Source organism: Psychrobacter sp. TB55-MNA-CIBAN-0194, assembly GCF_040309505.1.
Classification (GTDB): domain Bacteria; phylum Pseudomonadota; class Gammaproteobacteria; order Pseudomonadales; family Moraxellaceae; genus Psychrobacter; species Psychrobacter fozii.
The window spans coordinates 1-57,671 of sequence record NZ_JBEOOW010000003.1; the positions used below are offsets into that span (position 1 = coordinate 1).

Here is a 57,671-nt window from a genome sequence, read left to right on the forward strand (position 1 = left end):
GTATAGCCAAGTTGGTAAGGCATCAGGTTTTGATCCTGACATCCGTTGGTTCGAGTCCAGCTACCCCTGCCATTTTTTACTGTAATAGTAGTCATCAAAACTTTTCACCACTCTTTTCTGAATTTGAGCAGTTTGACACTGCTTAGCGGTCTCTGCTTGAGTCAATCAATAGGACTTCTGTCATGCCTTATTTGGCGATTTTTACGGGCAATGCCCACCCAGAATTAGCAAAAACCGTAGCCGATCATCTTCACATACCTCTTGGTAAAGCTGACATCACGCGTTTTTCTGATGGCGAAATTGCCGTGGAAATCAAAGAGCACGTGCGCGGTAAAGACGTGTTTATCATGCAGCCTACTTGTGCACCGACCAATGACAACTTGATGGAAATCATGATGATGGCTGACGCCTTGCGTCGCTCTAGTGCTGGTCGCATCACAGCTGTCATGCCTTATTTCGGTTATGCGCGTCAAGATCGTCGTCCACGCTCAGCTCGTGTACCTATCTCTGCTAAAGTCGTCGCTGATATGCTAAACATCGTCAGTATTGACCGCGTAATGACTGTTGATTTGCACTCAGATCAAATTCAAGGCTTCTTCGATATTCCTGTAGACAACATCTACGGCACGCCTGTGCTATTGAATGACCTACAAAAACAAGATTATGACAACATTATGGTTGTTTCACCTGATGTTGGTGGTGTTGTGCGTGCACGCGCCATGGCCAAGCAGTTGGGTGATACCGACATGGCAATTATTGATAAGCGCCGTGCTCGTGCCAACGAATCACAAGTAATGCACATCATCGGCGACGTTCGCGACCGTGATTGCGTGATTGTTGATGATATGGTTGATACTGCAGGTACACTATGTAAAGCCGCTGAAGCATTGAAAGCAAACGGTGCACGTCGCGTGTTAGCTTACATTACTCACCCTGTTCTATCTGGTAATGCATTGAAAAACATCAGCGAATCTGCGTTAGATGAGCTGGTTGTGACTGATACGATTCCATTGTCTGATGCGGCAAAAGCATGTAGCAAAATTCGCCAAGTAAGCATCGCGCCAATGCTGGCTGAAAGTCTACGCCGTATCAATAACGAAGAATCTATTAGTGCAATGTTTGATGGCTAACACTTAACAGTGGTGCTCGTCATAAAAATAGCGTCAAGTTTCATTACTTGGCGCTATTTTTTGCTTAATAATTTTACACAGCCCTTTTTCGTAGGTCTTTATTATTACTACAAAATCACGTATAATGCGCGCCTGTGCCGCCCGTTTGTTTTATTCAATCAGGTTGGTATTATCGAAAGTGCTGATCATGCTGTGAAGTAACGACAACCGTGATAATAATTATCATAAAAATCGTTATGACAAGCAAATGGCTAAGCGTAGAGTTTTTGGTAGTAACTATCACTGACAATGCTTAGCTATCATCACGTATTAGTGGATTGGTCGCAAATCCACTTTTTTATGACCAGACACTTCATCATTCTTTTTATAGGATTATATCCATGAGCATTAACCATTTTGAGCTAAACGCAGTTGATCGTTCTGCTGAACAACAAGGTAAAGGTGCGAGCCGCCGCCTACGTAAGCAGAATCTAGTTCCTGCTATTATCTATGGTGGCAACGAAGAGCCTACCTCTATCTCTATCAAAATCAACGAGTTGGTAAAATCGCTTGAATTTGAAGCGTTCTTCTCACACATCTTGACTATCAATGTTGACGGCGTAGAGCATCAAGCAGTTATCAAAGACTTGCAACGTCATCCAGCTAAAGGCTTTCCAATGCATGCTGATTTCCAGCGCGTTGTGAAAGGTCAAAAAATCACTATGAACGTTCCTGTTCATTTTGCTGGTAAAGAAGAAGCGCCAGGCACAGCAAAAGCTGGTGTTTTGTCAACGCTAGTATCTGATATCGAAATCTCTTGCATTCCATCACTACTACCTGAGTATCTAGAAATAGACGTATCTGGTATGGAAATCGGTGATTTGCTTCGTTTATCAGACATCAAACTTCCTGAAGGCGTTGTTATCAACGAGCTTGAGCTAGAAGACGGCCATGACCGTACTATCGCTAACATGCTACCACCGACAGTTGAAGAAGTTGATGCAGATGCTGAAGAAGTTGACGCAGCTGAAGTACCTGCTACTGAACAGTCTGAAGACAAGAAAGACGGCGAGTAATAACCAAACTCTATATAGCGACCTATCGTTTGTTATATAGTTACTGGTGCGCTTAGTCAAAAAAACAGCAGGTGATGAATATCTCCTGCTGTTTTTGTAAGTACGGTTTGGGTATAAAAGTAATATTCTTTATTCGATACGTCTATAATTCGATACTTTGATACGCAAGCCTTACCACTCATTTATTAAACTCAAGCAGGATGTTTTTATGGCCATAAAGCTTATTGTCGGTCTTGGTAATCCTGGTCAGCAGTATATGTTTACGCGTCATAATGCAGGATTTTGGTTCGTCCATCATTTGGCCCAGCAGTTCAATATTGACCTGAGCCCTGACAAAAAATTCCATGGTGTCACAGGACGCGGGCAAATTCATGGGCATGATGTGCGCTTATTGATGCCTCTCACCTTTATGAATAAGTCTGGTGAGTCGGTTGTGCCGATGGTGAATTTTTATGGCATTGATAATGATCAGTTGCTCATTGCTCATGACGAGCTCGATATTCCTGCTGGCAGCATTAAACTAAAAACAGGTGGTGGCCACGGTGGTCACAATGGCTTGCGTGATATTACGCCGCATATTGGTAGCGATTTTCATCGTCTACGCGTGGGTATTGGTCATCCTGGTCATAAATCTAAAGTTAGTGGACATGTCCTTTCAAAAGCCTCTCCTGATGAGCAAATTGGTATCGATAGCGCCTTAACGGCTGCTTTCGAAGCACTACCATTACTGCTAGATGGCGATATTGAACGCGCGCGTTCTCAGATAAACGGTTTCAAACTACCCGAATAACACGGTATGATACCGCCTATTCTGGCAGATGTATTTTGATCCCAATTCTGTCCAGTTAATCAACAACTTACCCACAACTGTTCATTCAGCTACGGGTTTGGGTAATACTACCTTTTTTTTGGGTAGATTTGCCCCCATTAACTTATTACTTTCATCACGCTAAGGAAGCAATCCATGCTACTTAATATGCTTAAATGCAAATTGCACCGTGCCCGCGTCACACATGCAGAGCTTCATTATGAAGGCTCTTGCGGTATTGATGGCGATTTATTAGACCTTGCAGGTCTGCGCGAAAATGAATCTATCGATATCTATAACGTTACCAATGGCAAACGGTTTCGCACTTATGCGATTCGTGCTGAAGCAGGTTCAGGCATCATCTCATTGAATGGCGCTGCTGCTCATATGGCCGATTTGGGCGATATCGTGATTATTTGTGCCTATGCTCATTTTGATGAGGTTGAAGCCGAAACTTATCAGCCAAAACTGGTCTACTGTAATGAAGACAACACCGTAAAAGACACAGCAAACATCATTCCTGTACAAGTGGCTTAAGAACATTGCTTAAGGAAATTACTTAAAAGCTTGTTACATAAAGTATGAGTAAATACCTAATCATACAGTTGCTGTAGTTGTCAAAATCCCATTAAAATACTTGTACTTATATCGAAGCTGAATCCAGATTGTGATTCAGCTTTTTTTTATGCCATTTTTATATGATGTAAGCTTATTCAAAACCCAATATCTATTTTTATCCCTAACGAAGGAGTTATCTAAATGTGGTTGGCAGTCATTGCAATTTTGATTGGTCTAGCAATTTTGGTTTGGAGCGCTGATGTTTTTATTGATGGCGCAACAGCCTTGGCACAAAAATTTCGAGTACCCAGTTTTTTAATTGGTGTGCTTATTTTGGGTATTGGTACATCAGCACCTGAGATGGTGGTATCGGTACTAGCAGCGTTAGAAGGCAGCCCTGAGTTGGCACTTGGTAATGCTTATGGCTCTAATATTATTAATATTGCGTTGGTACTGGGTGCAACCGTAATAATAAGCCCCATTATCATCCGTAAGGCCATCGTCAAGCGTGACTTGCCTATATTGCTGATGATTACGGCTGTTGCAGCATGGCAGCTGCGTGACGGCTCACTCAGCCAAGCGGATGGTATCGTACTATTGGTATTATTGGTATTAGTATTGGCCACTCAAATCGTATTGAGCGTTCGAGAAGGCAATCATGAACATGATGACGATGTCATAACAGAAGATGATGCGAGTACAAACCATGAAGAACCGAGTGTAATAAGAGGCTTGGGCAGTTTATTTTTGGGCATGTTGATGTTGGTTGCCAGTTCAAGAGCCATTGTTTGGGGCGCAGTTGAGGTCGCAACATTTTGGGGACTGAGTGAGTTGGTCATTGGATTGACGATTGTTGCAGTCGGCACCTCATTACCTGAGCTGGTATCGAGCTTGTCTGCCGCTCGTAAAGGTGAACATGACATGGCACTGGGCAATATTATTGGTTCTAATATTTTTAATACCCTTGCCGTGGTTGGCTTGGCAACCGTCATTGCCCCTATCACCGTGAACCCAGTGATTTTTTCACGTGACGTGATGGCCATGGGCCTGATTACGGTATTACTAGTGGTACTTTGTGGATTTGCTTTTGTCACCAATCGACCATTTGGACGAACCTCTGGTGCCATGTTAATGCTATTTTTTGTGGGCTATACCGGATGGCTGATTCAAACCGTCAATTTATAAAGTGTTGACGTGATTGCTCGCACATATCCATACATAATAAGTCATACGTAGCTATATATATCATGGTTATATATTAAGGTTTATTTTGTGACTGCTTGCGGTTTCTAAAACCACGCCATAACCCTTCGTGTGCGACTTTTGGCATTTTTAGGGTTATGGTATTAGATAACATATCTTGCACTGCTAAGCCGCGACGATTAAACAAACAAAAGGCGTAATTAAAAACCCAGCCTAATAAGGCGCTGGTCAATAATATCGCACGTGACCCACCGATTAAGCTACCAATAATACCAAACAGTAATGGCATCAAACATGCCGCCAAAATACGCTTAAATGACTGTCCCCATGTCAATAAATGACCTGAGTTATTCACGGTTTTTAATCGCCAAGTTTGCATACCTAATGTCTGCCCACCACGACGCCAAAACAACCCATAGAACGCCACTAGTGTCAGTACAAATGACGGCGTCATAATGACGTTCTGATACCAAGTGGGCAACGACTGTGCCTGAGAAGAGTCTGTACCTGTATTCATGGTCAGCAATGTGCCAATCACGGTCAACATCGTTCCCACTAGAAACAACAATGCCAAAATCAACATGCCGTCGTAGAGTACCGCCACGACACGTGTGGTAGGCTTAGCGATCGTTGGCTCTTCATCAGGTATTTTCTGCATAGGAGCATTACGTTGAGGCTTTGATTTTGTGGTTGCTTTAGATGTGCGTTTAGATAAACTTTTTGACATGGTACAAGCTCATAGCAAGCAGTGAATAATGGCTCCATTGTACCGTAATTCACGGTTGTATCGTACATTATCCTCAGATGCTATCTGGTCAAGCATGTAATCACGGCAGGAAGTATTAAGACAAAAGTAATAGACATAAAAAAATCGCCAAATTGTCATAAGACAGGCGATTGATTTAATTTTTTAGCTTAAAATAAGCTAGTATGCAAATGGTGCGCCTGGAGAGATTCGAACTCCCGACCCCTTAGTTCGTAGCCAAGTGCTCTATCCAACTGAGCTACAGGCGCGTATTTTGCACATCATCCACTGCGTTGTTAATAACAATTACAGTAAATTAGGTTGGTCATTATATAGATAATATCGCTTGTGTCAACATCTTTATTCATTAAAATAAAATTAATTTTTAACTTATAAAGACTAACAACTAACTTTTGCGATGCTACTCTAAAAACAACACTATAAATGGAGGTGAAGGAGGGATTCGAACCCTCGATACGCGCAAACGTATGGTTCCTTAGCAGGGAACTGGTTTCAGCCACTCACCCACTTCACCAAACGACGTAAGACTTTTTAAGTTCTAAAAAATAGTATTATTGCTGATAATACGTCTTATCCCGTGGGCGATGATTATAGCAAAACCAAAAATAATTGCAAGCATTGTCTAGCTATTTAATGCAATTTTTATGATATTTATTTGTTTATATTGCCTTATACCCTTTTTAACGACTAAAGCATCTCTAAAATCAGCAAAAACGAGGTCTGAGCCAATCAATATGTGCTCATTTACTATTTATCGATACATTTGATCGATGTATTAATTTTCAATATATAGTCCAATCCATATCAATCCGCTACATCTTCATCCTCTCTAACCATACTAATGTATAACTTGCACTCGGTTTCATTGTATCGAAATTATTTGAACTCAACTATGCAATCTTTCACTTACTATGGCTTTTTCAGCAGTGGATGGCTATAGTATTTGTTATTCATATTTTAAATACATCAAAGGAAGTGTTATGCGACCAGTGGTTCTTTGCTTTTCAGGATTGGATCCCTCCGGTGGTGCTGGATTACAAGCCGATATTGAAGCCGTTGGCCAAGCAGGTGCTCATGCCGCCATTGCCTGTACTGCAATCACCGTACAAAATTCGCAACAGGTATTTAGCTTTGAGGCTTGTGCCGCTAGCTTGGTGAAGAACCAAGCCACAGCGGTGCTCGATGATCTGCCTGTTAGCGTCATCAAATCAGGTATGCTTGGTACGACTGATAATATCGCGATGTTGACCCAATTGTTTGCTGAGCAGGTTATCGCTGCTGAGACACCTTTTGTATTGGACCCAGTATTGGTCGCCAATAGCGGTGGCAGCCTAGGTGATGAGCAAACCTTGGTGGCTGCATTTAAAGCACTTATCCCCTACGCAACCTTAATCACGCCAAATACGCATGAGCTACGTGCATTAAGCGGTGAGCAGGACTTGCACATCAGCGCACAAAAACTGTGTGCGCAAGGTACCCATGCCGTATTGGTAAAAACGTCACATGACTTTGATAGCGGTGATATTGAGCAGTATCTATATATAAAAGGTGAAATGGTACACCAAAGCATTTTGCCGCGTCTAGAAGGCGAATTTCACGGCTCAGGCTGCTCACTAGCCAGCTTTATCGCTGGACGCTTAGCAATGGGAGATTTACTTGTTGATGCAGTCAAGGCAGCCGATAGCTGGATTACCCAAACACTGCGTGCTGCTGATACGCCGCACCCTGACAATGCTCGCGCCCAACTGATACCCAATCGTTTCATCTGATTGCAACTGATTAATGTCTTTATATACTGATGACTTTTATCAGTGACAAAAAAAGGCGATCTATGTCTTATAGAGCGCCTTTTTTTATGTATTGTATTTTCGACAATGTAGCTTTTAGCTTAAGAAACTTGGCTTAGCCTAACATCGGCAAGAAGCTCGCTGCCAAACCGCCAATAAACATCTCTAGCAGAATAAAAGCAACAAAGGCTATCATCGGTGATAAGTCAAGCATACCCATGTTTGGCGTGATACGGCGAAACGGCTCCAAGATTGGCTCCGCAAGATTCATAATAATACCGATAACTGGGTGCTGAGATTGCGTAAACACGACAATCCAGCTGACGATAATTGAACCAATAACCAAGTAGCGACACATACGCAAAAAATCTAAAACCAAACTGACAGTACCAGTGAAAAATAACGGTACGGGTGCAATGCCTTTATGGGTCAGTGCTGCCTTTCCAGAGATATCAATCAGACGAATCAAAAACATCAGTACAATTGCTGCAATACTGATACGACCTTGACCAACCGTTGGAAAAATACGTCCAAAAACATCGACAATATGGGTCGCTTTATAAGCAGGGGCTATCATTGGATTGCTCGCATCCATACCTGCAAACTGTAGCATAAAGCGAATAAACACCAACATCATTGCAAAGGTGGTGACCAAATCAAAGATTTGAAATAACATGTTGTTCATGAAGTGCTACTCAATGTGACGTTATTAACAGGTTAGAGGATGACGAATGTCATTATCAGATGCTTAGTATAGTCAACCCTCTATAAATTGGATACGGTGTGAGTACGACAATTTGTAGATTACAATAATCTGGACACCAGCAATCGTATTGTTGGGTGTTGTCTAACTATTTACTCATCTCTTCACTAAGCGCTTGGCTGCGATCAGAGCAGGCTTTCATGGCTTCGCTGATTTGACGACCAATTTCATTGGCTTGCATTGACTCAACCGCAGCTTGGGTCGTGCCATTCGGTGAGGTAACCTTGCGGCGTAGTTCAGCAGGCGTGTCATCACTGTTCATCGCCATTTTCGCAGCACCTATCATGGTTTGCATAGCAAGTGCTGAAGCTTGTTCTTTGTCTAACCCTAACGCCACTGCACCATCAATCATCGATTCGAGGAAGTAAAACATGTAAGCTGGCGCTGAACCTGATACCGCTGTTACAGCATGCATCTGCTCTTCGTTTTCGACCCACATGACCAAACCTGAGGCTTCCATAACAGCAGTTGCCAATTCTTTTTGTTCTGCTGAGATATTAGCTGTACCATAAAGGCCAGTAGCACCCATTTGAATCATAGAAGGCGTGTTTGGCATCGCACGAACGATATTGCTATAGCCGCCTAGCATATTTGACAAAAGATCAGTCGACAAGCCTGCCGCTACTGAAATGACTAATTGAGTGTCTAATACATCTGCAAAGGCACTCACGACCACTTTCATCATCTGTGGTTTTACTGCTAGTACCACGATATCAGCATCGATCACAGCAGATTTAGGATCAGCCATTGGATCAACAGTGTTTAGACCTTTGGCAGATAATTGCTCACGTGCATCGCTGCTAGGATCAGCGACTGTGACTAGGTTTGGTTTGATGCCGCAGCCCACAAGCCCGCTAATAAGCGCTTGTGCCATGTTTCCGCCGCCGATAAAACTGATTTTTTTATTATCTAATACTGACATATGTGTCTCCTGCTCAAAAATTCAAAGATACTCAAACTAACATAAGCTTATGCAAAATGACATTCAGTTTACCATACTGCCACTAGGGCTGTTTGATAAATTGAACAAGTCAGTATAGGAAGCAGACTCTAAAAAACTCAATAAATTGAAAGACCTTCATCCCATATTTAGAACAATTTTTGTCGCATTCCTACAGCATCTCTTTTATATTCACACTGCTTTTCACAAGTTTAGACAACTGGATAACTTTATCTGCAATACTCGAATACTTATTGCTTAGATTGTCACTGCTCAATGCCCAGCTATCAAAAGGAGAGACTAGTAACAAGGGTAATTCTATAGGCAGCTCATCTTTTTCATTTGGCCAAATAATACTAACCACGATCAAACTTTCACGCAGCCATAATGGGATGCCCAGTGTTTGATAAAGCTTCTTGCCAGATTGTGGACGCGATGCCAGCGCTGTCTTCAGGCGTTGATTGCGGTGCAATGGGGCGATTTGTAAGATAGGAGATACTGTATCGTGTACTGCTTCACCTTCCTCATCGTCTAGTAAAAATCGCACCAACGCATCCGTCGGAATCTGCAACTGCCAGATAGCACGTTGACTACTACGCAAAGTAATGAAGTCGTGTGGCTCAACAGCGATATCAGGAGAAGGTCTTTGAGTTAGTATTCGCCTCTGTTCAATAAGTGGCAATTTCAGCCAAGTCAGCCACTCATTGCTTAGACGATAAAGCTGCTGCCGATAACGACGGATAGTATAAGACTGCTGACGACCTTGCCAAAAAAGTTCCGTTTGATGATCATGATCATCACGTTGACTTAGAAGTAATGCATCATCTACGAGCTGCTTAGCCGGCGGTAATGGCTCATCTTGACCTAGCCAATAATGTAATAATTGGCGTTGGCGATACAGTGGTAGTTTGTGCAATTCATCAATATTTAAGACTTGCTGAGCTGATCGCAACTGTAATGAAGCAACCGCTGTCTGCTGCAAATCTGCAGCTGCTTGTGCCCTGACACTTGCCTGAGCTTCACTCAGTAGCTGTGCGCTACGAGCAATATTATCAACGACATTGGGGTTATATCTCGCCAATACTGGCATGATGTCACGGCGTAACCCACTACGCACGTTATCGCCTGTGTCATTGGTTGGATCATCAATATAAGGCAGTTGTAGACGCTGAGCATAGGCGCTAATACGGGCACGCTGAATAGTTAGCCAAGGCCGCCATAGTATATTGTGCTGCCCGCCTTGCCTTTGTACGCGCCACGGCTGCATGCCCGATAGACCATTCACGCCAGCGCCTTGAATCAATCGCATCAATACGGTCTCTGCTTGGTCGTCAGCATGATGGCCCAGTAGCAAAACATCACCTTGATTGATATGTGCGCGCATGACGTCATAGCGAGCTTGCCGTGCCGCCTGCTCGTCATGACCGTTCACTTGCGCACGTAATATATGACACGGTATCGTTTGAGCCGCTGCCCAATCAGCGACATGTAATGCCCAAGCGTTACTATCCGCTTGCAGACCGTGATTTACATGTAAGAGCTGCGGTAAAAATGGCAATTTCTCTTGTTGATAGAGCTGCACACATAATGCTGCTAATGCCAGTGAGTCACGCCCACCACTACATGCTAGCCAAAGTCGTCGACCGTGCAGCTGTTCACCATACTCAGCCAAACTGCTCAATAACGCTTCGGCTAGCTTATCATCAGCGGGTAATTCAGCGATTGGCTCAATAGAGTAAGAAAGGATTGCACTGCTGGTCATAGTCAGCCTTATTTATTGAGTGGTTATATATTGATACGTTAACAGTCATACTAATAAATTAGCACCTACGTTAATTTCTAGACTACGTTAGGTACTTTATATACTAAGGCGTGTCTTCATTTTAAAAATGGTGATAAAAATGAGATAAATTGTCGTCAAACAAGAAAAATAGTACAGATAATATCGGGATATTAACCAACTATTTGCCGATGTTTGGCAAGATTTAGCCATTTTTAGCCCATTTAGATGACTATCGAGTGAATTGAAGACACGCCCTAACAGCCACAAAAAAACGCGCCATTAAATGACACGTTTTTATTTTAGCACTAAGACTCAGACTCTAATATGAAAAGCCACGTATTCGTGACGTTTAATATTAGGTTGGTACAGTATTAGATTATTAAGCAGGCAACATCACTTCAGAGTTAAACGTTTTTAGCTTTTCATAACGTAGCTCACAACGTTCATGCGCATCTAGATCTTTAAGTTCATCTAACTGTTCAGCAATAAGTGCTTTTAGTGCAGTCATGACTGGCTGCGGTTGCACGTGAGCACCTTCGCCCTCTTCAATGACAGCATCAATTAAGCCCATTTGATATAGGTTGATGGCGTTTAATTTCAATGCTTCACTAGCATCTTGTGCTTTTTCAGCCGTCTTCCATAAGATAGACGCACACCCTTCAGGAGAGATAACTGAGTAAATACTGTTTTGCAGCATGTTTACTTTATCACCCACACCGATGGCTAATGCGCCACCTGAACCACCTTCACCGATAATCGTAACAATGATAGGTACTTTTAGGCTAGAAAATACTGCGATACTCTCTGCAATGGCTTGCGCTTGTCCACGCTCTTCTGCACCGATGCCAGGATATGCACCCTGGGTATCTACAAAGGTCATCACCGGAATATTAAAACGCTCAGCCATTTTGACCAAACGAATAACTTTACGATAACCTTCAGGATTGGCCATACCAAAGTTATGAGCAATACGCTCGCGAGTACTGCGACCACGATGCTGACCAATTACCATCACAGGTTGACCGTCAAAACGAGCCAAACCTCCAAGTATGGCTTTGTCATCGGCATAAGCACGGTCGCCATGCAACTCATCAAATTCGGTAAACAGCTGATTAACATAGTCCATAAATAATGGACGCTTGGCGTGTCGTGCAAGCTGCACACTATCCCAGACAGTGCTCATAGACCTTTCCCTTTAGTAATTATATTTAACAATGGCATCGTTATCGGTTTACAGATAATGAGTTTGCAGATAATAAAAGTACAGTTGTAAACTCAATAGAGGCTATAGTAGCACATCTTAAATCGCATAACATTACCGACAGAGCAGCTTTTGTTACGCGAATCTTTAGCTTAATAATTACAACCGTAATTTCTATCAGCATTAAGCTTCAACCACGCTCAGCTTCACGCCCCACTTGGCAAATTGATCCGCTTCAGTACGGAGATCAGACAATAAGAAAGCATAGTGCTCACTGCTATCGATAACGGTAATTTGCCAACAGTTATCATCCATGACCTTTAATTCTAATTCTGGTAACTCATAATCGCTGCGGCTATGATGCGCCAATACTGCCAGACGTAATAGCAAACAGAGATAGACGAGCTGATCACCACCGATAGTGCACGTCTGCTCAAGCATATCCGCCTTGAGCTTACGACGATGATTGAGCATCAGCTGCGCCATTCGTTTTTGATCGACTTGCGAAAAACCTGGAATATCTGAATATTCGAGCAGATAGGCACTGTGTTTATGATAGCTGCTGTGACTGATCGCTAGTCCTATCTCATGCAAGAAGGCCGCACGTCTGAGCAAGTCACAGTCATCGTTGGTCAGCGTAAGCTTATCTTTTACTTGCTCAAATAAATGACGGCTGGTCTTAACCACTTGTTTGGCTTGCTTTTTGTCGCCTGAATAACGTTTAATCAATGCCATCACACTGCGATCACGTACATCTTCGCTCACAAAGCGGCCGAGCATGTCGTACATTACCCCTTCACGTAGCGCACCATCTGAGTAAGTAATACTCTCTACACCCAACACATCCATGATAGCAAGCAGCACAGCTACTCCTGCTGGGAATACTGCTTTACGGTGTTCTTTAACACCTTCTAAGTCAATATCATCAACGTTGCCAATTTTAAGCAGTAGCTTTTCTAGTTTTTTGACACCTTTATAAGTGATGCATTCTTGCTCATCAGCCCAGCCTTTGGACACTAGAACGTTACGCACCGCTTTTATCGTCCCACTGGAGCCAACCACGCTACTCCAGCCCGTCTTTTGATAACGCCCATTAATCGCCAACACTGCTTTGCGGGCATCCAAGATGGCATTATTAAAGGCTTCTTTGGTAATCAATCCGTCAGAAAAATACTTTTGCGTAAAAGACACACAGCCCATCTGTAGGCTTTCAGTCAATAGTGGATCGAACTCTTGACCAATAATGAACTCTGTCGAACCACCACCGATATCCATCACCAAGCGTTTATCGCTACTGGCATTGGTGTGCGAAACACCCAAATAAATCAATCGAGCTTCTTCGCGCCCTGCAATAATTTCAATAGGCTTGGGCAAAATCTTATTGGCACGTGCAATAAAGTCGTTGGCATTTTTGGCTTGGCGCAACGCATTGGTTGCAACCACACGAATACGCTCTGGAGGCACTGAGTCCAAGCGCGCCACGAACCGACTCAAACAATCGAGACCACGCTTTTCAGCTGCTGCACTTAGGATCTTATTTTCATCTAATCCGGCGGCCAGCTGCACCTTTTCAGACATAGACACTACTTTTCGCACCTCACCATGATCAAGACGCGCAATGGCTAGGTGAAAGCTGTTGGAGCCAATATCAATGGCTGCCATCATTTCGTCATCAGCAAGCGGTGGATTCGTAAGGTAGTCAATAGGCATAGGAGAAGTCGTTACCATGTTAGATAAAGGAAAAAGAATACTTATTAAAATCAGGCGGCTGATCTGTGCAAAAATTACAGATGCATAAAATAGGGCTATCTATACGAATAGACGCTATTTTTGCCATTAAAGCATTTATGCCAAACACTCGCAAGCGACACAAAATCACAGTGAACGTGTCATGACACCATATCTACAGTAAACGAGGCACACTCAGCATCTATTGCTTGTGTTAATAATATGGGTTTGCTACATTGAAAGCCACCAATATTATAATAAATAACAGTGACTTGGTGTCAGCTTATAAATAGGCTATCACCTATAATCCACATCTCAATAGAAAGAAATTTACTCACCAGTGTTAAAATCTGCCTTAATTTATATGGCATACACGACACCACTAGCAAGGAAGCTAAAAATGAATGCAACTGCCACACAGAACATGGCCAAAACTGCTGATACACAGATCAATAGCAATGCAAAAAAAGAAATAGTCAAAACCAATACGCCGACTAAGCAGAAATTTTATGATTTCTATTTGGATGAGCATCAAAACATGGCTTGCCGTCGCTTGCACTTCGCAGGTAGTAGTTTTGGATTATTAGGATTGGCCAAGTCTGTCAAAACCCGTTCTCCCAAACCGTTACTCAAAGGTATTGCCGCAGGATATGCTTGTGCGTGGGTGGGTCATTTTTTCTTTGAAAAAAATAAACCTGCCTCTTTTAAGTTTCCGTTAAAAAGCTTTGCTAGCGACTTCCGAATGTATGGCGATGTGGTGCGCGGCAACTTAAGCTTGAGAGATCGCAAGTTTGATAAATCACGATAAAATTCAATCGTTACATACAGCACGCATTAAAAAACTGGGCTGCTTAAAATAGCAGCCCAGTTTTTTATTCGTTTTGAGGATTTTATTCGTGTCATTCCACATTCATTAGTGAAATGACGTATTCATTTATCGCAAAGATTTACGTAATATTTTACCGACTGCTGTCTTCGGTAACTCATCGATAAACACATAAGACTGCGGACGCTTATAGCCAGTCAAACGCTCAATAGCAAAAGTCATCAGTTCATCAGCCGTTAAACTTGGGTCTTTTTTGACCACAAAAGCTTTGGGAACTTCACCGCTGTGTTTGTCTTCGACACCAATGACGGCCACTTCTAGCACTTTTGGATGTTCAGTTAATGCAGCTTCTACTTCATTAGGATAAACATTAAATCCTGAGACCAATATCATGTCTTTTTTACGATCGACGAGTGTCAAAAAACCATCGTGATCCATGACGCCAATATCGCCAGATTTGAAATAACCATCCTCAGTAAAGGTATCTGTATTGTCTTTCTGCCAATAACCTTGCATCACTTGTGGTCCTTTGATGCCGACTTCTCCAGGTGTTCCGATCGCACAGGAGTATCCATTTTCAGCAATAATTTTGATATTCATCATTGCTAACGGCAGACCAACGCTACCATTAAAATTCGTAATCCCGGGTGGATTGAACGAGATAACTGGTGCCGTCTCAGACATTCCATAACCTTCATGAATCATCATGCCTGTCACTTGTTGCCACTGATCAGATACCGCCTTGATGATGGCGGTGCCACCACCGATAGATAAGGCCAGTCGACTAAAATCAAGGCCAGCAAATTTTGGATGGTTGAGCATACCAATAAACAAGGTATTCACAGAAGGAATGACATGCGGACGATGCTGCTCAATAGTATTGACTAGCCCATCGATGTCACGTGGATTGGTAACCAATATATCTTCCCACCCACCATATATCCCGAGCAAACCGCAAACAGTGAATGAAAAAATATGATAGAGCGGTAAAGGATTCAGTATCTTGATCTGCTCGCTACGGCCGGCTTCAATCGCCATGCCAAACATCGCATAGCACTGGCAGATATTGGCCATGACATTATAGTGTGTCAGCATGGCGCCTTTTGGTTTGCCTGTCGTGCCACCTGTATATTGTAATAAGGCCAAATCATCACGTGTAATCGTCACAGCCTGACACTGCTCAGCGTGGTATGTATTCATAATATGCGCAAAGCTGACATTCTGCTCTGAGATATCATTTGCAGCATTATCGGCTTTGGCTTGATTGGTTTGATTGAATTGACGAGTAGTATCAGCTGAGGCTTCAAGTTGGGTAAGTAAGGCAATGTCGTTATCCGCAGGTTCAGCATTCGGATTGACAGAACAATGTACCACCAGTGACAGCTGCGATTTCACTGCATCGTCTAATTGATCGAAAGCGGCGGTCATCCCATCAAGGACAACCAGCACGCTAACTTGAGCATCCGTCAGTTGGTGTGCCAATTCATAATGGGTGTACATTGGATTGACGTTTACCAGTACGGTGCCTGAGCGCAAACAGCCAAGCAACACGACTGCATACTGCAATATATTGGGTAGTTGTACCGCGACACGATCGCCCTTGTTGATTCCTTTTGCTTGTAAAAAAGCAGCAAAGCGGCGACTGGCAATATCCAGTTGTGCAAAGGTAAGCGTAGCGGGCCCCATACTAAAAGCCACAGAATCCCTATGTTGTTCTATCTTGGGTTGCAGTAACTCTAGCAGGTTGTGCTTGCCCTCTAACACATCTAGATTATTTCTTAGTCCGTGTTTCTCATACGAGGCTTGCCATAACGGTGGTGTATTACTGCTAGGCATATCATTGGTGCTGGTAGTCATGAGTTAGCGTCCTTGCTGAGTATATTTTTCTCAGCATAGCATACTCTAATCATGATTTTTTAAGCGGCTGAGTCACTTTATGGGCTCTGTTATTAGCAGTATTTTTTGGGCCATATGCATCGACTTTTATGACCAGTATATAGGTTAAAAACTTAGCTGAATCAGCCTAAAAATATAGGTGCAATCACATACACACATTTACTAAACCCCTCATAAATTCGAGATATATCCGGAATATAGCCATGCTATGCTAAATGCCATTTCATACAAATAATGAGATTATATGTTTATCATGAGCCATGTTAAAAAAGTCGGCTGTCTTGCTTTACTGTCAACAGGACTATTTGTCAGTGCTCAAGCGTCTGCAGCAGACACCTGCGACAATGCCTATACTCAAACAGATATGAATAAGTGCGCTGCAGCTAGATTGGCCGTAGAAGACCAAAAGCTAAACCAATCTTACCGTAATTTTCAGCGCTTACTTAACAGCTCTGAGAAAAAAGAACTAAAAGAGGTGCAGCTAGCATGGATCGATTTTAGAGACAAAGCTTGCCAGTTTTCTGCCAGTTCAGTTCGTGGCGGTAGTGCTTACCCAATGGCGCTCAATGGTTGTTTGACCACTTATACACAGCAACGCCGCGTACAATTAGATGCCGATATTAAGAACATCAAAAGTAAATAGATGACTGTAGAAAATAAGTAGCCATAAAAAAACCAGCACCTCTTAAGGTACTGGTTTTTTTATGGCTTTGATTGCCTTGATCAATGCTACTTATGACGTTGAGTCAGAATAAATTAAGCACTGGCCATTTCAGCAAATATCTCATCAGCCGCTTTGATTGACGCATCAATGTCTTCATCGCTATGTTTGATTGACATAAAACCTGCTTCATAAGCAGAGGGTGCAAGATAGATACCACGATCTAGCATGCCATGAAAGAAGGTATTAAATACAGTCATGTCGCACTCTGTCACGTCATCAAAGTTCTGAGGCACAGCAGTCTCCTTGTCTCTAACGAAGAACATACCAAACATGCCGCCCAATTTATTGGTACGAAGGTTAATACCATGCTTGTCAGCCGCTGCTTGGAAACCGTCTACTAAACGATCAACTTTCGCTGCTAATTCGTCATAAAAACCGTCTGCCGTTAAGTCTTCAAACATCGCAATACCAGCACGCATCGCGAGTGGGTTGCCTGATAACGTGCCCGCTTGATAGACACTGCCAAGTGGGGCGATGCAAGACATGACTTCTTTTTTACCACCGAAAGCGCCAACAGGTAGACCTGCACCGATGATTTTGCCAAAGCAAGTTAAATCAGGGTCGATACCGAAGTGTGCCTGCGCTCCGCCAAGTCCGACGCGAAAGCCAGTCATGACTTCATCAAAGATTAATACTGCACCATTGGCAGTACACTCTGCACGCAACGTATCATGGAACTCTTGTGTTGGAATGACCATGTTCATATTGCCAGCGATAGGCTCTAAGATAACGCAAGCGACTTCTTCGCCCCATTTCTCAAAACAATCTTTAATCGCTTGCGGATCATTATAAGGAATCGTAATCGTGTGCTTAGCAAAATCAGCAGGTACGCCTTTTGAGGTGGGCTCACCGATATCAAGCATGCCTGAACCTGCTTTTACTAACAGACTGTCTGAATGGCCATGGTAGCAACCTTCAAACTTAACGATTTTGTCACGCTGGGTGTAACCACGTGCTAAGCGAATCGCACTCATGGTTGCTTCGGTACCAGAGCTGGTCATACGAATCATTTCGACGCTAGGCACGATTTCGCAAATTTTATCTGCAACTGTCGTCTCGAACGGTGTTGGGGTACCAAAGCTTAGACCATCATCGGCCGCTTTTTTGACCGCATCGATTACTTTTGGATGCGCATGACCCAAAATCATCGGCCCCCAAGAACCGACATAATCAATATAGGCATTGTCTTCGGTGTCATAAATTTTGCTGCCATTGGCACGGTGCATAAAGATTGGCGTACCACCGACTCCTGCAAAGGCGCGAACAGGTGAATTAACACCACCCGGGATATGTTTGCTGGCTTGTGCAAAGAGCTGTTCGTTTTTAGTACTCATAGTTATTCTCTACTTATAGCGACAATTTTTTGTGATTAAACGTCTGCTTTATATTTGTTTATTATAAAATTTTTCAAGCATATCTGGAACGCTAGGCTTTTTTAACAACAGAAGACTTAAGCTTCATTGGGCCATAGCCATCGAGTTTGCAGTCAATATCATGACCGTCAGTAGCATCTGGCAATAAACGAATACTTTTTGCCTTGGTACCTACTTTGATGACGAGTGAAGAGCCTTTGACTTTTAGGTCTTTGATCACAGTCACCGCATCACCGTCTTGTAGCTCGTTGCCGACAGCATCACGAATAACTGCATCTTGCTCTTCAGCTTGCGCAGCATCGGTCTCAGCCGCCGTCCACTCATGAGCACACATTGGACATACCAGTAACGCACCATCTTCATACGTATATTCAGCATCACATTTAGGGCAATTTGGTAAGCTCATTATTTCCTCGGCAGCCATGACAGATTAGGTTTTTACTAGAGCCAACATTGTACCGTAACTCGACAATTTTAACCAATTTGTACGGTTGAAAACTGGGTACTGAGCCCAATTTAACTGTTAACTCACCACTTAACCACGAGCTTTTTTATGACCGTGTTTTTTGTGGTACTCTTCTTAGCTTCATTTAGTTTAAGGATAATAATAATGACTCAAATTTCAAATGCATCGATATTACCAAAGTTTGCCCAATTAACCATTCAAGGCGAGGATGCCGAAAAATTCTTTCAAGGACAGTTGACCTGTGATGTCACCAAGCTCGGCCTCAGCTATCAAGCTGCTGCCATTGGTAATTTAAAGGGACGCATTGAATTTGGTATTTGGATTAAGAAACAAGCAGAAAAGCAATATGATGTGGTCATTAGTGCTGACTGCGCGGATGCTCTACAAGCCCACCTTAAAAAATATGGTGCATTTTCTAAATTTGAAACCAGCGCGCCGATGCCAATTTATCCTTGTGTCCTTGATAATGTACCGACTTTTAGCCATAAAGACGATCATAATACGACTGAGGATACACAAGCTTGGATGCAATGCAGTATTGCCACTGGTAACTATTGGATCGTAGCTACCACTCAAGGTGAATTCCAACCGCAAGAGCTGCGTCTGCATCAGCGCGGCGGTATGGATTACGACAAAGGCTGCTATCTGGGTCAAGAAGTTATCGCTCGTATTTATTTTAAATCAGCACCCAAAGCATTTTTGCACTATGTAAAAGGCACTGGTGAGGTACCAGCTGCAGGTAACAAGATTGATAAAATCCAAGTGGTCAATGCGATTGCCAATGCCGAAGGTTTTGAAGCATTGGTCATCACTCGTCCAGAATACCTTGTTGATAGCTTACTGACGCCACTAGACTTGCCAGCCGCCCTGCAAGCTGATGTGGCCCGCGCCAAATAAAAACTTGCCCTATAGATGGTGTTAGAAGTTTGACCCATTGCTGTCAGGCCATTAGACAATCACAGTAGAGAACCCTATGACACATGTTGCAGTACTTGGAGCAGGCGTGGTCGGTGTGACCACCGCATGGTATCTTCGTCAAGCAGGCTATGATGTGACTGTGATTGAGCGTGAACCCGCAGCAGGTTTGCAAACCTCATTTGCAAATGGTGGTCAAATATCGGTGTCACATGCCACACCTTGGGCTAATCCTGCAACTCCGATGAAAGCGCTCAAGTGGTTGTTTAAAGAAGACGCACCGCTTCTGTATCGCTTGCGGGCTGACAAAGCTCAGCTCAAATGGGCGATGCAGTTTCTGCAAGAGTGCCGCGCCGATAGAGCCGATGCCAATCTCGTACAAATGGTACGCTTAGGTCTATATTCAAGAGATACCTTACAGCAGCTGCGTGCGGATATCGGCATTGACTACGAACAGCAAACTCGCGGTATCATGCATTTTTATACTAATCAGGCAGAGTTTGATGCAGCTATAGAACCAACCGAACGCATGCAAGCCCTCGGTTGTGAGCGCTACGTGATTGATATCAATAACGCCGTCAATTTAGAGCCATCGCTTTACCCAATTGCTCATAAGCTGACTGGAGCAACCTATACCAGTCGTGACGAGTCTGGCAATGCGCACCTGTTTACCCAACGTTTGGCACAGCGCTGTATTGATGCTGGTGTACAGTTTTTATATGATACCGAGATTTTAGCACTCAATACCGATACAGACTCTGCGCATCCGCACGTGCACAGTATCACCATTCGTCCAGCAGGTGAAAACGCCCAAACCTTTACTGCAGGTACTTATGTATTAGCACTTGGCAGCTATAGCGTGTCATTGCTAAAGCCTTTGGGTATACACGCGCCAATATTTCCGGCAAAAGGCTATTCGGCTACTTATACCGTCAACCCACGAGCGCCGCATTTAGCGCCTTTTGTTAGCTTGATTGATGATGAGTTTAAGCTGGTCACCTCACGATTGGGTGATAAATTACGTGTGGCTGGCACCGCAGAATTTAATGGCTATAACTTAGATCTGAATACCACTCGCTGCGAAGCCATTACTCGACGCGTACAGCAGTTGTTCCCCAAAGGCATTATTGCAAACTCGGTACAATATTGGACAGGACTACGCCCTATGACCCCATCGAACGTGCCTTTGATTGGCCGTGCGCACTGCGGTCAAGTCAAACACGGCAGCCATAATGCCTCAGCTACTTTTGACAACTTATGGCTCAATACTGGGCATGGTACGCTGGGTTGGACGCATTCTTGTGGTTCTGCAAAAGCCCTTAGTTTATTAATCCAAGGCGAAACCCCTAACGTTGATTTTGACTTTGTCGGTATGAGCACTTAATCAAATAAGCGATAGATTAAGATTTTGTGCAAAAAAGAAGGCGCTTACCTATAGTAAGCGCCTTCTTTTTACTTTAAATTTAGGACAATTCTTAAGTGATTACGCTATCTATCAAGGTTTATGATGCGGTAGCCAATGCGTCATCCGTTGCTGATTCAAGCGCTTCCAGTTGTACTGGTACACCATTAACTGCCGCATTGCCACTTAACTGATCAATCAAGGTATCATCGGTCAAATCATTCACGCTCACCCCTGCGTGTGCTTGGGCGATTTTTTGCTTGACCCCTTTACGGCCATGACCAAAGCCATGCGGAATACTCACCACGCCTGGCATCAGCTCGTCGGTCACTTCTGCTGCAATGATCACACTACTGATTCGTGAAGTGACTTTTACAGATTGACCATCAACGATACCATGCTGCGCCGCTGTGTCAGGATGCAGCATCAACGTACAACGAGACTTGCCTTTTACTAATCGATGGCTATTGTGCAACCACGAGTTGTTACTACGCACATGACGGCGGCCGATGAGCAGCGTTTGGCTACTGTCATATTCTTGCACCATTTCTTTGACACGTGCCAAATCTGCCTTATAAAAATCCACATGAAGATGAATCTGTTTGTCTGCATGCTTAATAGCGTCTGGCAACATGCTGTGCAATGGCCCCAAATCGATACCATGCGGGTTTTCCATGAGTACATCTAACGTGACATCTTTATAAGGCCCATACTTTAGACCTTGCTCTAAAACAAATTTCGGCCCAAATGCTTTTATCGCTGCACGCTCTTTTTGCGTTGCTTCTGGCGCATCTTTATCCAAGCGATCGGCCAGCTCTAAATAAATCTCCCAATCGTGTCTCGTCTCTTCTGATCTCTCAAACAAAGCAGGCGAGTATTTGGCGACATTGTGCACTGCAAATCCATTAAACGTAACATCGTAATGGTCACGCTCTAATGGCGATACAGGTGGCAAGATAATATTGGCATGACGACTGGTCTCGGTCACAAAGTAATCGAGTGACACCATAAACTCTAGTTTTGACAGCGCTTTGTCTAGCTTTTCACCATTTGGGGTACTGAGCACAGGGTTACCCGCAACGGTGACGAATCCTTTTAATTGCCCCTCGCCCTCGACCAACATCTCATCTGCCATGGCGACCACAGGATACTCGCCATTAAAATCAGGCAAGTTGCTCACGCGGCTGTGGCGTTTACCCAAATAGCCTGGGCCTGAGCTGTTCACAACGTCCATTGCAGGATTAGGGAACATCAGCCCGCCCACTTCGTCTAAGCGTCCTGTGACGATATTAATGACCATAGACAGGTACTGACTCAGTAGGCCAAACTCCTGCACCGAGATACCCATTCTGCCATAGCAGACTGAGCTTTCTGCCTCGCAGAACTCTTTCACAATACGTTTGATTTCAGCAGCGGTAATACCCGTAATATCTGCTACAGATTCAGCCGTGTATTCTTTAGCAAACAAAGCAAGTCGGTCAATCTCAGGTGCCAATGCAGCGACTTTGCTATCTAACTTAGCATAGCCTTGCGCATAGATTTCATTCAGCATCGCCAGTAATAGCAACACGTCTGTCGCGGGGCGAATAAAATGGTGCTCACTAGCGATGTCAGCGGTTTCTGTACGTCTTGGATCAATCACCACCACTTTGCCGTCACGGGCTTTGATGTCTTTTAGTTTTTGGCGCATATTCGGGGCAGTCATGATACTGCCGTTAGAAGCTAGCGGATTGCCACCGATAATGAGCATGTATTGGGTGTGGTTCACATCAGGAACTGGAATGCGTAGCATATGGCCAAATAAGTGCATACTGACGATATGGTGCGGCAATTGATCGATTGAGGTGGCAGAAAAACGACTGCGAGTTTTTAAGCTGGTAAGCAGTTGTTTTATGGTCAGCATACCGCCCATGTTGTGTACGTTGGGGTTACCAAGATAAACCCCCAATGCGTTTTGGCCATATTTTTGCTGTACGGATTGAATACCTGCGGCCACTTTATCCAATGCTTCTGGCCAACTGATGGTTTTCCAGCCATCGGCCGTTCTCTCGACTGGCTGGCGCAAACGGTCAGGGTCTTCGTGCAAATCCTGCAAAGCCGTTGCTTTTGGACAAATATAACCTTGCGAAAAGGGATCGTTTTTATCGCCTTTAATCGACAAGACTTTTTCGCCGTCGTGTTTTATCTCAACACCGCACATCGCCTCGCACAATGTACAAGTTCTAAAATGCGTTTGCTCTTCGCCTAACGTTGGTGTAGCCATGGTTGTGGCCATAATAACTCTCCCTGTTGTGTTTGATTAATCCTAGTTTTTACGATAATAGTTTTCGCTTATTATCGTTATTCACTACTATTGCTTCCGTGCAAAAAATTGGCGAACAGCGCATCAAAGCTGGTACTCAATGTGGCAATCGCTTGCTGCCTTGAGTAGCGCTGCTGATGACAGCCTAATATGAGCTCATGTACTTGTGCAGCAGCAATATCAACACAAAGATTGACAGCGCTGCGTTCACAAGAACGATTGGATAGCTGCAATCCTTGAAGAAATATCTCTGTCCACTCTTCTTGTATCTCGGTAACTAAATTGCCCAATCCGTTGTTTAACGAAGATTGGTTTTCTATATTGGCAGTAAACCGTGGGCGATCCTCTAGCAAATGCTGAAACAGTGCAATATTTTGAAACGCCGAATCAAAAATCATCACCAAACATTGCTGACAGCGCTCATTAAACTGCGCTTTACTTAATACATCATAATCTTTAAGCATATCGACCCACGCCATGCGCATGGGTGACAGATAGTTGTCTTTTAGCTGAGCACTCAGTTCATTTTGCAGCGCGTCTAGGCTGTCAAAATGGTTATAAAAGCTTGGCTGCGCAATACCAGCACCTTTGGCCACTTTATTCATACTCATGCCCTGAGCACCCTCTAAACTGTACAGCCTTAATGCACTTTTCAATAATGCACGGCGCGTTTTGGCTTTCGCCATCTCACGTTTAGATTCTGTTGGTACATCTGAATATTGCGCTAGTACAGTCAATGAAGAAGCATCCTTGTTTATTTACTTATTCGATAAATAATTAAATCGACACACCAGTAATTTACCTTGAGTGCTATTGCGCCGAAAAAATGTGATGATGACGGCCACACGCCGATAGCTATTATTTCAACTATAAGGTTATAGTCATTTAAACCATAAGTCTATAGTGAAACCCATAGTAGAACTCGTGCTTCACAAAATGAAATTTTTAGGTTGCCATCATGACATCATCTGTTTTTTCCCCTTTCACATTGCCTTGTGGCGCCACTCTTCCTAACCGCTTGGCTAAAGCTGCTATGGAAGAAAACATGGCGGATGAAGGCCAAATTCCTGGCCATGTACTTTTGCACTTATATCAGCGCTGGGCTGAAGGTGGCACAGCTCTTTTGATCACTGGTAACGTCATGGTGGATGGCCGTGCGATGACAGGCCCTGGTGGCATCGTATTAGATAAATACAGCAATATCGCTCCTTTTACAGCATGGGCACAGGCTGCCAAACAAAACAACACGCACGTTTGGATGCAACTCAACCATCCTGGCCGTCAAGTGTATGCTGCCATGGGTGGTGATGTGTTGTCGCCTTCTGATGTGGCCATTGACTTGGGTAAACACTCTGGCCTATTTAGCCAACCACATGCCATGACGCTACAAGATATTGAACAGCTCATTCAACGCTTCGTAGACACAGCAATCAGAGCCGAACAGGCGGGATTTGATGGCGTCCAAATTCATGCCGCCCATGGTTACCTCATTTCTCAATTTTTATCACCACTGACCAATAAGCGCCAAGATGAATATGGCGGCTCAATTGAAAACCGTATGCGACTATTGATTGCGATCATTAAAGCGGTTCGTGCTGAAGTGTCATCCAATTTTGCCATTGGGGTCAAAATAAATTCAGCCGATTTTCAACGTGGTGGGTTTGATGCAGACGATGCAAAAGTGGTTATTTTAGCCATGAATGAGTTGGCGGTAGATTTGGTTGAGCTGTCTGGTGGCAGTTACGAAAGTCCTGCTATGCAAGGTAGTACAGCAGATGGTAGAACACTACAACGAGAAGCCTATTTTTTAGACTTTGCAAAAGAGATTGCGCAAGTAGCTACCATGCCAGTGATGACCACAGGTGGCGTTAGACGCTTGGTCGTTGCAGAAAATGTACTCGCGCAGGGGATTGATATCGTTGGTATGGGCACCGCTCTCGCCATGAACCCTTCGTTACCCAATGATTGGAAAAAAGATGAAACCATTAGCGCTCATAATCCAGTTGTGCAATGGCGTGATAAAACCTTGAGCGCTGTTGCTACTATGGCAGTGATCAAGCGCCAACTGCAGCGTATGGGTAAAGGCAAGCTACCTAAACCCGATGCTTCACCGATATTCTCGCTCATTGCTGATCGCATTCGATTAAAAAAGCTGACCAAACGCTATCACACATATTTGGCTACCTTAAAAAATCCCACACAGTAATATCAACGTTAAAAGTTATTCGTATGATTGACCGCATTATAGGTGCATTGCTATTTACATTTTTATGATTATGAAGCGCTCAATAGAACCACTTTATAAATTTAAATGGCTTTGAAATCATAATTTTATAAAAATATGTTTGATGGCTACTACGTATTGTAAACACAAGTGAGCCCGATTTTGACACAATGATGGTATAGGTAACAGACCTATGCCATTCATCATAATTAAGCAACACTATAAACATTGGATGTACAGACACCGCTGTCAAAACTGATTATATTTATTACCACAAGGCAGTCAATAACAATAAAAAATAACTGCTTTAGTGATTAAATAATTACAAAAACAATCAATAATAAGAGCAGTTAAAAATAAGATTTACTCAAGCACGTTCAATAAAATAAGGAAGACAACAATGAATGAACATACGCTAAAAGGTGAATGGAATCAGCTAAAAGGCTCAGTAAAGCAAAAATGGGCTGAACTAACTGATGACGATTTAACGCATATTGAAGGCAGCCGTGACAAGTTGGTTGGCCGTGTACAAGAGCGTTATGGCCACGCCAAAGACGACGCCGAGCGCGAAGTAGATGACTGGCGCCGTGAAAATAAATACTAATTTATTTTAATAATAAAAGACAAAAAGCCGCATAGAACCTATGTGGCTTTTTATTGGCTAATGACTTCTGTAGAGGTAGATAAATATATTGAGGACAAGCGGACAGATAAAAAATCATTCGTCCTTCAGCTTAATAAAGTTTCTCAATACCCAGACACGATAAAACCGCATAGCAATTAATTGTTATGCGGTTTTATTGTTAACTATCCATGTTACCTATCACGACCGTTTCCTATACATCCTTGCATAGTCTTCAGCATATTGTGATACTGGGCATCCTGCCCTATTTACTACGTCTACAGCATTAACTGCTGCTATCAGCAAAGGTTATGTGTCCTTACCTCACTCATTATTATCATCCTGATGCTAATAAGTCAGTCATTATCCTTCATGCGGTCAACTCAATCCTTGAGTCACATTTCCTAATGCCGTGTGACTATAATGCCCAATTCCTAACCTGATGTTAAGTCGCATAAGCGTCATTGCGTGTAAGCATATGCTTACACGCGTTTTAATAATGAGCCAATTTGTCTTGCTTTTACATGGCTAAATGACCATTTCACCGACCACGCCGACCAAAAATCCTAGTGAGGCACCCAGTGACGTCAGATAATTATTGTCTAACTTACTTTCAGGAATGATGTCTTGAATCAATAAATAAAGAATACCACCACTCGCAAACGTCATTAAGTGGGCAGTAACATTAGGGTGCTGACTCAATAAAAAATGCCCAATAAGTGCTGAGATGATACCAAAAAAACTTAAACCAAAAAATATGGTCAATGTCTTTCGCACACTAAAACCGCTGCGCACTAAGTCACGAAATGAGTTAAAAGATTCAGGCAAATTTTGCAAACCAATAAAAATAGCCAACAACAATGCCATTTGTGGTTCGATAGCAAAGACAGCACCTAAAGCAATAGACTCTGGCACAAAATCCATCATCATCGCTAGCAACGTTGCCTGCTGACTGCCTGACGATGCTAGCTTTCGGTCTATCAACATAAATAAGATAGCGCCAAATGAGAACGATCCCATCACGCCCCAAACACCTAACTCATCCATACCTTTGGGTACTAAGACCAATGCCAACGCAGACAAAATAATACCTGCGCCAAAAGACATTAATGTATGAACCAGCTGCGCCTTAACCGGACTGTCTTTAATATGATGGTCAAACATATTGGCCAGTAGTCCACCTATAAATACCGTTGCACCTGAAAATCCTGAAAACAAAATAAGTTTGAGTGGCATTTTTTTCCTTATTATTAATTGAGTATTTTATTAGTTGGATGTCTTTGTATTATGTTACTCAACGGCTTGTCTTAGAGACTATGTCTAATGCATGACTGTTTTGTTCATTTACAACTTCTTAACGTAAATGACATCTAACACCAAGCTTTATACCTTATGATTGATAATGTAAGTAAATATTTCATCATTAGTTGGATTATCAGAACGCAGCTGCTAGGCAAGGTGTTTTCGCTAGTATGGTAGTGATCGCTAATATAATAGATGTCAAATCCATTAAATTAAGCATACCAAGTTAAGAGTACATAGTTAAAAATACACAGTCGCTGTGCTATACCAAACAATAGGAAGATTCATTATGAGAACACTACAACGCTCCACCGTAAAAACGATTCTTTCATCAGGGCTTGCTGTTGCTTTGTTGGGCACGATGGTCGGCTGTACCACTATAGCCTCTCCTTATGACAATCGCCCTGTGTACCGTGATAGCAATACGAGTAACAATAACGTTAACCGCGTTAGTCAGCAGCTACGTCAAGACTTACGTCGCAAGGGTTATGATGTCAGAGACATTCAAGCTAGCAATTACCGAGGCAGTCAGATACTTACGGTTTATGCCACCAAAGGTAAACAAGCCTACGAGCTTAAGTATACGTATCCTAACTTGAGGCTTATCAGCTCAGACAAGAAATCATGGTCATCTACTGGAAAAGATGATAGATACGAAAAAAACCATGATAAAAAAGACAAATATAAAAATAATGGTAAGCATAAAAACAGTAAGCATCATAAAAACGGTGATGTCGAAGGCAATATTACAAGAGAATCCCGCTACCCAGCCATTAAACAACAAGCCATCAGAAAAGTTAGTGCGATGGGTTACCGTATAAAAGATATTGAGCTTGAAGAAAAAAATAATCGCGGTGTGTTTGAAATCGAAGCAAGACGTGGCTCACAAGATTATGAAATACTACTTGGCTATCCCAATCTAAATGTCATTAAGGTGAAAAAAGACTAGATTTCAACACCACTACTATTCATAACATTCGTATCTTATAGTATAGATACGAGTATAAAATTTCGGCATCGCTCACCTCTTGATGCCTACGGTCAAATAAACCAGCCCTTGGTATATTTGACCTTTTTTTTCACTTTATTATGCAAGAATAGAGCATATCTTCAATTCAAATACTAGAAATCTAAGACCTTTATCACATCGTAAGCTGGTGTCTCATATGGATGAGACTCTTTTAACGCAGCGATAACAGTTTCAATGACTGCTTCAGCAACGACCATTTCAACTCGCCATTCATCGACCATTTCTAAGCTATCATGTGTACCGATGTGCGGCGTACTACCTGATAATGGCATAAACTGTCCTGTTCCCTTTACCTGCCAACAGCATTGCTCATAGTTACCAATGGTGCCTGCACCGGCGACAAACAAAGCAGACTTCACCTGATCTAGAGCAGATTCTGGGATAAAAACCGTGAGCTTATACATATCGTCCATCCTCTCTACATTGATTCCATAAAATATATCCAAAATAAACTGTCCAATCTACAGGCGATACTATTTTTTGGATAAAGAAGCATGATCGCTCCAAACATAACGTAATAACCAGTCTTTCGCTTCACCTGCATAGTCAATGCCAATACGTGGGCGCAGCGATATTAAAGGCTGACATCCATCATCTTCTATCCAAACAGCTGACGCTAGGCCAATTACCTTGCCATATAAATCACGATCAATTTGCAATCGTTTGGTTAGCTTCCCAGGGCCAGCAAACTGCTTGGGATGACTAAGCTGTTTGTCTGGGCTAAGTAGTTGTTCGTCAACTAGACGATCACTATCCTCTGTCAAAAATCCAGCTCGTATCAATACTGACTCCGGCGACTCTGCAGCACCACTGATTAGGTTAAGCATATGATGTACACCATAGGTCAAATAGACATAGAACACACCGCCTTGCTCATACATGATTTCAGTACGTGAGGTTCGTGTGCCTGCATGGGAATGACAGGCAGGATCACTTTCACCGATATAGGCTTCGGTCTCTGAGATACGCATTCGCAGTACTTTCGCGGTGCCATCGGTATCTATCAATTTTCTACAGAGCACTTTACCAACCAAGTCAGCAGCGACTACACAAGTTGGACGCGTAAACCAGTCAGGTGCTAAGACAGTTGACGAGGCAGTAGACATTAGCGAAACCTTTTCTTATTTTGATAATCTAATTGACATGACCAAATACTAATAAACAAGTATTAGGGCGTGTCCTCAATTCAATCGATAGTCATCTAAATGGGTTAAAAATGGCTAAATCTTGCCAAACGGCGTCAAATAGCTGACTAATATCTCGATATTATCTGCGCTATTTCTCTTGTTTGACTGCGATTTATCTCATTTTTATCACCATTTTTAAAATGAGGACACGCCCTAGTAAATTAGCATAAAAGTAAGATAAGGTATTGAGGACAATGTTTATGCTATGTTTGATTTTTATACGAGTTAAGCTATAAAACTGTGTTCAAAAGGCCAATATTGATAGTGCGTATTAAGCATCAATACTTATGGATAAAGAGGATTTCATCATTAAGTATTACTGATAAACAGATAAAAATCGCAGTCTATTTTGAGTGGTTCCACAAATCTAGTCTATTTTAGGTGGTTTGTTAATAGGTTTGAGGGGCAAAATAACTGGTTCCGTTAGGGTATAGGCTAAATATAGTAAGTTCAAGTCAGCTCAAACGCTGATTACCTAAAACAAATCTGATGTTGATATTCTAAGTACATCAGATTTATTTAGCCAAATACCTTTAGAGCATTTTATACCACTAAGATAATTTTTAAGGTACTCTATAAAACTAAATCCGGTACATTCAAATGTATCGTCACCATCACAGTAGTGCCAAACTTGTAGTTCTGGATCTGTCGTATAAATAAAATAATAAGACGTTTCATTCAATCGACTAAAAAAGTAAGGTTTACCATCAAGATCTTTTTGAGTAATAAAACCCTCATCAACTAGTTCTTGTTGCCACCCTAAGTTGATACTCATATGAACTAAAAATGTTGTCTCATCAGAACGATTATTGTATTTATTGAATACAAAAAAGTCATCCATAAAAAGGCCTCCAGAGCATTTACCAAAAGTCTGTAACCAAAGCCTGAAATCCCCTTTGGCTTCTATGTTTAACTTCTCCGTATAAACATCTATTTCTTCATTTTTAAGTCCGTCAATAGCATTTATATCTATGTTCCAACAAATATCTTTACTAATGTATGGCATAAACTGGTCGATAAACTCATTCATTTTATAATCCCAATTTTCAATAACCTATGAATTCTTTGATGTTGATTCCTCAAATATCTAAATCGTCATTTTGGATAGTCTGTTTGATTAATCGTTTAGGATTGTACTACCCCCAATACATAGGTCTGCATGACCCATATTACCGATTTCATAGCTACTGAAGTCACAGCTAATACTAGGAGTTCGATGCCTGTATAGCGCACTGATCACGAATAGAATATGTATGGTAAGTACACCATGAAGTACACTGTGACTATTTCAGCGAGTTAAAACGTTTGTACCATTAATCCACAGCCAAAGATTCGAGTCCTTACTAGGGAACCGACATTAATATAATGCCATAAAAAAACTGAGCGCATGGCTCAGTCTTTTATTGTATATGATGAAACTTAACCGCTTAGTTTAATGGTACACCAATACGGTTTGCCACTTCTTCATAAGCTTCAATCACATCACCTAGTGACTGGCGGAAACGATCTTTATCCAATTTTTTCTTGGTGATTTTATCCCAAATACGGCAGCCATCTGGTGAGAACTCATCACCCAAAACGATGCGATCATGGAATACTCCAAACTCTAGCTTGAAATCAACCAGTATCAAATCGCCTGCATCAAACAGTGCTTTTAATACATCGTTCACTTGATGAGTCAGCTCTTCCATTCTTGCTAATTGTGCTTCAGTTGCCCAACCAAGAGATACAGATAGTGACTCATTGACCATTGGATCACCAAGCGCATCGTCTTTATAAAATAGCTCATAAGTAGGCGGCGTCAATGCTTGGCCTTCTTCTAAACCCAAACGACGAACCAAGCTACCAGCAGCAAAGTTACGTACTACACACTCAACCGGAATCATATCTAGACGTTTGACCAACACTTCGTCTTCAGACAATTGCTTTTCAAAATGCGTTTCGATGCCAGCATCAGCCAGCTTTTGCATAATAAAAGCATTGAAACGGTTATTGACCACGCCTTTGCGTGCTAACTGTTCGATACGCTTACCATCAAGCGCTGATGTATCATCACGGAAATGTAGAATCAAAAGATCATTGTCTTCTGTTTCATAGACAGATTTAGCTTTACCTTTATACAGCAGTTGTTGCTTTTGCATTATGAGAGTTCCTGTTCGTTCAAGCTTATGTGGTAAAAACGCGCAGCTACCGCTAGTATTTGTATAACAGTATTAATAATTAAATTAACGAGTATAAAAAACCAACGGTAAAAATAGGGAAATAGTTTTAATTCGGAAGACCGCTTACAGCACGTTGAGGCTGTGGTAATTTATACTGGCTACCAGATTCGTTCGCTAGTTTTAGCGTATTTGCACCTGCGTCAGGTGTGGCGTATAAGGGTACGAAAGGTGCTGTTTCTGTAGCAGCTGGCAGCTCTATTGGCGCAAGCTTTTTGCTTTGCTGATACTCTAAGCTACCGTTGTCACGCTTACCAAGTAAGTTTTTAGTCGCTTGGCAGCCGCTCAATACTAAGGTACTTCCTAGTATCAAGGTCAGCATCGCAGGGAATATTTTTGTGGTCTTTGATGAGCTGTTCATCATATTATCTCTCTGAGTTAGCAATGATTGCTTATTTGGCTTATCGTGTGTATGAGGTCATATAGATATCGCTAAGCCTATCATCAGTGACTGACTTAGCATTTATAGCGCTCAATTTTATAGCAAATTCAAACGAATCTATATTAAGTTAGCACGAACCAATGCTTCATCAATAGTCGCATGATGTTGCTCCGCTAGCCAAACCAATGGCAGACGAATGCCCTTATCGATTATGCCCATTTTATGTAAGGCGTACTTAGCTGGGATAGGGCTTGATTCGATGAATAGGTCACGATGTAAGTGTTTAACGATATCATGTACTTTATTAGCAGCATCAAAATCACCACGGAGCGCAGCCGTAAACGTCTCGCTCATCGCTTTCGGTGCGACGTTGGCCGTCACCGAAATGTTGCCTTTACCGCCGAATTTCATCAACTCTAGCGCAGTACCGTCATCACCTGACAGCACAACCATTCTATCACCAACGGCTTTAATTAATTGCTCGCCGCGGCTGACAGAGCCGGTCGCATCTTTAATGGCCACAATATTGTCAATATCACATAAACGCTCAACGGTATTTTGGGCGATATCAACGACTGTGCGTCCTGGTACGTTATAGAGCATCTGCGGAATATTTACCGCTTCAGCGATGGCTTTATAATGTTGGAACAAACCTTCTTGAGGTGGTTTATTATAGTAAGGTGCTACGAGCAATGCGCAGTCTGCACCAGCATCGGCTGCATCTTGAGTCAGCTTGATGGCTTCCATTGTATTGTTAGCGCCTGTACCAGCAATGACCGGTACACGACCTTTGACATGCTGTACAAAGTAGCGAATCACATCGCTATGCTCTTGCATAGACAGTGTCGCTGACTCACCAGTGGTACCGACAGCAACTAAGCAATGGGTGCCTTGTTCAATCTGCCAATCTATGAGATCTGCCAAACGTTTATAATCAACCTTGCCGTCAGGATGCATGGGCGTTACCAAAGCTACCATTGAGCCTTGTAGTCGGGTTTTGATCTCGTCGTATGCTGTGCTCATAACCGTGCCTTACTGTATTATCCTAGCTTTTGTCAAAGCTGTCACATGATAGGTCGTTTGCAAGAGCCAATTCTCATGCTTATGGCTGCACATAATATTATGTGCAGCCATAAACGCAATTAGCAATGTCTTGCCTGATGGTAGTGCTAAGTAACTTTCTAAAAAATATACTTTTAAAATAAGTATCTTTCTAAAATAAACATTTTTCTACTGCAAAAGCAGCCGCCACATAAATAATGATGTGCTCAAATCCGTATTGACGTTGCTTTTGCCAATGACTGATAAGGCTTATTCAGCAATAAAAATTAAATAATAAAAACGCCTGCTAGTGTAGCATATTTTAATTTGACCGCTATCAATCAATTGACGGTCAATATGGTTATTATGCAGCAAATAACACGTCGCCTCTCTTGTCCCATAATGCCCAGATAATGCTCAAAAAAGCACATCAATACTGACATTATTACTTAACATTCAGTTTAGCGCAATTGATGAGCACTTATAAGAATTTTGGCACATATTAACGAATTGTCAACACATCGATAGTGGGGCGATACAACCGAAAAGGCAGCCCTCGTGTGCCTATACCGCTACTGACGAATATCTGCGCACTGGCATGTTGATATAAACCTCGCTGCTTACCCAACCGACTGTTATTTGACAAAGTCGATTGCTCATCGCTCTGTTGCACGCCTTGGGTTTTTTGTGCCCACCAACTGTTCTCTTGAGTGGCTTTCGCAGCACCCGTAATCAATAACGGTCGCGGCTGTAAAGATTTGGGCAAGTCTCTGAGACTATCAAACCGTGAAGCCAAAATAATAACAGGGTTGATAGCATTGGCGATTTCAGCACCAAGCGCTACTTTTGCAGCCGTGTTTGAGTCATCAATATCAGCGAGTCTCTGAGGGATATCTTGCCAGCCGCAGAGCGCTGCGACCACTGAGTTGGCATCACTATCTTGCTGTCTAAGAATATCTTGGTTCAATGGTCGGCTATTCACCGCGCCGATATCCATAGTCTTAAGCGGCAACGAGGTACACTGCTGACCGATATAACTGATATCAAGTACATCAAAAGTGCTGGCCAACGTATCTTCCAACAGTGGCTGACCTTGCTTGGTCGTATTAATCGATTGATAGCACAGATCCGACGTACTCATCACCGTATAGACAGGTTTATTGACCGCTTTGAACAGCATGAGCTGCCCAACCAAATCTGCACTTGGATAATACAGCCAGTCACCTGTAATCAATACGGCATCCGCTGACAAAGCATTGATAGTGGCAACAAGCTTACGAATATGGCGCGGCTTACCGCTATATATCCCAATGCGTAAGTCAGCTAGCACAGCGACAGTAAGTGGCTTTGCTAAATTTAAATCAACAGCATGATGCTCTACTCGTAAACAATTAGGCTGCACCACTACAGTATAAAAGTACATGCCCATTGCGAATATAGCTATCAGCAATGATGGTACGGACAACGCTGCCAATACGGGTAGCATATTCTGCGACCAACCTATCACCATTAATACGATCCAAACGGGCATGGTATAGGCTGCGTAATAGAGTACCAGTTTCACCCAGATACGCAAAAATCGCTTGGTAGGATTAGCATTGAACGTTTGTAATATTGACCACAGTACGATGTACGCTAGCAATGCTGCTGACGTAGAGATACCTAGTATATATAAAACATGGTCAGTCATAATTACCTGATGGTTGTGTAACGGTATGAGCCTATCAAACAGCTTATAGTCAATCCTATATTAGAACGCATGGCCTGCTAAATAAATCACTCCATGCGTACGTTTATCATAGGTTGTAATAGTTTATAAGGGCGCGCTTCGATTGTAATAACAACCATAATATGGAGCGTTTAACCCATCAAAATGATTGTTATCGAAACAATCTTCTATCTCGCTAAAGACATACTTTCAATCATGGGATAAAAAATCAGCCATTATAGAGGTCAGCCTCTACGATAGACAAGTACAATTATCGACGCTCACTGTCACAATTTGTTTACTCATACGGTTTTTAATGGTATCTCTCGTATCAATTATTCAATTTAAAAGAAGGTCAAGACAACCTAGTACAGATGTACCTAAGCGACTACAAGCAAAGTTAACGTGACCTTTCTTCCATAAGGAATTGATTATCGCTACCTTACTGATTACTCAATCCGTAACCCTATAATCGCAGGGATACCTTGACGGATAACTTCCATAGTCACCACGCCTTTTTCAGGCAGCGATGAAATAGCATCTGAAAAGTCAGTCACTTCCTTAATCGGTTTTTGATGAAAATTGGTAATGACATCCCCTGCTAATATACCCGAACGTGCAGCAAGCCCAGTGGGGTCAACTGTCGTCACCAAAATGCCTGTTTTATGATCCACGGCGATTTCAGCTTGCTCATCAACAGTCAAATTACGTAGACGTAAGCCCAACTGTACATCGTCATTCTGTTGATCACCGCCTTGTGCTCTAACATCATCAGGTGCATACGCAAGCTGGCCACTGACTATCATCTGCTTACCATTACGCTGAATCTGCGCACGGAATGCATCACTTGGCTTAGCGCGATTGAGCAGATTCAATAAATCTGAGGCTTGCATAATCTGCACGTTGTTATATTGCAAAATAATATCACCAGGTTTTAAACCAGCTTTTTGTGCTGGTGAGTCTGGTGACACACGTGTCAATAATGCACCTTGAGGGCGAGCCAGCTTATAAGCCTCAGCTAGATTACGATCGATATCTTGTGGATAAATACCTAAATAAGCACGCACTACTTCGCCATCTGTTTTTAGCTGCTGATAGATATCCATTGCCGCATCAATCGGAATCGAGAACGACAGCCCCATATAACCACCGGTACCACTAAAGATACGCGAGTTAATACCAATAACTTCACCGCGCTGGTTGAATAATGGACCACCTGAATTACCGGGGTTCAATGCCACATCTGTTTGAATAAATGGCACACTGGTCTCACGCGAAAAACTGCGCGACTTGGCACTGACAATACCCGCGGATGCCGAGTAATCAAAACCAAATGGTGAACCAATCGCTAGTACAGGCTCCCCTACTCTCAGCGCATTCGAGTCACCGATAGGGAGAGGTGGGAATTTATTACCCACGACTTTCAACACTGCCACATCTGAGCGCTCATCACTACCGATTAAGACCGCATCTAGCTCCGTTCTATCATTCAGCGTGACCGTGATTTTATCTGCGCCTTCCACCACGTGATGGTTGGTCAGCATGTAGCCATCAGAGCTGACAAAAAAAGCTGTGCCATAAGCATGCTCAATCGCGGGCATGGTAGCCTGTTCAGGAATACTTAGACGATCGCCAAAAAACTGACGTAGCAGCTCAGCTGTCTGTGCCTTGGCAAGCTCAGCTTCACTAATCGTTTTTGTGACGTTCACACGGGCGACTGCTGGGGTCACTTGTTGTACCAAGTCAGAGAAGTCTGCCGTGCTGACCGCCGCTTGAGCACTGGTCATAGTCGTGGCGGTCATACCAACGACCATAGATGTACTAACAGCAAGCGCCAACGCACTACGCTGTAACCAATGCTGCATATTCAATTTAGATTGTGCTGTAGACATATCTGTACGCATACCATCCTCCATATGAGTGATCATGATTGTTATTATTGTCAATGTTAATAAATTGGTTCTGGTTATTTTCTAGAGCCATTATAAGACAGGTAAAAAATGTGACTTTAGCTTAAGCCATCTTAATATTTTTTAGCTTGTCTGCATGCTATATCTATATTTTATTGCCTTTGCATGGCAACCGTTGCTGCAACTCTTTCATAGAGTGGATTCACGATACAAACTACATGCATGATAAATGCCGCTACTTTATGATAAGCCATCACGTTAGTTTGCTATCATTTCAGTAATTCAGGATAACCCAAGGATTGGTTATTTCATAATGGTTCTATATCCTGTTGTGGTTGCTCAATACTACAATCAACCCACTATAATATCGATACAAGACAGTCGAGTACAAGCAATACCTTTATATAGTTGACGATGTGGCAGTGTCATAGTGGATAAACTGTGTCGTGGTAAGCTCAGCCTTAGTAGGTATGAAATAAAATCATGTTATGATGGCAAGCCTAATAACTTTATAAAAAACGTAGGTTAATAGCCATTATTATTACGGACTATATATTTATAGAATTGGCTATCATCACCCTTATTTTTCATCTTTTGCATGTCTAGAGACGCTTATACCACTTCTAAAAATTTGAATAGCAGTAAAACAGGTGCAATTACTACCGCTCGTAGGCCAAGCCAGTAGCACAAGCAAGGTTGACACTGCTAATTATATTTCTTGGGATGGGCATTATTTGTCTAAGAATGCGTTTGTCTTTATTACTTTATAGTATATATATCATATCTGGCTCACGTTATGATTCATGATGACTGTCATTATTATCATCGTTGTCATTATTGTCACTTGGCCATTTTCGTCGCTCAGCTTTTGTAAAACGTGCCTCTATAGATAGGTGCTAAAGCGCGATTGATAGATATAAAATATGACAAGATTATAAAAGGATCAATTTATGGATACCGCCCTATTATTATCTGGCGTGGTTGGGATTGGCATCGCCGCCCAATGGTTGGCTTGGTACTTAAAGCAACCGTCCATTTTATTTTTATTACTGATTGGTATTATCGTCGGTCCTGTACTGGGTATTTTCGATCCCGACTTAGTATTGGGGGAGCTGATGTTCCCCTTCATCTCTTTGGGCGTGGCGATTATTCTCTTTGAAGGCTCGCTGACCTTAGAGTTCGATGAGATTAAGCAACACGGTACTGTTGTGCAAATGCTGGTATCAGTCGGCGTACTTATTACCATTGCTATCGTCGCGTTATCAACGTATCTATTATTTGATGTCGATCCACTAATTGCCTTGCTATTCGGTGCGCTAGTTTGCGTGACTGGCCCAACGGTCATTATGCCGTTACTGCGTAGTGTGCGCCCGAACAAGACGATATCTAACATCCTAAAATGGGAAGGTATCATCATCGATCCAATCGGCGCCATTGCGGTTGTATTGGTCTATGAATATATTATCTCTGGCGGCGAAGCCAGCAGTATATTACTGTTTGCTAAAATCGTTGTATTGGCGACTGCAATGGGTATGGCGGGCGCTTGGCTGCTCGCGTTCCTCATGCGCCGCCATATGATTCCTGAGTTTTTACGCAATGTCTTTACCCTTGCCTTTGTCTTGGTTCTATTCTCAATATCTAACCATTTAGAGCATGAGTCTGGTCTATTGACCGTTACAGTATTGGGTGTGGCATTAGCAAACTGGCCAAAATTCCCACGTGAGACCATTCTAGAGTTCAACGAGTCTTTAACTATTCTACTGATTTCTGTGCTTTTTATTATTCTCGCTGCACGTGTAGAACTAGCAAGCTTAATGAGTGTGGGCTTTGCAGGATTGGTGCTACTTGCTATCGTGATGTTCGTGGCGCGCCCATTGTCTGTTTGGGCATCAGCTATCGGCTCAAACCTCAAGACCAACGAAAAGCTGATGATCAGTTGGATTGGGCCGCGTGGTATCGTCGCGGCAGCTATCTCTTCGCTGTTTGCCATTCGTTTGCAAGAGTATGATATTCAAGGCGTTGAGCTGCTCGTACCATTAGTATTTATGGTCATCATTGGTACGGTTATGATTCAGGGCTTAGGCTCAAAAGTGGTCGGCAACTTGCTTGGCGTCCGTGAGCCTGAGACCAACGGTATTCTTATCGTCGGTTCAAACCCCATCGCACTACTGATAGCCACGTCTTTAAAAGATCAAGGCTTCGATGTCATCGTTGCGCATAATAACTATACCAATATTGCCCGTGCACGCATGAGTGGTTTGCGTACTTATTTTGGTAATCCTATCTCTGACCATGCGGATCATAACCTTGACCTTATCGGTATTGGTCGTCTATTTGCCATGAGTATGGATAAAGAAATGAACACGTTATCCGAGATTCATTATCGTCATGAATTCGGTGAGCGCAAATTGTATCGTCTCAAGTTCAGTGATGAAAAAGTCAAAAGCGAACGTGAAGACAAGCAGTCAAGCTTTCAGTCACAGTGGCTATTTGGCAAAGATGCGACGTATACCAAGCTTGCCAGCATGCTGTCGAAAAAAGCACGTATCAAAATTACCAACATCACTGATAGCTACAGCTTTGAACAATATAAAGCGGATAACAAGCAATTTGTCCCGCTCTATACCATAGACAAAGAGGGCAAGTTGCACGTCATTACTGATAAGTTCGATGGCATCGTACCACGCGATCGTAAGCTTATCTCACTAGTGGTAGAGGATGAAGTGCAGCCAAAGCCAGTAGATGTAACACCGAAGCAAGAGCAAGCACGTATGGCGGCAGATGCCAACTTTGAATCTAGCTCAAAAGCACCGGAAAAGCGTAAAGAGAAAGAGCCGAGCGATGAAAGTGCTGATGCAGCTGAGCAAGCAACGGATAGCGACAAAGAAAAAGGCGCTGAGCAGAAAAGCACTGAGCAAAACACCACTAGTGACTCATCAAGTCGTTCAAGCAACGATACTGAGTCTAAAGACTCTCCAACGTCGCCAGCAACGACTACTGACAAAACTGTCGAACCAAAAGATGAGTCTGCTAATAAAGGGGTAATGTCAGCGAACTCAACCGCTGTCTCCAAAACTAAAGCATCTAGCAATAGCAATGCTAACGGTAATGGTAATGCACCTAAGACCAAAAAAGGCGCGCTTGATCCAAATCGCTTACCTGACTCTGGTCAAGACAATGCCAAAAGTGCTGACATCGAAATTGCTAATGATACCAAGCCAACGAGCTTAGAAAGCAAGGTAGATAACGAAGTAAATAATAAAGAGAAATAAGAGTAAATAGCTAGAAAATAGCCAGTAAATAAATAATGATGATCACTTTTTGAGTGGCTATTTACCTACATATTAATGGTTCAAGAAACACAAAAGCCCCAACGTAATGTTGGGGCTTTTTATGGTGACGATTTTGACAAAAATATCTACTATAATAAATAATAAAAATCTAGCAGATCAGAATTTCACTATGAAAACAGCTATTTAATATCAAACTTATCTTGTACCGTTGACCATATACGCGCACCCACTTCATCGGCATTGCCTGATGCATCAATACGCTGTATGCGCTCAGGATACTGGGTGGCAAGTGCACCGAAACCTGTATGTACCCACGTAAAAAACTCGGTCGCTTGTTGCTCAAAACGATCTGCAGCACTACGCTTATTAGCGCGTGCCATACCTTCTAATACAGGTAAATCTAACCATAATGTTAGCTCAGGTAACTGCAGCACAAACTGCTCGATGAGCGCATCAATCTTGGCTCGTACTGCCTCATCGCCATGCGCACGACCAAAGCCTTGATACGCAATGGTTGAATCAGTAAAACGGTCACATATCACCCATGTGCCACCTTGTAGCGCGGGTAGAATCACTTGCTGCAGATGATCACAGCGCGCGGCAAATAGTAGCAATAGCTCGGTATCATCATTAATATCAGTCGTAGGATCTAATAGCATGTCTCGTAAACGCTCTGCAAATGGACTGCCACCTGGCTCACGGGTGCGCAGATACGGGATACCACTGTCATCTAATCGTAAGCATAACTGTTCAATAGCGGTGGTTTTCCCCACGCCTTCGGTGCCTTCAAAACTGATAAAATGTCCTTGATTAGGCATGGTGTCATGGGTTTCTTTGGGGGATGTTGTTTGAGATAACTGGTCTTGCATAGGTGCTGACATGATATGACCTTGTGTCATTGATGAGCATTATGTAGATAATTACATAACGCTCAGTAAATGATAGGTTTTTAAAAAGAAATGAAGGTGCTGCTTTTATATATACCAAATTACTGTGATGCTGCTTGTGCTTTCTTTTCGCGCATGACTTTTAGATAGTCTTTTACCGCTTGATTGTGTGCAGCCAAACTATTGGTGAATTTGTGCCCACCGGTACCAGTCGCTACAAAATATAATGCTTCGCTGTCTGCAGGATGCAGAGTCGCTTCGATAGAAGCAGCTGATGGTAGTGCGATTGGCGTTGGTGGTAAGCCATCGATTTGATACGTATTATAAGACGTTTTTTCGTTGATGTCTTTGCGACGGATATTGCCATCATAGCGACTGCCCATACCATAGATAATGGTCGGATCGGTTTGCATGCGCATGCCTTGATTCAGACGGTTTCTAAATACCGCCGACACCAACGGACGCTCTTCTGCCACACTGGTTTCTTTTTCGATAATAGACGCCATCACTAACGCCTCATAAGGCGTGCTATAAGGCAAGTTGGGCGCACGACCTTCCCACGCTTTGGTCAATGCTTGCTGCTGACGCTTGTACAAATCCGTCAGTACCTGCTTATCAGTGGTATCCTCACCATAATAATAAGTATCAGGGGCAAACCACCCTTCGAGATTGTGATTGACGATAGGATCACTGTCGTTGATGACCGATGCTGGCAAGATGCCATCTAATTCCAACGCTTTGGCGATACTGGCATTGTCGCTATCAGCAATCAGTACTTCCTTTTTGATACCATCATTATCACGTAGTGTCTGATATAGATCTTTAGAGGTTTTACCCTCGATGATTTGTACTTTTACCATCGCTGCTTTTGCACCTTGTGCTAGCACTTGCAACGCTTCAGCAATCGTGGGATTTTCTGGTAACTGGTAAATGCCCGAATGCAATGGCGCATCGACTTGCGACTTGATATAGAGCTTGGCCACGCTGGCAGAAAACAGCGGAATCTGCTGTTGCCACTGCGGCAATAGACCATAGTAAGTCTGACCCTGCTCAATCGTGACCTTCTTCGCTGGCTGTTCGATACGTCCAAACAATGTCTGATAGACCATCACCAAGAAAAACGCAGCAATCAGTCCAAGTACGAGCAATACCTGATAACCACGCTGCATAAAGAACGATTGATTATCCACTCTATATTGACGCGGTTTACTCTCTCCGCTGATCAGTGAGACATTGGTCGCGGGCTTATCCTCCACCTTATCCACTACCGGCTGCGAGTCTGGTAGTGTGGTATCGACACTCTCCTCAACGCTGCTATCTTTTTTATTAGATGGCTCATTATTAGGACGTTCAGGAGGCGTTTCAGGTGTAGGTGTGCTCATGGCAACTCGCGAGGCAGATGTTTGCTAGAATTTAGCACTGAACCGTGCGATTTTCAATGGTATTTGCTTAGCTTATGAATTATCTTGCTATTGATGCTCATTTATATGGCTTGATACTCAGGCGCTTTTTTCAGTATTCTCAGCTTATCTATCAATAATGAAAATATCTTATGAACCTACATTTTAATCAAAGTCTTGCCAAAAACTATAAATCACCTAGTCAAATAATTCGAGTATTAAGTGAGAACTGGGTCGCAACCAATAGCTACTGCCCTAACTGTAATGCTCAACCATTATCAGAATTTACGAACGGCAAACCTGTGGCTGATTTTTATTGTGCACATTGTAGTGAGCAATATGAGCTAAAAAGTAAAAAATCTAAATTAAGTCATATCATCAATGATGGTGCTTATAAGACGATGATTGAACGCATCAACAGTGAGGATAATCCCAATTTTTTCTTCCTGACGTATTCAAAAGAATATACCGTCAATAACTTTTTAGTTATTCCTAAGCATTTCTTTAAGCCAAATATTATTATCAAACGTAAGCCGTTATCAGCGACTGCTAAACGTGCAGGTTGGGTCGGATGCAACATTGACTTGCGCCAAGTACCAGAATCAGGCAAAGTATTTTTGGTCAAAAATCAGCAAGTCATACCACGCGAAGATGTCAGCCAACAATTTCAAAAAACCTTGTTTTTACGAAAACAGTCTACCGCTTCTCGTGGTTGGACACTCGATATCTGGCAGTGTATCGATAGACTCGATACTCACTTTTCGCTAAAGCAAGTTTATGCTTTTGCTGACGAATTAAAACTTAAACACCCCGAAAACAACCATATTTTAGATAAAATTCGCCAACAATTACAAGTATTACGAGATAAAGGCATTATTGAGTTTGTGAGCCGTGGCCACTATCGAAAGTTATACTAATCGCTTCTCATTGTAGCGCTCAGGTCTCGGCTTTCCTTTTCTATCACGGTATACATCGGCAATTAGCTCATCTCTATCATCCCATAGCGGTAATCTTGCAGTGGCAACAAGGCGCTGATGAAACTTATGCGCTGGGTAATTCCAATCAATCTCGTCATTAATTTTGAAAAAATGCTCTTCACGATAATCAACGTAAGCATGCATTCTATTTTTCACATAATCATTCCACTGCAATAAAAGCCCAACTGCATTGCGAGCAGGCTTGTTAAAAGCTTTTAAGTTGACTGTCAGTGAACACATCACTAGCTCATCATTAGGAATGACAGAAATACGCTGCTCAATAACCTCCTCTCGCGTGTACGCATACTCGAACATACCACCGAAGGCGACAAATCTTTTAAAGTCTAGTAAATACATCACACCAAATGATAATTGGGTATAAGGTGATAAATGCACAATTTCATCAGGCTTACTTTTAGCCAGTTTGCAAATTTCATCAAAAACCATCAAGCGACGAATTTGTAGTGGAATTCTAGTTTCTTCATAGACTGAGCGCATGCGATTTTATCCTTTTTAAAAAATAGGATCATTGATCGATTTGCTTTAAGACACAAGTCCACGTAACAAAAGACGATCACTTCTTTTGAGTACTTTTGCTAATCTAGTTGGCATTGATGACTGAAGTTATTTGTGAGAAATGAAAGTGAATACGATGAAAAAAGATGAGAAAGCAGCACAAAAATTTCAAATAGAGATTGTCGAGACGATGAGTGCTCTTGTAGAAGTGGTTGCAGAAAATAGTGAAACTGCCCTACTAAAAGCGCGAGAAATATATCGAAACGAAGACATCGTTTTATATCCCGATGATTTTATCGATACTAAATTTAATATTTTTGGGAGAGAGTAGATTGTTTTATTTGGCTGATATGTGACAGTTATTCAAACCCCACAACCATACCTGACAGCAACGTCAAACGGCTCATTGGCATGATGCCACGTAATGCATTGCAAAAGAAAACCTGCGTTAATTGCGGTAAATCTTCATCTTGTAGCGGCCTTATCACGATTGGATATTCCGTACTTGATAAAGCATCGATAATCACTTGCCGCATAACGCCAGCGACACCCGATTGGGTCATAGAGGGCGTGTACCATTGACCAGTGATCAGATAATTTGCATTACCTCGATGAGGTGGAAGCGTAGATAGTTTTTCTGATGCTGCGTATGGTGATTCTGACAATTGATAAAACACGTTGCTCATCGTACCTTCAACCCACTGCCCACTCATATCACGTAACAGACCCTCGCCGATGCTCTGTTCCGTATTGGATTTTGATATTTGAGCTTTGATACCTTGTAGTTCACCACTCGCCAGCACGTTATCAAGACGATTGAGGCTTTTGAGTCCCGCAAGCGGCAGTGGTAAGCACGAAAGCTGCGAAGATAAGCAAATAGCAGCACTACTAGGCTGAATAGGAATTGAGCGACCATCAGGTAGACATAGTGGCTCAGCGGTCGCAACAGTCATCGCAGAAGACTTCAGCCAAATGTCACAGGCACTCCCAGACGCGCTTGGCATATAGCCATAACCACGGATATCTTGAGTGCTGCGCGTGACAATCAGCTTGAGCATGCCTTGCTGTAATTGCTTGGCATACGTTTGTAATGTAGCCAGTAGTGAATGGCTGTCTAGCTCAATATGCAATGCCTTACTATGAGAGACAAGGCGCTGATGATGATAATCTAGCCACAATATCTGACCATCGATGACACCCATAGTGGTAAAGAAGCCATCACCATAGGCCAGTCCACGATTGTCTAACGATATGGTGGCCTTTGATGGCTCTATCGTATTGCCTGATGAATCTAGACATATCCAGCCACTTGGTGGTATGACATTGGCTATTGAATGTGGCATCGACACTTGCCCTATTTAGCTATTGTCTGTTTGAGCATCTGCTTTATTGATGACCAACATACAACTATAGAACTCACATTTTGCCAGTTCTACTTTCTGACCACCAATGGTTTTGTTTTTGATGATTTGTACATTGAGCATATCAGCTACGAGATTACCGCCCTCATCACCCATCAACTTGCGTGCGAGCTGATAGGCCTTTTTGGCATGATTTTGACTCAGCTCTTTTTCTTCATCAGAGTCGGTAGGATTCGCAAAATACCAACCAAGCTCAAGATACTTTTCAGAATCAATGATGTCTAAATAAGGCGCTTCCGTATCCATAAAACGATACTTAGCCGCCGGATTACTGGCATAGTCCAAGCTGTTTTCATCAGTGCTCAAAACTTTACCGAAAGTCGACTGGATACCTTCCAAGTCACCGACGTTGATTGAGTTTACGCTTTCGTTGCCCCATGCCGAGACGTCATACTTTACTTGTGTGCCTTGCTGGGCCTTTCCAGCTTCTACCTCAGTATTCGTTGCAGCGCTATCGTCTGCTGAAGTCGTATCAGTGACTGCCTGCTCACTGGCTCCTGCATCGACGCTTTGGTCATTATCTGTATTGCTATTACAGCCACTCAACGACACACCAACTGCCATTATCGTACTGGCCAAAAAGGTCTGTAGGCTATTATTCCACATGGGCAATTTACTCACACTTTCAGATTGATCTCAAAAGAATATTAGCGCGCAAGCAAATATGCCGCTGCTAATGAATAATGTTTTTTATGACTTCACGTTTTCAAAGTCAATTTTTATAATGTAATAACCACTATAGTCAATTCAATTTAAAAGTAGTACAAGGCAAACGAGTGTAGATGTAACTGTGATACTTCAAGCGAGGTCAACGCTGTCATACTTTTATAATGGAATGACTATATAGGGCGTGTCATATAGTTTACCCAACTGCTTGATACTTGACCACCCTTTACGTTACGGATAACACTCCTAGAGAGTACATATTTGTTAAATACCTAACGCATAAAAAAATGCTATCTATTCAAGCATTTATTCACGAAAGCATTGGTTTGTCAAACATCGCGTTATCCCTTATGATAATAGCGCTTCAACGATTTTTTTATTCATGCTTTTTTGCCTTTTATAGCTCGTGGACCATATATGACTCAGCATTTTATCGTTATTGGCAATCCTATTGCCCACAGTAAATCCCCTGAAATCCATGCGCTATTTGCAGGGCAAGCAGCCATCAATATTAGCTACCAGCGCCAGTACTGCCCTGACGATGCTGCCAGTTTTACCGCAGTGGTCGAAGCGTTTTTTCATGGTGGCGGCGTCGGTGCAAACGTGACGGTTCCCTTTAAGCAGATCGCTTATAACTGCTGTGTGGCGCGTGGTGGTCTATCTGAGCATGCCAAAGTCGCAGGCGCAGTCAATACGCTACTGCTGAATACAGCACTATTAGAGAGTGGTACGCCAATCGCTGATGCACTCTATGGTGACAATACTGATGGTCAAGGTCTGGTCAATCATATCACGAGCTTAGGCTGGCCATTACAAGGGGCGCGTGTGGCACTCATTGGTGCAGGCGGTGCGGCGCGAGGCGTGGTATTGCCATTGATTCAATCGGGTATCGGGGCGCTAACCATTGCTAATCGTACACTGAGCAAGGCGACCAATTTAGTAGATGAGCTAAGTACCGCGAGTGAGACTATCGGTAAACACAGTATTGAGACCTGTGCGACCAGTGAATTGACCGGACAATTTGATATCATTATTAATGCCACTTCTATCGGTCTGTCAGGCGATACCTTGCCACTAGATAATGACTTAAACTGCCACTACGCTTACGACATGATGTACGGTCGCACGCTGCCATTTTTACAGCATTTTGCGGCACGTGACGCACAGATATCCGAAGGTTACGGCATGTTGATTGGACAAGCGGCCTTAAGCTTTGAGCGTTGGACGGGTCATACCGTTGATGTGATGCAAGCCACAAATAACTTAAGTGGTCGTTAAGATAAGAGACACAGGATCTACCAATAAAAAAGGCGTATAAATTGAATTTATACGCCTTTTTCTTATCCAGTTATTATCTAGCTCTTATCCAAAACGTGCCAGTAGCCAGTTTTCCATACGCCGTAATGGCACACGTAAATTGGTAGAATGCATCACCACGCCGCCAGCCAGAGCCACCATACAGCCAATGGCGGTATCAACCAGACGTACGTAGGTTACTTGTTGATACGTATGCGGTAAGCCGCTACCATATTCTGCAATAAATATGGTCAGTGGTGTGATAAATATCACGGCTAAACCATAATGACGGTCAACCAAGGATTCAATACATAAAATCATAACCAATACTGCAATAGCGACTCCCCATATCGGGAGGCTCCAAGACAGCATCCAACTGGCCAGCCCTGCACCCACCAATGTCCCAAGCAAACGATGTACCTGCTTAATCCATATTGTACGCAGATGTATCCCTTGAATGATAATAAAACAGCTAACTGCCGCCCAATAAGGATTAGATATATTTAAGGTCATTGCAACGATTAGTGACAAACTCACAAACCCTGCCACAATCACACTTTCACTAATAGTATCAGCCTGATAGGTGTAGATAGGCGCAAGTTTACACTCACGTGTCAGCAATAAAAACAAAGAGTATGGCAATGACATCAGCACTGCAAATGCACTACCAAGCATGATAAGGCCAACGGTATGTGGCAGTTGAGCAAGCGGAATAGGCATAAATAATGCTACTGCACCTGCCATCATAATAAACAGCCCTCCCGGTGGCGGCTGTTGATAATAGCGGCCGAAAATAATGATACCAAATGCCATCAAAGTAAATATAGGCAATCTTAAAATAGGAATCTGCTGCGTTATCACTCCAAGTGCAAAGCATAGCGACATACTGAATCCCCAAGCCATCACAGTGACCAAGCGATATGGCAGCTTACCAACTAGGGGCAAGTTCAAAACAACCATCGCCCCTAACGAGCTGATAATGCCTGCCGATAGCACCTCAAAATAAGCACCCACAAAGACAGGAAAGCTAATAGTTAGCGCAGAAAATAATGGAATATGCCACGGTCGAAAGCTTCTGTTGACTGCTGTTAAATGCGTAAGCTCATTACTGATCAGATTTATAATAAAAGTTTTGAGGGTAGCAACCCGTCGCTTGAGCGACAACATTGGTTTGGATACAACCATGAAACCCTGTCCTTACGAAATAACGTAACGTTATTAACACAATGGCGGTTAATAAGTATGTGATGATATTCTATGAATGACTTTTATAAAAAGCTAAGCTTACCTAGAAGTATAAGGAATCTAAGTTTTCAGCAGATACATGACGATTAATTCATAGCAAAAAACTATTAATTATAAATAATTTTTATTAATTAACAGAATACTCATGAATATTATTTATACAATATGTATTTGTTGCCAAGAAAGATTTATAATAAGAAAAATTATACACCACTGCACGTTATCAAATAGAACATATCGGCTAATAAAAGCATCGAAGAAACCGCCTTAACCAACCCATTTCTAAACACACTTATATTTAACGCATATCTCACCTATAAATCGACATCAACAAATTAAAGAGAGCAACTATGTTAACTTACAAAGCGCCTTTACGTGATATCAAGTTTTTGATAAATGATGTTTTTGACTTTCAAACGCATTATAAAGATTTGGACAATGGCGAAAATGCTGACCCTGAAACAATCGACATGATTTTGCAAGGCATGGCTGACTTTGCCGAAAACGTACTTGCTCCTCTTTATCAACCGGCTGATGCAGAAGGTTGTCATTTTGACAATGGTGTGGTGACTACGCCTAAAGGTTTTAAAGATGCCTATGACCAGTTTGTAGAAGGCGGTTGGCAAGGTATTTCTTACCCTGAAGAATACGGTGGTATGAACTTACCAACCTCGTTAAACCTAATTAAAGCTGAAATGATTGGTACGGCTAACTGGCCATGGGCAATGTACCCTGGTCTATCAACAGGTTGTATCAATACCATATTGCAGTACGGTACTGATGAGCAAAAAGAGACCTACTTGCATAAACTAATCGAAGGTTCTTGGGCGGGCACCATGTGCTTGACTGAGCCGCAATGCGGTACCGATTTGGGTCAGGTTAAATCTAAAGCCATTCCCCAAGAAGACGGCACTTACAAGCTTGGCGGCACCAAAATCTTTATCTCAAGCGGTGAGCATGATTTAACAGAAAACATCGTGCATATTGTACTAGCACGTCTACCAAATGCACCAGAAGGTACTCGCGGTATCTCACTATTTATCGTGCCAAAATTCTTGCCAAATGCAGAAGGCGAGATTGGCGAGCGTAATGGTGTCACTTGTGGTTCTATTGAACACAAAATGGGTATCAACTCATCAGCAACGTGTGTCCTAAACTTTGATGATGCGGTCGGTTACTTGATTGGTGAGCCGAACAAAGGCCTAAAAGCTATGTTCACCTTTATGAACACGGCACGTATCGGTACTGGTATCCAAGGTCTAGCACATACTGAACTGTCATTCCAAAACGCCCTACCTTATGCAATCGATCGTCGTTCTATGCGTGCGCTATCAGGTACTAAAGAACCTGAAAAGGTGGCTGATGCCATCATCAATCATGCCGATGTACGCCGCATGCTATTGACTCAAAAAGCCTTTGCCGAAGGCGGCCGCTCAATGATTTATCATTCAGCACGCTATGCAGACAAAATGGCGCAAGGCATCATTAATGGTGATGACGAAGAGTTTGAGAAATGGGATGACAAACTTGGCTTCTACACGCCAATTCTAAAAGGCTTTTTGACCGAGCTTGGTATTGAAGCGGCCAAACATGGTCAGCAAATTTACGGTGGTCACGGCTATATTAAAGAATGGGGTATGGAGCTGATTGCTCGTGATGCCCGTATTGCCACCATGTATGAAGGCACAACCGGTATTCAGGCGTTAGATTTATTAGGCCGTAAAGTGATTTTGCAGTCAAAAGGTAAAATTATTCGCGACTATACTTCAAGCATCATGAAATGGTGTGGTGAATATGCACTAGACAAAGATATGCGCAAATTTGTTTGGGCACTCACCAAGCTATGTGCTGAGTGGAATACTTTGACCGTACGCTTGATGCTAATGGCACGTAAAGACCGCGAAATCATCTCTGCAGCATCAGACGATTTCTTAATGTACTCAGGCTATGTAATGATGGGTTACCACTGGGCACGTATGGCAGCAGTGGCTTATGACAAACTCAAAAACGGCGGCGTAGAAGCCCCAGAGTTCTATAAAGCCAAAATTCAAACAGCAGAATTCTACTTTGATAAGCTGTTACCACGTACTTCAGGTCATGCTGAAGGTATGGTTGCACCAAGCGAAAGCATGATGGCAATGCCAATCGAAAGCTTTGCTTTCCTAGATTAAAATTAAGACTAAGATTACAAAGTTAATAGATCATTCACAAAAAAGCGCCTAAATATAGGCGCTTTTTTGTGGTTGATGAAAATCAGTGCTCTCAAACTAAAAATAATTAACCGATAGCCAATTTCTAGCTACCTAGCATTTTTTTGTGATATACCGCACTAAGCTCTTCCACTTCCACACATACTTGCAGTGCTGCTCGCCCTGACTGCTCTGCGCTTAGCTGCTCTTCTATCGTTGTCATCAATAGCTCAGCAAGTTGATTTCGAGTCGCAATATCACGACCAGCCATCATCTTTAGATTCGCATAAACCATGCCATTTGCTTGCTCATCATCCTCAACACCTACCAAAAAAGTCTCAAGAGGTACGATGCGGGCTTTGATATCCGTTGGTTTACCAAAATGTCCGGTTTCCCATAGCGCTTTATTCAAAGACTTAAGCAATGATTCTTCGTGAGGAACACTGACATTAGGGGTCACTTGCAGGGTTAAATGTGGCATGAATATATCCTTATAAAATATAAGTGAAGGTAGGACTTAAAGGGTTGGGATCTGTTGAACATTCAAAAGGATAAACTTATTTGATATCAGCGACAATGTTTTTTAATCATCAGTAATGTTACTAAACAGTGCCGTCAAAGTCGCAGCCAATTGCAGAGGTGGCAGCTCAATTTCTAAACCACGGCGACCACCACTCACATACATCGTTGTATGCGCTTCAGCCGAGATATCTATGATTGTCGCTAAGCGTTTCTTTTGTCCTAGTGGGCTGACACCGCCCAGCACATAACCTGTACTACGCTCTACTTGCTTTGGATCTGCCATTTGTACTTTTTTGCAGGGCAGTATTTTATTAGAGGATAAAGCTTTGGCCATTTTTTTAAAGTTTAAAGTCTTGTCTACTGGCAAAATAGCAACAGCGAGCGTACCCACTTCGGTCGCTACTACCAAAGTTTTGAAAACTTGTGCTACGTCTACACCGAGTTTTTCGGCAGCTTCTAAGCCAAAAGAGGCCGCATTACTGTCATGAGTATATTCATGCAATTGGTAGTCAAGGCCACGTTTTTTGGCAAGATTGATTGCTGGAGTCATAATACTTTCATATCATTGAGTGAAGTTATTGAGTAGGAGAAATAGTATTTATCGTATCTTATACCACAATATTATTATGCTAAAGACCTTATTTTTCAAAAAATTAAGCGTATTTCATATGCAGCTAGCTCACAAGATAGTAAACAGCCTGTACGAATATTAGTAGTATATACAGACACTATATATCGCTTTGATGGCTTTTATGGCATCATAAGCGCAATATATTTAACTACTTTTGATATCCATTATGATACCCAGTTTCTTAAAGAATAAGTTTCTAAAAAAACGGATTTTTAAAGCGCCCGTCACTACTGACAGCGGCTCTAATACTGACGTCAATCCAATCGCCGCCAAGTCCTATTCGGGTGCTCCGATCAATCAGCTATATCGCAAGCTATCGGGTCACATGCTCGACGTTGCCGTCAAACCTAAACTGTTAGGTGAGTTGCCTGATTTTGATGCTGACGATCAGACATTAAGATTTTATGTTCTACAAGACTATTCCCGCTCCAACAGTATTTTGATCGATTTGCAGACGCAAGAGCACAATTTACCGCCAGCATTGGTCGGGGTACACGATGCCGATCACAATATTAAAGAAAATGCGGCTATTATCTTTTTAAATCATCCAGGTGCCAAAGACAGTCAGTTATCACCGCGCTTGTCACGCTTGGTATCGGCTGTACTGCAATATCCAGAGCTAAAAGTGCGTTTGGTCCCTGTCTCTATCCTATGGGGACGTGCGCCAGAAAAAGAAGATTCGCTATTTAAGCTGCTAACTACTGACAACTGGGAAGACCCAAGCATTACCAAGCAGTTATTTAATATCGGGGTCATGGGACGTGATACCTTTGTACAGTTTCATCCACCACAAGATTTGCGCACCCTTATCGATAATAGTCTCAAAGGCGATGTAGAAGGGCCTTCTATTTTTGAGTCGCTAGCCACTGACATACAAGATAGCTCTGTCAAAGAAGCCTCTATAAAGGAAGATACTGACGATGCGCCAAGTTACGCGTTGGTAGCGACTGCCGATAGCAATCGCGAACTGGTGCGTATGTTGCAGCAACAGCTTTCGATTTATTTAGACAAACAACGTGCCAGCATGCTCGGCCCTGATTTGTCAGACAGACGCAATTTGGTAGACAAACTGGTGTACTCGCCCGCTATCAAGCATGCGATAGAAGCAGAAGCTGCAGAAAAAGGTACGACTACCCGTGAGGCACGAAGCCTAGCAAAAGGCTATGCCAACGAGATGGTAAATGATTACTCTTATCCTATCATTCGAGTATTCGACCGCTTCTTAACGTGGTTGTGGACGCAGTTGTATGATGGCGTAGAAGTACACCATTTTGAACGAGTACGAGAGATAGCGACTGACTACGAAATCATCTATGTGCCATGCCATCGTAGCCACGTTGACTACCTATTACTGTCCTATGTTATTTACAAACGTGGTTTAAGTATTCCGTATGTCGCTGCGGGTGATAACCTTGATGTGCCAGTATTAGGCCCTATGCTACGCGGTGCCGTGGCATTCTTTATCCGTCGTAGTTTCCGTGGTAATGCCCTATACACCTCTGTATTACGCGAATACATGCACACATTAATCACGCGCAATACCCCTATCGAATACTTTATCGAAGGTGGTCGCTCACGCTCAGGTCGCCTATTGCCACCTAAGATGGGTATGCTTGCAATGACAGTACACAGTCAATTGCGCAAAACCAATAAGCCTGTCGTGTTCATTCCTACTTACATCGGCTACGAACGTATTATGGAAGGTGGCACGTATGTTGGTGAGCTGAAAGGCAAGCCAAAAGAATCTGAATCTTTGCTTGGTCTGCTCAAGGTAGGTCGCAAAATTGAGCGTATCTTCGGTAACGTACACTTAAGCTTTGGTACGCCACTACATCTCACTGAGTTTATGACAAAGTTTGATGTGTCTGCTGACAGCTTACCTTCCGACCGTACCGATACTCCGCTCGATGAAAAAGCCAGTGCGATGGTCGATAATATTGGCGTTAAAATCATGCAGCATATTAATAAAGCTGCCGTGGTCACACCTGTATCACTGTTATCACTTGTCTTATTGTCAGCACCCAAAGCGGCACTAGATGAAAACAGCTGCCGAGAGCAAATCGAGCTTTATCAAGGTTTGGCTAAGCAACTTGCTTACTCAGATGATACCGTCATCACCGACATGACCCCGCAGCAAATCATTGATTATGGTATTAAGCTCAAGCTGATCGAGCGCACACCGCATATCCTAGGCGATATCATTCAGGTTGTTGGTAAGCAGGCTGCCTTACTCAGTTATTTCCGTAATAACATCTTGCATGTCTTCATTCTATTATCATTTTTGTCAGCGCTAGTTGCACGCAATGGCCGTATCAAACGCAGTCGTCTAGATAGTATTGCAGAGCAGCTGTATCCGTTCTTACAAAGTGAGCTATTCTTATATTATCCAGCACACGGCTTAGCAGATACACTCAATAAAAAGGTCGATAGCCTACTCTCTCATGGGCTAATCGTAGAGTTGGGTGACGGCATACTTAGCGTTCCTGAGTCAAATAGCAAGTCCTATCAGCAGCTACAAGTACTGGCGACTCCAGTTGGACAGAGTCTTGAGCGTTACTTTATGACACTCGCTTTGCTTGCCCAACAAGGCTCAGGCAATTTGACCGAAAATGAAGTCGTTGACTTGTGTCATCTACTTGGTCAGCGCTTATCTGTGCTATATGCAGACGATATTCCTGACTTCTTTGACCGTGCTTTATTCAGCAGTTTCATTGGTGCTTTGACGCGTCTTGATTATCTACAAAAGGATGAAGAGACTGGCGTACTGACATTTGATCACCGTATCAATGACATTGCCCATCATGCTAAGTACGTCCTAACACCTGACATGATGCAAATCCTGCAGCAAGTCGCTACTTTAGATGAAAATGAAATTAACCATGCCATTACTGAGATTAGTAATAAAAAGCAGCGTAAATTTGGGCGTAAACGCTAATTGACTCCTAGCTATACTCAGTAGATTAAGTACAAAAAAAGACCTCTAACAATTAGAGGTCTTTTTTTGATTTCAAAACACTAAGCATTCATACTAGTTCGTGATTTTCTTATACTTCGCACGTTTAGGACTGGCATCATCACCCATGGTCTTTTTGCGATAGGTTTCAAACTCAGAGTAGTTACCGTCGAACCAAACTGGACCTTCTTCTTCGAATGCTAAGATATGGGTAGCGATACGATCAAGGAACCAGCGATCATGCGATACAACCATTACTGTACCTGGGAATACTTGAATCGCATCCTCTAGTGCACGTAAGGTTTCGATATCCAAATCGTTTGATGGTTCATCGAGTAATAGTACGTTCGCACCTTGCTTTAGCGTCTTCGCCAGTTGTAAGCGGTTACGCTCACCACCTGATAGCTGACCGACACGCTTTTGCTGGTCTGAGCCTTTAAAGTTAAAGCGGCCGATATATGCACGACTTGGCGTGGTGTATTCACCAACAGTGATAATATCAAGGCCGTCAGATACTTCTTCCCAAACCGTTTTATCATCATCTAAGTGATCACGTACCTGACCAACATAAGCAACTTTAACACTTTCACCCAAATCAACAGTTCCAGTATCTGGCGTATCGCGTTCAGTAATCATGTTAAATAGCGTGGTTTTACCCGCACCATTTGGACCAATGATACCAACGATAGCACCAGCTGGCACGTTAAAGCTTAGGTTTTCATACAGCAGACGATCGCCAAATGATTTCGAGATGTCATTAATCTCAATAACCTTGTTACCCAAACGTGGACCAGGTGGAATATAAATCTCAGCCGTCTCATTACGCTGTTGGAACTCTGTTGAGTTCAACTCTTCAAAACGCTGTACACGAGATTTAGACTTGGCCTGTTGGCCTTTTTGGTTTTTACGAATCCACTCAAGCTCTTTTTTCAGCGCTTTAGCAAACGATTCTTCTTGCTTGTTCTGCTGCTCTAGACGCGTGTTTTTTTGCTCTAGCCACTCGGTATAGTTACCTTCATACGGATAGCCATGGCCACGGTCAAGCTCTAGAATCCACTGAGCGACATTATCCAAGAAATATCTATCATGGGTAATAGCAACGATGGTACCGCTGTAGTTCTGCAAGAACTGCTCTAACCATGCAACAGACTCGGCGTCCAAATGGTTGGTTGGTTCGTCAAGTAATAGCATATCAGGGCGCGACAATAATAGACGGCATAGTGCCACACGGCGTTTTTCACCGCCAGATAGCTTACTAACATCCGCATCCCATGGTGGCAGACGTAGGGCATCGGCCGCTTTTTCTAGCTGATTGTTTAAGTTGTGCGCATCCCACGATTGGATGATGTCTTCCATCTTACCCTGTTCTTCAGCAAGCTTATCAAAATCAGCATCAGGCTCAGCATATTCGGCATAGATAGCATCTAGACGAGCCAGCGCATCTAATGCTTCACGCATACCGTCTTCAACGTTACCGCGTACATCTTTGCTGTCATCAAGCTGTGGTTCCTGCGGCAAATAACCGACTTTGGTACCAGCTTGTGCACGTGCTTCACCACTGAACTCAGTGTCAACGCCTGCCATGATACGTAGCAAGGTCGATTTACCCGAACCATTGATACCCAATACACCAATCTTGGCACCTGGGAAAAACGATAGGTTAATATTTTTTAGAATTTCACGCTTAGGTGGAACAAGTTTTGACACGTTGTTCATCGTGTAGATATATTGAGCCATTAACACTCCGATAGACTGCATAGAAGAGGCAAGCAAATCATACTTGGCAATGATGCCAAGCGCGCCGCACCTCAAAATCAGGGTTACAAATTATAAGCCATTATCGCATTGTGGCGCATACCCTGCAAGCCAACAGATTGTTTTAGCGGTTGTTTTGCGGCTTTCGGCATTTAGCATGATGCTTTCTACCTAAAAGCAGCAAAGAAATCTATTATCAAAATGCCTTATTTAACATTTTGACTCATTACTGCTTTATAAAGACCACAAAAAATAGCATCAAACCTTTCGAAAACTTAATGAATAGCCTTTAGAATATTAGCTTACCTTAATAAGGTAACGTCATTTAATTTGAGATACACTCAGTATGATACCTCTAAATAAATATGAACAATTAGACCTGACAATAAAACATGTGACATTCATCTCTAAAAAGCATCAAACAAGGTAATGAGTTTATGGCCACTGGCTATCGCCCTGAAATTATACAACGTGCGTTTGTTGACTTTATTGGGTCACGTTTGCATCCGTTTTGGTCATTGACCCGCCCTAAATTACGGTTGATTGCACGGCAGGTTCTCAATGATGACTTGGTTGCGGTTCAGTTCGAAGGTAATCATGCTTTTAAACGGCAAGCAATTGATTCAGACGGCGGTTGGCATGCTGGTCAATATATAAATCTAACGGTCG

General features: G+C 42.7%; 49 protein-coding genes and 2 tRNA genes (1 of these 51 running past the window's edge). 20 read left to right on the forward strand and 31 right to left on the reverse strand.

Annotated elements, in window-relative coordinates:
• Nucleotides 1-182: 182 nt before the first annotated feature.
• The 5 genes from AAEY75_RS04290 to AAEY75_RS04310 all read left to right on the forward strand — a co-directional run bounded on the left by AAEY75_RS04290 (nucleotide 183) and on the right by AAEY75_RS04310 (nucleotide 4,736).
• Nucleotides 183-1,130 carry a ribose-phosphate pyrophosphokinase gene (locus tag AAEY75_RS04290; protein ID WP_110921948.1) on the forward strand — a complete coding sequence of 316 codons (948 nt, stop codon included), beginning with the start codon at nucleotides 183-185 and terminating at the stop codon, nucleotides 1,128-1,130.
• Nucleotides 1,131-1,510: 380 nt separating this feature from the next.
• On the forward strand, nucleotides 1,511-2,185 hold the full coding sequence (locus AAEY75_RS04295) for a 50S ribosomal protein L25/general stress protein Ctc (protein ID WP_110921950.1): 675 nt from the start codon (nucleotides 1,511-1,513) through the stop codon (nucleotides 2,183-2,185).
• A gap of 208 nt (nucleotides 2,186-2,393) precedes the next feature.
• Nucleotides 2,394-2,975 carry an aminoacyl-tRNA hydrolase gene (gene pth / locus AAEY75_RS04300; RefSeq protein WP_110921951.1) on the forward strand — a complete coding sequence of 194 codons (582 nt, stop codon included), beginning with the start codon at nucleotides 2,394-2,396 and terminating at the stop codon, nucleotides 2,973-2,975.
• A gap of 174 nt (nucleotides 2,976-3,149) precedes the next feature.
• On the forward strand, nucleotides 3,150-3,530 hold the full coding sequence (panD, locus tag AAEY75_RS04305) for an aspartate 1-decarboxylase (protein WP_025651868.1): 381 nt from the start codon (nucleotides 3,150-3,152) through the stop codon (nucleotides 3,528-3,530).
• Nucleotides 3,531-3,752: 222 nt separating this feature from the next.
• Complete coding sequence (locus AAEY75_RS04310; protein ID WP_197215644.1) at nucleotides 3,753-4,736, forward strand: calcium/sodium antiporter; 984 nt, start codon at nucleotides 3,753-3,755, stop codon at nucleotides 4,734-4,736.
• A 73-nt stretch (nucleotides 4,737-4,809) separates the two neighbouring features.
• Here AAEY75_RS04310 and AAEY75_RS04315 read toward each other — a convergent pair whose 3' ends face one another.
• The 3 genes from AAEY75_RS04315 to AAEY75_RS04325 form a co-directional block, all read right to left on the reverse strand.
• The gene (locus tag AAEY75_RS04315; protein WP_197215643.1) at nucleotides 4,810-5,481 is read right to left on the reverse strand and encodes an RDD family protein; all 672 of its coding nucleotides are present in this window, start codon (nucleotides 5,479-5,481) and stop codon (nucleotides 4,810-4,812) included.
• 210 nt (nucleotides 5,482-5,691) lie between these two features.
• Nucleotides 5,692-5,768 (reverse strand) — tRNA-Arg (locus AAEY75_RS04320).
• A 176-nt stretch (nucleotides 5,769-5,944) separates the two neighbouring features.
• A tRNA-Ser gene (locus tag AAEY75_RS04325) sits at nucleotides 5,945-6,034 on the reverse strand.
• Nucleotides 6,035-6,500: 466 nt separating this feature from the next.
• On the opposite strand from AAEY75_RS04325, the gene AAEY75_RS04330 reads away from it, so the two are divergent.
• Nucleotides 6,501-7,289, forward strand: a complete 789-nt coding sequence (locus tag AAEY75_RS04330) for a hydroxymethylpyrimidine/phosphomethylpyrimidine kinase (protein ID WP_352258635.1) — start codon at nucleotides 6,501-6,503, stop codon at nucleotides 7,287-7,289.
• A gap of 133 nt (nucleotides 7,290-7,422) precedes the next feature.
• On the opposite strand, the gene AAEY75_RS04335 is transcribed toward AAEY75_RS04330, so the two are convergent.
• From AAEY75_RS04335 to ppx, 5 genes are all read right to left on the reverse strand, one after another.
• The gene (locus AAEY75_RS04335) at nucleotides 7,423-7,992 is read right to left on the reverse strand and encodes a YggT family protein (RefSeq protein WP_352258637.1); all 570 of its coding nucleotides are present in this window, start codon (nucleotides 7,990-7,992) and stop codon (nucleotides 7,423-7,425) included.
• A gap of 166 nt (nucleotides 7,993-8,158) precedes the next feature.
• The gene (proC, locus tag AAEY75_RS04340) at nucleotides 8,159-8,992 is read right to left on the reverse strand and encodes a pyrroline-5-carboxylate reductase (RefSeq protein WP_352258639.1); all 834 of its coding nucleotides are present in this window, start codon (nucleotides 8,990-8,992) and stop codon (nucleotides 8,159-8,161) included.
• 190 nt (nucleotides 8,993-9,182) lie between these two features.
• Nucleotides 9,183-10,772, reverse strand: a complete 1,590-nt coding sequence (gene tilS / locus AAEY75_RS04345) for a tRNA lysidine(34) synthetase TilS (RefSeq protein ID WP_352258641.1) — start codon at nucleotides 10,770-10,772, stop codon at nucleotides 9,183-9,185.
• Between the two features lie 400 nt (nucleotides 10,773-11,172).
• Nucleotides 11,173-11,976 carry an acetyl-CoA carboxylase carboxyltransferase subunit alpha gene (locus AAEY75_RS04350; RefSeq protein WP_352258643.1) on the reverse strand — a complete coding sequence of 268 codons (804 nt, stop codon included), beginning with the start codon at nucleotides 11,974-11,976 and terminating at the stop codon, nucleotides 11,173-11,175.
• Between the two features lie 201 nt (nucleotides 11,977-12,177).
• Nucleotides 12,178-13,704, reverse strand: coding sequence for an exopolyphosphatase (ppx, locus tag AAEY75_RS04355; RefSeq protein ID WP_352258645.1), 1,527 nt, complete (start codon nucleotides 13,702-13,704; stop codon nucleotides 12,178-12,180).
• A 418-nt stretch (nucleotides 13,705-14,122) separates the two neighbouring features.
• Here ppx and AAEY75_RS04360 point away from each other — a divergent pair, with 418 nt between their 5' ends.
• Complete coding sequence (locus AAEY75_RS04360) at nucleotides 14,123-14,530, forward strand: Mpo1-like protein (protein ID WP_197215636.1); 408 nt, start codon at nucleotides 14,123-14,125, stop codon at nucleotides 14,528-14,530.
• 126 nt (nucleotides 14,531-14,656) lie between these two features.
• Here the strand turns inward: AAEY75_RS04360 and AAEY75_RS04365 are convergent, their stop codons facing one another.
• Complete coding sequence (locus AAEY75_RS04365; protein ID WP_197215635.1) at nucleotides 14,657-16,405, reverse strand: AMP-binding protein; 1,749 nt, start codon at nucleotides 16,403-16,405, stop codon at nucleotides 14,657-14,659.
• Nucleotides 16,406-16,688: 283 nt separating this feature from the next.
• Here AAEY75_RS04365 and AAEY75_RS04370 point away from each other — a divergent pair, with 283 nt between their 5' ends.
• Nucleotides 16,689-17,087 (forward strand): lysozyme inhibitor LprI family protein, encoded by a 399-nt coding sequence (locus AAEY75_RS04370; RefSeq protein ID WP_352258648.1) that lies wholly within the window; start codon nucleotides 16,689-16,691, stop codon nucleotides 17,085-17,087.
• A 113-nt stretch (nucleotides 17,088-17,200) separates the two neighbouring features.
• On the opposite strand, the gene hemL is transcribed toward AAEY75_RS04370, so the two are convergent.
• Nucleotides 17,201-18,502, reverse strand: a complete 1,302-nt coding sequence (gene hemL, locus AAEY75_RS04375) for a glutamate-1-semialdehyde 2,1-aminomutase (RefSeq protein ID WP_352258650.1) — start codon at nucleotides 18,500-18,502, stop codon at nucleotides 17,201-17,203.
• Between the two features lie 91 nt (nucleotides 18,503-18,593).
• A complete protein-coding gene (locus tag AAEY75_RS04380; RefSeq protein WP_058025320.1) occupies nucleotides 18,594-18,947 on the reverse strand; it encodes a zinc ribbon domain-containing protein YjdM in 354 nt (117 codons plus the stop codon).
• 204 nt (nucleotides 18,948-19,151) lie between these two features.
• Between AAEY75_RS04380 and ygfZ the strand changes: the two genes are divergently transcribed.
• Both ygfZ and AAEY75_RS04390 read left to right on the forward strand, forming a co-directional pair.
• Entirely contained in the window at nucleotides 19,152-19,904 is a 753-nt protein-coding gene (ygfZ, locus tag AAEY75_RS04385; protein WP_197215632.1) for a CAF17-like 4Fe-4S cluster assembly/insertion protein YgfZ, read from the forward strand.
• A 76-nt stretch (nucleotides 19,905-19,980) separates the two neighbouring features.
• Entirely contained in the window at nucleotides 19,981-21,306 is a 1,326-nt protein-coding gene (locus AAEY75_RS04390; protein WP_197215630.1) for a D-amino acid dehydrogenase, read from the forward strand.
• Between the two features lie 118 nt (nucleotides 21,307-21,424).
• Here AAEY75_RS04390 and AAEY75_RS04395 read toward each other — a convergent pair whose 3' ends face one another.
• Together AAEY75_RS04395 and AAEY75_RS04400 are read right to left on the reverse strand one after the other, a co-directional pair.
• Entirely contained in the window at nucleotides 21,425-23,599 is a 2,175-nt protein-coding gene (locus tag AAEY75_RS04395; RefSeq protein ID WP_352258653.1) for a molybdopterin oxidoreductase family protein, read from the reverse strand.
• Nucleotides 23,600-23,664: 65 nt separating this feature from the next.
• Nucleotides 23,665-24,363 (reverse strand): TetR/AcrR family transcriptional regulator, encoded by a 699-nt coding sequence (locus AAEY75_RS04400; protein ID WP_352258655.1) that lies wholly within the window; start codon nucleotides 24,361-24,363, stop codon nucleotides 23,665-23,667.
• A 221-nt stretch (nucleotides 24,364-24,584) separates the two neighbouring features.
• Between AAEY75_RS04400 and AAEY75_RS04405 the strand changes: the two genes are divergently transcribed.
• Together AAEY75_RS04405 and AAEY75_RS04410 are read left to right on the forward strand one after the other, a co-directional pair.
• Entirely contained in the window at nucleotides 24,585-25,832 is a 1,248-nt protein-coding gene (locus tag AAEY75_RS04405; protein ID WP_352258657.1) for an NADH:flavin oxidoreductase/NADH oxidase family protein, read from the forward strand.
• A gap of 418 nt (nucleotides 25,833-26,250) precedes the next feature.
• Nucleotides 26,251-26,454, forward strand: coding sequence for a CsbD family protein (locus AAEY75_RS04410; RefSeq protein WP_110921969.1), 204 nt, complete (start codon nucleotides 26,251-26,253; stop codon nucleotides 26,452-26,454).
• Nucleotides 26,455-27,000: 546 nt separating this feature from the next.
• On the opposite strand, the gene AAEY75_RS04415 is transcribed toward AAEY75_RS04410, so the two are convergent.
• The gene (locus tag AAEY75_RS04415; protein ID WP_352258659.1) at nucleotides 27,001-27,708 is read right to left on the reverse strand and encodes a ZIP family metal transporter; all 708 of its coding nucleotides are present in this window, start codon (nucleotides 27,706-27,708) and stop codon (nucleotides 27,001-27,003) included.
• Nucleotides 27,709-28,063: 355 nt separating this feature from the next.
• On the opposite strand from AAEY75_RS04415, the gene AAEY75_RS04420 reads away from it, so the two are divergent.
• Nucleotides 28,064-28,723 carry a hypothetical protein gene (locus AAEY75_RS04420; RefSeq protein ID WP_352258661.1) on the forward strand — a complete coding sequence of 220 codons (660 nt, stop codon included), beginning with the start codon at nucleotides 28,064-28,066 and terminating at the stop codon, nucleotides 28,721-28,723.
• Between the two features lie 173 nt (nucleotides 28,724-28,896).
• Here AAEY75_RS04420 and AAEY75_RS04425 read toward each other — a convergent pair whose 3' ends face one another.
• From AAEY75_RS04425 to AAEY75_RS04460, 8 genes are all read right to left on the reverse strand, one after another.
• The gene (locus tag AAEY75_RS04425; RefSeq protein WP_352258663.1) at nucleotides 28,897-29,208 is read right to left on the reverse strand and encodes a YqfO family protein; all 312 of its coding nucleotides are present in this window, start codon (nucleotides 29,206-29,208) and stop codon (nucleotides 28,897-28,899) included.
• A gap of 69 nt (nucleotides 29,209-29,277) precedes the next feature.
• Nucleotides 29,278-29,910 carry a DNA-3-methyladenine glycosylase gene (locus tag AAEY75_RS04430; protein WP_352258665.1) on the reverse strand — a complete coding sequence of 211 codons (633 nt, stop codon included), beginning with the start codon at nucleotides 29,908-29,910 and terminating at the stop codon, nucleotides 29,278-29,280.
• A 556-nt stretch (nucleotides 29,911-30,466) separates the two neighbouring features.
• Nucleotides 30,467-31,021: a hypothetical protein gene (locus AAEY75_RS04435; protein WP_352258667.1), complete on the reverse strand. Its 555-nt coding sequence runs from the start codon at nucleotides 31,019-31,021 to the stop codon at nucleotides 30,467-30,469.
• Nucleotides 31,022-31,418: 397 nt separating this feature from the next.
• Nucleotides 31,419-32,132: a phosphoribosylaminoimidazolesuccinocarboxamide synthase gene (gene purC / locus AAEY75_RS04440; protein ID WP_352258669.1), complete on the reverse strand. Its 714-nt coding sequence runs from the start codon at nucleotides 32,130-32,132 to the stop codon at nucleotides 31,419-31,421.
• Between the two features lie 127 nt (nucleotides 32,133-32,259).
• Nucleotides 32,260-32,574: a hypothetical protein gene (locus tag AAEY75_RS04445; protein ID WP_406947802.1), complete on the reverse strand. Its 315-nt coding sequence runs from the start codon at nucleotides 32,572-32,574 to the stop codon at nucleotides 32,260-32,262.
• A gap of 135 nt (nucleotides 32,575-32,709) precedes the next feature.
• Nucleotides 32,710-33,615, reverse strand: a complete 906-nt coding sequence (dapA, locus tag AAEY75_RS04450) for a 4-hydroxy-tetrahydrodipicolinate synthase (RefSeq protein WP_110921977.1) — start codon at nucleotides 33,613-33,615, stop codon at nucleotides 32,710-32,712.
• Between the two features lie 520 nt (nucleotides 33,616-34,135).
• On the reverse strand, nucleotides 34,136-35,323 hold the full coding sequence (locus AAEY75_RS04455) for a hypothetical protein (protein WP_352258671.1): 1,188 nt from the start codon (nucleotides 35,321-35,323) through the stop codon (nucleotides 34,136-34,138).
• A gap of 467 nt (nucleotides 35,324-35,790) precedes the next feature.
• Nucleotides 35,791-37,206 (reverse strand): Do family serine endopeptidase, encoded by a 1,416-nt coding sequence (locus AAEY75_RS04460; RefSeq protein WP_406947819.1) that lies wholly within the window; start codon nucleotides 37,204-37,206, stop codon nucleotides 35,791-35,793.
• 995 nt (nucleotides 37,207-38,201) lie between these two features.
• On the opposite strand from AAEY75_RS04460, the gene AAEY75_RS04465 reads away from it, so the two are divergent.
• Entirely contained in the window at nucleotides 38,202-40,523 is a 2,322-nt protein-coding gene (locus AAEY75_RS04465) for a cation:proton antiporter (RefSeq protein ID WP_352258675.1), read from the forward strand.
• Nucleotides 40,524-40,723: 200 nt separating this feature from the next.
• On the opposite strand, the gene tmk is transcribed toward AAEY75_RS04465, so the two are convergent.
• Both tmk and mltG read right to left on the reverse strand, forming a co-directional pair.
• Nucleotides 40,724-41,425 (reverse strand): dTMP kinase, encoded by a 702-nt coding sequence (gene tmk, locus AAEY75_RS04470; RefSeq protein ID WP_352258677.1) that lies wholly within the window; start codon nucleotides 41,423-41,425, stop codon nucleotides 40,724-40,726.
• 107 nt (nucleotides 41,426-41,532) lie between these two features.
• Nucleotides 41,533-42,813 (reverse strand): endolytic transglycosylase MltG, encoded by a 1,281-nt coding sequence (mltG, locus tag AAEY75_RS04475; RefSeq protein WP_352258679.1) that lies wholly within the window; start codon nucleotides 42,811-42,813, stop codon nucleotides 41,533-41,535.
• A 170-nt stretch (nucleotides 42,814-42,983) separates the two neighbouring features.
• Between mltG and AAEY75_RS04480 the strand changes: the two genes are divergently transcribed.
• On the forward strand, nucleotides 42,984-43,748 hold the full coding sequence (locus AAEY75_RS04480) for a DpnI domain-containing protein (protein WP_352258681.1): 765 nt from the start codon (nucleotides 42,984-42,986) through the stop codon (nucleotides 43,746-43,748).
• Here the strand turns inward: AAEY75_RS04480 and AAEY75_RS04485 are convergent.
• Nucleotides 43,740-44,306: a hypothetical protein gene (locus AAEY75_RS04485; protein WP_110921983.1), complete on the reverse strand. Its 567-nt coding sequence runs from the start codon at nucleotides 44,304-44,306 to the stop codon at nucleotides 43,740-43,742. The two genes, AAEY75_RS04480 and AAEY75_RS04485, sit on opposite strands and share 9 nt — an antisense overlap.
• Before the next feature lie 154 nt (nucleotides 44,307-44,460).
• Here AAEY75_RS04485 and AAEY75_RS04490 point away from each other — a divergent pair, with 154 nt between their 5' ends.
• On the forward strand, nucleotides 44,461-44,655 hold the full coding sequence (locus tag AAEY75_RS04490; protein ID WP_201549575.1) for a DpnD/PcfM family protein: 195 nt from the start codon (nucleotides 44,461-44,463) through the stop codon (nucleotides 44,653-44,655).
• A gap of 28 nt (nucleotides 44,656-44,683) precedes the next feature.
• On the opposite strand, the gene AAEY75_RS04495 is transcribed toward AAEY75_RS04490, so the two are convergent.
• Both AAEY75_RS04495 and AAEY75_RS04500 read right to left on the reverse strand, forming a co-directional pair.
• Complete coding sequence (locus AAEY75_RS04495; protein WP_352258684.1) at nucleotides 44,684-45,667, reverse strand: aminotransferase class IV; 984 nt, start codon at nucleotides 45,665-45,667, stop codon at nucleotides 44,684-44,686.
• Nucleotides 45,668-45,682: 15 nt separating this feature from the next.
• Entirely contained in the window at nucleotides 45,683-46,351 is a 669-nt protein-coding gene (locus AAEY75_RS04500) for a hypothetical protein (protein ID WP_352258686.1), read from the reverse strand.
• A gap of 477 nt (nucleotides 46,352-46,828) precedes the next feature.
• On the opposite strand from AAEY75_RS04500, the gene aroE reads away from it, so the two are divergent.
• On the forward strand, nucleotides 46,829-47,689 hold the full coding sequence (aroE, locus tag AAEY75_RS04505) for a shikimate dehydrogenase (protein WP_352258688.1): 861 nt from the start codon (nucleotides 46,829-46,831) through the stop codon (nucleotides 47,687-47,689).
• Between the two features lie 84 nt (nucleotides 47,690-47,773).
• Here aroE and AAEY75_RS04510 read toward each other — a convergent pair whose 3' ends face one another.
• Nucleotides 47,774-48,892 carry an FUSC family protein gene (locus AAEY75_RS04510; protein ID WP_352258690.1) on the reverse strand — a complete coding sequence of 373 codons (1,119 nt, stop codon included), beginning with the start codon at nucleotides 48,890-48,892 and terminating at the stop codon, nucleotides 47,774-47,776.
• 410 nt (nucleotides 48,893-49,302) lie between these two features.
• Here AAEY75_RS04510 and AAEY75_RS04515 point away from each other — a divergent pair, with 410 nt between their 5' ends.
• On the forward strand, nucleotides 49,303-51,123 hold the full coding sequence (locus AAEY75_RS04515) for an acyl-CoA dehydrogenase C-terminal domain-containing protein (RefSeq protein ID WP_352258692.1): 1,821 nt from the start codon (nucleotides 49,303-49,305) through the stop codon (nucleotides 51,121-51,123).
• Between the two features lie 124 nt (nucleotides 51,124-51,247).
• On the opposite strand, the gene AAEY75_RS04520 is transcribed toward AAEY75_RS04515, so the two are convergent.
• Both AAEY75_RS04520 and ybaK read right to left on the reverse strand, forming a co-directional pair.
• On the reverse strand, nucleotides 51,248-51,622 hold the full coding sequence (locus AAEY75_RS04520; protein ID WP_352258694.1) for a 5-carboxymethyl-2-hydroxymuconate Delta-isomerase: 375 nt from the start codon (nucleotides 51,620-51,622) through the stop codon (nucleotides 51,248-51,250).
• Between the two features lie 102 nt (nucleotides 51,623-51,724).
• Nucleotides 51,725-52,213, reverse strand: a complete 489-nt coding sequence (gene ybaK / locus AAEY75_RS04525; RefSeq protein WP_352258696.1) for a Cys-tRNA(Pro) deacylase — start codon at nucleotides 52,211-52,213, stop codon at nucleotides 51,725-51,727.
• Between the two features lie 247 nt (nucleotides 52,214-52,460).
• Between ybaK and plsB the strand changes: the two genes are divergently transcribed.
• Nucleotides 52,461-55,229, forward strand: coding sequence for a glycerol-3-phosphate 1-O-acyltransferase PlsB (plsB, locus tag AAEY75_RS04530; protein WP_352258698.1), 2,769 nt, complete (start codon nucleotides 52,461-52,463; stop codon nucleotides 55,227-55,229).
• Nucleotides 55,230-55,322: 93 nt separating this feature from the next.
• On the opposite strand, the gene ettA is transcribed toward plsB, so the two are convergent.
• Nucleotides 55,323-56,984 carry an energy-dependent translational throttle protein EttA gene (ettA, locus tag AAEY75_RS04535; protein ID WP_352258700.1) on the reverse strand — a complete coding sequence of 554 codons (1,662 nt, stop codon included), beginning with the start codon at nucleotides 56,982-56,984 and terminating at the stop codon, nucleotides 55,323-55,325.
• 455 nt (nucleotides 56,985-57,439) lie between these two features.
• Here ettA and AAEY75_RS04540 point away from each other — a divergent pair, with 455 nt between their 5' ends.
• Nucleotides 57,440-57,671 carry the 5' end (the start) of a flavin reductase family protein gene (locus AAEY75_RS04540; protein ID WP_352258702.1) on the forward strand. Its footprint extends 1,001 nt past the window's final position, so the window shows 232 of its 1,233 coding nt (coding positions 1-232); the start codon lies at nucleotides 57,440-57,442; its stop codon lies beyond the right edge, outside the window.

Bases quoted from the DNA above. Each gene is read 5' to 3' on its own strand.
- AAEY75_RS04290 (WP_110921948.1), top strand. From the start codon at position 183: ATGCCTTATTTGGCGATTTTTACGGGCAATGCCCACCCAGAATTAGCA.
- AAEY75_RS04295 (WP_110921950.1), top strand. From the start codon at position 1,511: ATGAGCATTAACCATTTTGAGCTAAACGCAGTTGATCGTTCTGCTGAA.
- pth (WP_110921951.1), top strand. From the start codon at position 2,394: ATGGCCATAAAGCTTATTGTCGGTCTTGGTAATCCTGGTCAGCAGTAT.
- panD (WP_025651868.1), top strand. From the start codon at position 3,150: ATGCTACTTAATATGCTTAAATGCAAATTGCACCGTGCCCGCGTCACA.
- AAEY75_RS04310 (WP_197215644.1), top strand. From the start codon at position 3,753: ATGTGGTTGGCAGTCATTGCAATTTTGATTGGTCTAGCAATTTTGGTT.
- AAEY75_RS04315 (WP_197215643.1), bottom strand. From the start codon at position 5,481: ATGTCAAAAAGTTTATCTAAACGCACATCTAAAGCAACCACAAAATCA.
- AAEY75_RS04330 (WP_352258635.1), top strand. From the start codon at position 6,501: ATGCGACCAGTGGTTCTTTGCTTTTCAGGATTGGATCCCTCCGGTGGT.
- AAEY75_RS04335 (WP_352258637.1), bottom strand. From the start codon at position 7,992: ATGAACAACATGTTATTTCAAATCTTTGATTTGGTCACCACCTTTGCA.
- proC (WP_352258639.1), bottom strand. From the start codon at position 8,992: ATGTCAGTATTAGATAATAAAAAAATCAGTTTTATCGGCGGCGGAAAC.
- tilS (WP_352258641.1), bottom strand. From the start codon at position 10,772: ATGACCAGCAGTGCAATCCTTTCTTACTCTATTGAGCCAATCGCTGAA.
- AAEY75_RS04350 (WP_352258643.1), bottom strand. From the start codon at position 11,976: ATGAGCACTGTCTGGGATAGTGTGCAGCTTGCACGACACGCCAAGCGT.
- ppx (WP_352258645.1), bottom strand. From the start codon at position 13,704: ATGCCTATTGACTACCTTACGAATCCACCGCTTGCTGATGACGAAATG.
- AAEY75_RS04360 (WP_197215636.1), top strand. From the start codon at position 14,123: ATGAATGCAACTGCCACACAGAACATGGCCAAAACTGCTGATACACAG.
- AAEY75_RS04365 (WP_197215635.1), bottom strand. From the start codon at position 16,405: ATGACTACCAGCACCAATGATATGCCTAGCAGTAATACACCACCGTTA.
- AAEY75_RS04370 (WP_352258648.1), top strand. From the start codon at position 16,689: ATGTTTATCATGAGCCATGTTAAAAAAGTCGGCTGTCTTGCTTTACTG.
- hemL (WP_352258650.1), bottom strand. From the start codon at position 18,502: ATGAGTACTAAAAACGAACAGCTCTTTGCACAAGCCAGCAAACATATC.
- AAEY75_RS04380 (WP_058025320.1), bottom strand. From the start codon at position 18,947: ATGAGCTTACCAAATTGCCCTAAATGTGATGCTGAATATACGTATGAA.
- ygfZ (WP_197215632.1), top strand. From the start codon at position 19,152: ATGACTCAAATTTCAAATGCATCGATATTACCAAAGTTTGCCCAATTA.
- AAEY75_RS04390 (WP_197215630.1), top strand. From the start codon at position 19,981: ATGACACATGTTGCAGTACTTGGAGCAGGCGTGGTCGGTGTGACCACC.
- AAEY75_RS04395 (WP_352258653.1), bottom strand. From the start codon at position 23,599: ATGGCCACAACCATGGCTACACCAACGTTAGGCGAAGAGCAAACGCAT.
- AAEY75_RS04405 (WP_352258657.1), top strand. From the start codon at position 24,585: ATGACATCATCTGTTTTTTCCCCTTTCACATTGCCTTGTGGCGCCACT.
- AAEY75_RS04410 (WP_110921969.1), top strand. From the start codon at position 26,251: ATGAATGAACATACGCTAAAAGGTGAATGGAATCAGCTAAAAGGCTCA.
- AAEY75_RS04415 (WP_352258659.1), bottom strand. From the start codon at position 27,708: ATGCCACTCAAACTTATTTTGTTTTCAGGATTTTCAGGTGCAACGGTA.
- AAEY75_RS04420 (WP_352258661.1), top strand. From the start codon at position 28,064: ATGAGAACACTACAACGCTCCACCGTAAAAACGATTCTTTCATCAGGG.
- AAEY75_RS04425 (WP_352258663.1), bottom strand. From the start codon at position 29,208: ATGTATAAGCTCACGGTTTTTATCCCAGAATCTGCTCTAGATCAGGTG.
- AAEY75_RS04430 (WP_352258665.1), bottom strand. From the start codon at position 29,910: ATGTCTACTGCCTCGTCAACTGTCTTAGCACCTGACTGGTTTACGCGT.
- AAEY75_RS04435 (WP_352258667.1), bottom strand. From the start codon at position 31,021: ATGAATGAGTTTATCGACCAGTTTATGCCATACATTAGTAAAGATATT.
- purC (WP_352258669.1), bottom strand. From the start codon at position 32,132: ATGCAAAAGCAACAACTGCTGTATAAAGGTAAAGCTAAATCTGTCTAT.
- AAEY75_RS04445 (WP_406947802.1), bottom strand. From the start codon at position 32,574: ATGATGAACAGCTCATCAAAGACCACAAAAATATTCCCTGCGATGCTG.
- dapA (WP_110921977.1), bottom strand. From the start codon at position 33,615: ATGAGCACAGCATACGACGAGATCAAAACCCGACTACAAGGCTCAATG.
- AAEY75_RS04455 (WP_352258671.1), bottom strand. From the start codon at position 35,323: ATGACTGACCATGTTTTATATATACTAGGTATCTCTACGTCAGCAGCA.
- AAEY75_RS04460 (WP_406947819.1), bottom strand. From the start codon at position 37,206: ATGCAGCATTGGTTACAGCGTAGTGCGTTGGCGCTTGCTGTTAGTACA.
- AAEY75_RS04465 (WP_352258675.1), top strand. From the start codon at position 38,202: ATGGATACCGCCCTATTATTATCTGGCGTGGTTGGGATTGGCATCGCC.
- tmk (WP_352258677.1), bottom strand. From the start codon at position 41,425: ATGTCAGCACCTATGCAAGACCAGTTATCTCAAACAACATCCCCCAAA.
- mltG (WP_352258679.1), bottom strand. From the start codon at position 42,813: ATGAGCACACCTACACCTGAAACGCCTCCTGAACGTCCTAATAATGAG.
- AAEY75_RS04480 (WP_352258681.1), top strand. From the start codon at position 42,984: ATGAACCTACATTTTAATCAAAGTCTTGCCAAAAACTATAAATCACCT.
- AAEY75_RS04485 (WP_110921983.1), bottom strand. From the start codon at position 44,306: ATGCGCTCAGTCTATGAAGAAACTAGAATTCCACTACAAATTCGTCGC.
- AAEY75_RS04490 (WP_201549575.1), top strand. From the start codon at position 44,461: ATGAAAAAAGATGAGAAAGCAGCACAAAAATTTCAAATAGAGATTGTC.
- AAEY75_RS04495 (WP_352258684.1), bottom strand. From the start codon at position 45,667: ATGCCACATTCAATAGCCAATGTCATACCACCAAGTGGCTGGATATGT.
- AAEY75_RS04500 (WP_352258686.1), bottom strand. From the start codon at position 46,351: ATGTGGAATAATAGCCTACAGACCTTTTTGGCCAGTACGATAATGGCA.
- aroE (WP_352258688.1), top strand. From the start codon at position 46,829: ATGACTCAGCATTTTATCGTTATTGGCAATCCTATTGCCCACAGTAAA.
- AAEY75_RS04510 (WP_352258690.1), bottom strand. From the start codon at position 48,892: ATGGTTGTATCCAAACCAATGTTGTCGCTCAAGCGACGGGTTGCTACC.
- AAEY75_RS04515 (WP_352258692.1), top strand. From the start codon at position 49,303: ATGTTAACTTACAAAGCGCCTTTACGTGATATCAAGTTTTTGATAAAT.
- AAEY75_RS04520 (WP_352258694.1), bottom strand. From the start codon at position 51,622: ATGCCACATTTAACCCTGCAAGTGACCCCTAATGTCAGTGTTCCTCAC.
- ybaK (WP_352258696.1), bottom strand. From the start codon at position 52,213: ATGACTCCAGCAATCAATCTTGCCAAAAAACGTGGCCTTGACTACCAA.
- plsB (WP_352258698.1), top strand. From the start codon at position 52,461: ATGATACCCAGTTTCTTAAAGAATAAGTTTCTAAAAAAACGGATTTTT.
- ettA (WP_352258700.1), bottom strand. From the start codon at position 56,984: ATGGCTCAATATATCTACACGATGAACAACGTGTCAAAACTTGTTCCA.